This is a genomic window from Candidatus Binataceae bacterium (genome assembly GCA_035294265.1).
GTDB lineage: Bacteria > Desulfobacterota > Binatia > Binatales > Binataceae > DATGLK01.
Map to the genome: position 1 here is coordinate 1 of DATGLK010000065.1, position 48,362 is coordinate 48,362.

48 protein-coding genes and 1 pseudogene are annotated in these 48,362 nt (G+C 62.8%); 23 read left to right on the top strand and 26 right to left on the bottom strand.

The genetic code is table 11. The annotated features are described in order from the left end of the window. Nucleotides 1-413, top strand: a 413-nt coding sequence (locus VKV28_10905) for a hypothetical protein (GenBank protein ID HLH77304.1), incomplete at its 5' end; no start/stop codon positions are given. A 214-nt stretch (nucleotides 414-627) separates the two neighbouring features. Here VKV28_10905 and VKV28_10910 read toward each other — a convergent pair. The 7 genes from VKV28_10910 to cofC all read right to left on the bottom strand — a co-directional run bounded on the left by VKV28_10910 (nucleotide 628) and on the right by cofC (nucleotide 6,145). After that, on the bottom strand, nucleotides 628-924 hold the full coding sequence (locus VKV28_10910) for a hypothetical protein (GenBank protein HLH77305.1): 297 nt from the start codon (nucleotides 922-924) through the stop codon (nucleotides 628-630). A 370-nt stretch (nucleotides 925-1,294) separates the two neighbouring features. Next, nucleotides 1,295-2,170 carry an LLM class F420-dependent oxidoreductase gene (locus tag VKV28_10915; protein HLH77306.1) on the bottom strand — a complete coding sequence of 292 codons (876 nt, stop codon included), beginning with the start codon at nucleotides 2,168-2,170 and terminating at the stop codon, nucleotides 1,295-1,297. Nucleotides 2,171-2,374: 204 nt separating this feature from the next. Continuing rightward, nucleotides 2,375-3,118 (bottom strand): VacJ family lipoprotein, encoded by a 744-nt coding sequence (locus VKV28_10920; protein HLH77307.1) that lies wholly within the window; start codon nucleotides 3,116-3,118, stop codon nucleotides 2,375-2,377. Between the two features lie 65 nt (nucleotides 3,119-3,183). Beyond that, nucleotides 3,184-3,717, bottom strand: a complete 534-nt coding sequence (locus tag VKV28_10925; GenBank protein ID HLH77308.1) for an outer membrane lipid asymmetry maintenance protein MlaD — start codon at nucleotides 3,715-3,717, stop codon at nucleotides 3,184-3,186. Next, nucleotides 3,718-4,512 carry an ABC transporter ATP-binding protein gene (locus VKV28_10930; protein ID HLH77309.1) on the bottom strand — a complete coding sequence of 265 codons (795 nt, stop codon included), beginning with the start codon at nucleotides 4,510-4,512 and terminating at the stop codon, nucleotides 3,718-3,720. It lies immediately after the preceding gene. Then, nucleotides 4,509-5,300 carry an MlaE family lipid ABC transporter permease subunit gene (locus VKV28_10935; GenBank protein HLH77310.1) on the bottom strand — a complete coding sequence of 264 codons (792 nt, stop codon included), beginning with the start codon at nucleotides 5,298-5,300 and terminating at the stop codon, nucleotides 4,509-4,511. Before VKV28_10935 ends, VKV28_10930 begins: the two co-directional genes overlap by 4 nt. Nucleotides 5,301-5,491: 191 nt before the next feature. Next, on the bottom strand, nucleotides 5,492-6,145 hold the full coding sequence (gene cofC, locus VKV28_10940; protein HLH77311.1) for a 2-phospho-L-lactate guanylyltransferase: 654 nt from the start codon (nucleotides 6,143-6,145) through the stop codon (nucleotides 5,492-5,494). A 194-nt stretch (nucleotides 6,146-6,339) separates the two neighbouring features. Here cofC and VKV28_10945 point away from each other — a divergent pair, with 194 nt between their 5' ends. Further along, nucleotides 6,340-7,260 carry a hypothetical protein gene (locus VKV28_10945; GenBank protein HLH77312.1) on the top strand — a complete coding sequence of 307 codons (921 nt, stop codon included), beginning with the start codon at nucleotides 6,340-6,342 and terminating at the stop codon, nucleotides 7,258-7,260. A 17-nt stretch (nucleotides 7,261-7,277) separates the two neighbouring features. Here VKV28_10945 and VKV28_10950 read toward each other — a convergent pair whose 3' ends face one another. Beyond that, nucleotides 7,278-9,110, bottom strand: a complete 1,833-nt coding sequence (locus VKV28_10950; protein HLH77313.1) for an exonuclease domain-containing protein — start codon at nucleotides 9,108-9,110, stop codon at nucleotides 7,278-7,280. Between the two features lie 276 nt (nucleotides 9,111-9,386). On the opposite strand from VKV28_10950, the gene rplU reads away from it, so the two are divergent. From rplU to rsfS, 7 genes are all read left to right on the top strand, one after another. After that, entirely contained in the window at nucleotides 9,387-9,734 is a 348-nt protein-coding gene (gene rplU / locus VKV28_10955) for a 50S ribosomal protein L21 (protein HLH77314.1), read from the top strand. Between the two features lie 49 nt (nucleotides 9,735-9,783). After that, entirely contained in the window at nucleotides 9,784-10,053 is a 270-nt protein-coding gene (gene rpmA / locus VKV28_10960) for a 50S ribosomal protein L27 (protein ID HLH77315.1), read from the top strand. A 64-nt stretch (nucleotides 10,054-10,117) separates the two neighbouring features. Beyond that, nucleotides 10,118-11,101, top strand: coding sequence for a GTPase ObgE (gene obgE / locus VKV28_10965; protein ID HLH77316.1), 984 nt, complete (start codon nucleotides 10,118-10,120; stop codon nucleotides 11,099-11,101). 161 nt (nucleotides 11,102-11,262) lie between these two features. Next, a complete protein-coding gene (gene proB, locus VKV28_10970; GenBank protein HLH77317.1) occupies nucleotides 11,263-12,396 on the top strand; it encodes a glutamate 5-kinase in 1,134 nt (377 codons plus the stop codon). 7 nt (nucleotides 12,397-12,403) lie between these two features. After that, on the top strand, nucleotides 12,404-13,654 hold the full coding sequence (locus tag VKV28_10975) for a glutamate-5-semialdehyde dehydrogenase (GenBank protein HLH77318.1): 1,251 nt from the start codon (nucleotides 12,404-12,406) through the stop codon (nucleotides 13,652-13,654). 20 nt (nucleotides 13,655-13,674) lie between these two features. Then, complete coding sequence (nadD, locus tag VKV28_10980; protein ID HLH77319.1) at nucleotides 13,675-14,322, top strand: nicotinate-nucleotide adenylyltransferase; 648 nt, start codon at nucleotides 13,675-13,677, stop codon at nucleotides 14,320-14,322. Nucleotides 14,323-14,327: 5 nt separating this feature from the next. After that, nucleotides 14,328-14,711 carry a ribosome silencing factor gene (gene rsfS, locus VKV28_10985; GenBank protein HLH77320.1) on the top strand — a complete coding sequence of 128 codons (384 nt, stop codon included), beginning with the start codon at nucleotides 14,328-14,330 and terminating at the stop codon, nucleotides 14,709-14,711. A gap of 18 nt (nucleotides 14,712-14,729) precedes the next feature. Here rsfS and VKV28_10990 read toward each other — a convergent pair whose 3' ends face one another. Then, entirely contained in the window at nucleotides 14,730-15,881 is a 1,152-nt protein-coding gene (locus VKV28_10990; protein ID HLH77321.1) for an alpha/beta hydrolase, read from the bottom strand. Between the two features lie 434 nt (nucleotides 15,882-16,315). Next, nucleotides 16,316-16,741 carry a hypothetical protein gene (locus tag VKV28_10995; GenBank protein ID HLH77322.1) on the bottom strand — a complete coding sequence of 142 codons (426 nt, stop codon included), beginning with the start codon at nucleotides 16,739-16,741 and terminating at the stop codon, nucleotides 16,316-16,318. A 31-nt stretch (nucleotides 16,742-16,772) separates the two neighbouring features. Here VKV28_10995 and VKV28_11000 point away from each other — a divergent pair. After that, nucleotides 16,773-16,916, top strand: a pseudogene (locus VKV28_11000) (hypothetical protein). Nucleotides 16,917-17,036: 120 nt separating this feature from the next. Further along, on the top strand, nucleotides 17,037-18,221 hold the full coding sequence (locus VKV28_11005) for a thaumatin family protein (protein ID HLH77323.1): 1,185 nt from the start codon (nucleotides 17,037-17,039) through the stop codon (nucleotides 18,219-18,221). Between the two features lie 538 nt (nucleotides 18,222-18,759). Here VKV28_11005 and VKV28_11010 read toward each other — a convergent pair. The 9 genes from VKV28_11010 to VKV28_11050 are packed head-to-tail and all read right to left on the bottom strand — an operon-like array spanning nucleotide 18,760 to nucleotide 27,497. Then, nucleotides 18,760-21,831, bottom strand: a complete 3,072-nt coding sequence (locus VKV28_11010) for a type I restriction endonuclease subunit R (GenBank protein ID HLH77324.1) — start codon at nucleotides 21,829-21,831, stop codon at nucleotides 18,760-18,762. A 10-nt stretch (nucleotides 21,832-21,841) separates the two neighbouring features. Continuing rightward, nucleotides 21,842-22,444, bottom strand: a complete 603-nt coding sequence (locus tag VKV28_11015) for a hypothetical protein (GenBank protein ID HLH77325.1) — start codon at nucleotides 22,442-22,444, stop codon at nucleotides 21,842-21,844. Next, nucleotides 22,441-23,205 (bottom strand): DUF1829 domain-containing protein, encoded by a 765-nt coding sequence (locus VKV28_11020; protein HLH77326.1) that lies wholly within the window; start codon nucleotides 23,203-23,205, stop codon nucleotides 22,441-22,443. The genes VKV28_11015 and VKV28_11020 overlap by 4 nt, the downstream gene beginning before the upstream one ends. Next, nucleotides 23,202-23,651 (bottom strand): hypothetical protein, encoded by a 450-nt coding sequence (locus VKV28_11025; GenBank protein ID HLH77327.1) that lies wholly within the window; start codon nucleotides 23,649-23,651, stop codon nucleotides 23,202-23,204. Before VKV28_11025 ends, VKV28_11020 begins: the two co-directional genes overlap by 4 nt. Beyond that, a complete protein-coding gene (locus VKV28_11030) occupies nucleotides 23,651-24,991 on the bottom strand; it encodes a restriction endonuclease subunit S (GenBank protein HLH77328.1) in 1,341 nt (446 codons plus the stop codon). Before VKV28_11030 ends, VKV28_11025 begins: the two co-directional genes overlap by 1 nt. Beyond that, complete coding sequence (locus tag VKV28_11035) at nucleotides 24,988-25,212, bottom strand: type II toxin-antitoxin system MqsA family antitoxin (protein HLH77329.1); 225 nt, start codon at nucleotides 25,210-25,212, stop codon at nucleotides 24,988-24,990. The genes VKV28_11030 and VKV28_11035 overlap by 4 nt, the downstream gene beginning before the upstream one ends. Continuing rightward, nucleotides 25,212-25,496, bottom strand: a complete 285-nt coding sequence (locus VKV28_11040) for a DUF4258 domain-containing protein (GenBank protein HLH77330.1) — start codon at nucleotides 25,494-25,496, stop codon at nucleotides 25,212-25,214. Before VKV28_11040 ends, VKV28_11035 begins: the two co-directional genes overlap by 1 nt. Further along, nucleotides 25,486-27,060: a class I SAM-dependent DNA methyltransferase gene (locus tag VKV28_11045; GenBank protein HLH77331.1), complete on the bottom strand. Its 1,575-nt coding sequence runs from the start codon at nucleotides 27,058-27,060 to the stop codon at nucleotides 25,486-25,488. The genes VKV28_11040 and VKV28_11045 overlap by 11 nt, the downstream gene beginning before the upstream one ends. 2 nt (nucleotides 27,061-27,062) lie before the next feature. Next, entirely contained in the window at nucleotides 27,063-27,497 is a 435-nt protein-coding gene (locus VKV28_11050) for a hypothetical protein (GenBank protein HLH77332.1), read from the bottom strand. A 44-nt stretch (nucleotides 27,498-27,541) separates the two neighbouring features. Here VKV28_11050 and VKV28_11055 point away from each other — a divergent pair, with 44 nt between their 5' ends. After that, nucleotides 27,542-27,688, top strand: coding sequence for a hypothetical protein (locus VKV28_11055; GenBank protein HLH77333.1), 147 nt, complete (start codon nucleotides 27,542-27,544; stop codon nucleotides 27,686-27,688). Nucleotides 27,689-28,085: 397 nt separating this feature from the next. Then, the gene (locus VKV28_11060) at nucleotides 28,086-28,706 is read left to right on the top strand and encodes an FkbM family methyltransferase (protein HLH77334.1); all 621 of its coding nucleotides are present in this window, start codon (nucleotides 28,086-28,088) and stop codon (nucleotides 28,704-28,706) included. Here VKV28_11060 and VKV28_11065 read toward each other — a convergent pair. From VKV28_11065 to VKV28_11090, 6 genes are all read right to left on the bottom strand, one after another. Continuing rightward, the gene (locus VKV28_11065; GenBank protein ID HLH77335.1) at nucleotides 28,696-29,793 is read right to left on the bottom strand and encodes an aminopeptidase; all 1,098 of its coding nucleotides are present in this window, start codon (nucleotides 29,791-29,793) and stop codon (nucleotides 28,696-28,698) included. The genes VKV28_11060 and VKV28_11065 overlap by 11 nt on opposite strands. Beyond that, a complete protein-coding gene (locus VKV28_11070) occupies nucleotides 29,790-31,637 on the bottom strand; it encodes an ABC transporter ATP-binding protein (protein ID HLH77336.1) in 1,848 nt (615 codons plus the stop codon). The genes VKV28_11065 and VKV28_11070 overlap by 4 nt, the downstream gene beginning before the upstream one ends. After that, the gene (locus tag VKV28_11075) at nucleotides 31,637-33,424 is read right to left on the bottom strand and encodes an ABC transporter ATP-binding protein (protein HLH77337.1); all 1,788 of its coding nucleotides are present in this window, start codon (nucleotides 33,422-33,424) and stop codon (nucleotides 31,637-31,639) included. The genes VKV28_11070 and VKV28_11075 overlap by 1 nt, the downstream gene beginning before the upstream one ends. Nucleotides 33,425-33,480: 56 nt before the next feature. Beyond that, nucleotides 33,481-34,245 (bottom strand): glycosyltransferase family 2 protein, encoded by a 765-nt coding sequence (locus VKV28_11080; GenBank protein HLH77338.1) that lies wholly within the window; start codon nucleotides 34,243-34,245, stop codon nucleotides 33,481-33,483. Beyond that, nucleotides 34,246-34,950, bottom strand: coding sequence for a ribonuclease H-like domain-containing protein (locus VKV28_11085; protein HLH77339.1), 705 nt, complete (start codon nucleotides 34,948-34,950; stop codon nucleotides 34,246-34,248). It abuts the gene before it with no gap. Between the two features lie 161 nt (nucleotides 34,951-35,111). After that, complete coding sequence (locus VKV28_11090; protein HLH77340.1) at nucleotides 35,112-36,173, bottom strand: Mrp/NBP35 family ATP-binding protein; 1,062 nt, start codon at nucleotides 36,171-36,173, stop codon at nucleotides 35,112-35,114. A gap of 159 nt (nucleotides 36,174-36,332) precedes the next feature. Here VKV28_11090 and VKV28_11095 point away from each other — a divergent pair, with 159 nt between their 5' ends. Further along, on the top strand, nucleotides 36,333-38,162 hold the full coding sequence (locus VKV28_11095; GenBank protein HLH77341.1) for a hypothetical protein: 1,830 nt from the start codon (nucleotides 36,333-36,335) through the stop codon (nucleotides 38,160-38,162). A 134-nt stretch (nucleotides 38,163-38,296) separates the two neighbouring features. Here the strand turns inward: VKV28_11095 and VKV28_11100 are convergent, their stop codons facing one another. Continuing rightward, nucleotides 38,297-38,545 carry a hypothetical protein gene (locus VKV28_11100; protein HLH77342.1) on the bottom strand — a complete coding sequence of 83 codons (249 nt, stop codon included), beginning with the start codon at nucleotides 38,543-38,545 and terminating at the stop codon, nucleotides 38,297-38,299. Nucleotides 38,546-38,784: 239 nt separating this feature from the next. Here VKV28_11100 and mraZ point away from each other — a divergent pair, with 239 nt between their 5' ends. From mraZ to VKV28_11145, 9 genes are all read left to right on the top strand, one after another. Then, entirely contained in the window at nucleotides 38,785-39,234 is a 450-nt protein-coding gene (gene mraZ / locus VKV28_11105) for a division/cell wall cluster transcriptional repressor MraZ (GenBank protein HLH77343.1), read from the top strand. Nucleotides 39,235-39,239: 5 nt separating this feature from the next. Next, on the top strand, nucleotides 39,240-40,166 hold the full coding sequence (gene rsmH / locus VKV28_11110; GenBank protein ID HLH77344.1) for a 16S rRNA (cytosine(1402)-N(4))-methyltransferase RsmH: 927 nt from the start codon (nucleotides 39,240-39,242) through the stop codon (nucleotides 40,164-40,166). 23 nt (nucleotides 40,167-40,189) lie between these two features. Continuing rightward, nucleotides 40,190-40,495, top strand: a complete 306-nt coding sequence (locus VKV28_11115; GenBank protein HLH77345.1) for a hypothetical protein — start codon at nucleotides 40,190-40,192, stop codon at nucleotides 40,493-40,495. Further along, nucleotides 40,492-42,531 carry a penicillin-binding protein gene (locus VKV28_11120; protein HLH77346.1) on the top strand — a complete coding sequence of 680 codons (2,040 nt, stop codon included), beginning with the start codon at nucleotides 40,492-40,494 and terminating at the stop codon, nucleotides 42,529-42,531. Before VKV28_11115 ends, VKV28_11120 begins: the two co-directional genes overlap by 4 nt. Continuing rightward, a complete protein-coding gene (locus VKV28_11125) occupies nucleotides 42,528-44,033 on the top strand; it encodes a UDP-N-acetylmuramoyl-L-alanyl-D-glutamate--2,6-diaminopimelate ligase (protein HLH77347.1) in 1,506 nt (501 codons plus the stop codon). Before VKV28_11120 ends, VKV28_11125 begins: the two co-directional genes overlap by 4 nt. A gap of 317 nt (nucleotides 44,034-44,350) precedes the next feature. Beyond that, entirely contained in the window at nucleotides 44,351-45,445 is a 1,095-nt protein-coding gene (gene mraY, locus VKV28_11130) for a phospho-N-acetylmuramoyl-pentapeptide-transferase (GenBank protein HLH77348.1), read from the top strand. Between the two features lies 1 nt (nucleotide 45,446). Then, entirely contained in the window at nucleotides 45,447-46,775 is a 1,329-nt protein-coding gene (murD, locus tag VKV28_11135) for a UDP-N-acetylmuramoyl-L-alanine--D-glutamate ligase (protein ID HLH77349.1), read from the top strand. Then, entirely contained in the window at nucleotides 46,738-47,877 is a 1,140-nt protein-coding gene (gene ftsW, locus VKV28_11140) for a putative lipid II flippase FtsW (GenBank protein ID HLH77350.1), read from the top strand. The genes murD and ftsW overlap by 38 nt, the downstream gene beginning before the upstream one ends. Before the next feature lie 2 nt (nucleotides 47,878-47,879). Further along, nucleotides 47,880-48,362 (top strand): UDP-N-acetylglucosamine--N-acetylmuramyl-(pentapeptide) pyrophosphoryl-undecaprenol N-acetylglucosamine transferase (locus tag VKV28_11145; protein HLH77351.1); only part of this gene is annotated, 483 nt, incomplete at its 3' end.

Below are 48,362 nucleotides of genomic sequence, written 5' to 3' on the forward strand. Positions count from 1 at the left end.
AGATCCTGCAAAATTGCAACATCTATAACGACGGCGCCTGGAACGACCTGACCGATAAAGAGACCAAGGCGGATCGTCAGCTCCTGATCGAGCACGGCAAGCCGCTTATCTTCGGCAAGGAGCGCAATCGCGGCATCCGGATGAACGGCTTCAGGCTGGAAGAGGTCAAGTTGGGCGAAGGCGGGGTGACGGAGGCTGACCTGTTGGTCTATGACGAGACCAATCTGGCGCTGGCCTTCATCGTGGGCCAGATGCAGCCGCCGCTGCCGGTGCCGGTGGGCGTGCTTTATGTCAATTCGCGGCCAACCTACGACGGCGCAGTCAATGAGCAGCTCGCGCAAGCTTCCTCGAAGCTGGGGCCTGCGGATCTCAATGCGCTGCTGCGCCGCGGCGATACCTGGACCGTGAACTAAGGCGCGAGCGGGTAATACCTGGGCGCACGAAACGCCAAGGTTGGCTGCTATCGCAGGTACAGGCGGGCGCGCGGCAGGGAAGTCTCAGCTTCCTCGCCGCGTGCCCGCTTGTACGGCTCAGGCGCGTTGGCCGCTGGCCAGTTCGAGACATGACACCGTTTCCAGGCACTTTGGAAACTCTGTTATTGCGAGAAGAAGCGCCGAGTCTCCACTACTACCGGCTGCGCGCCGAGGTGACCGCTCCGTAAACAGCGCCCACGATGGTCCCGAAAACTGCGCCGTAGATCGCTCCGCTAAGCGCATAACCCAGCAACGCTTGCTTGAAAAGTATGTAGCTTTGAAATAACTCGTGACTCGCGGCCAAATAGAGCAGATTGGCGATCAGAGACACCAGCACAGACACCGCGCTAAAGACGGCCATGAACACCACGCCGAGTACCACCGCCATAACCAAACCGCTGGTCACGATGGAAAGGCCCTTGGGTTCTTGTAGATGCGATGAAGCTTTCATGAACACACTTCGCGCAGCTCTAAGAATAGTGTAGTCCGTGGCCGGGCTGACTTCACCCCGCCACTTAGAGCTCACGCGTCGACCTTCGAATCCGTGGCGCTGATGGCGACAAGGCCCTGAGTCGGCGAAACGGAACACGCGATTTCACAACCGCGTAGCGCTAGGGCGTTACGCTCACTACCCATTTCGTGGGAGGTCGTAAGTAGCACTGAATTAAAAGGTGCGCGTGACTCGCCAGTCCCCTTCGTCCATCAGCCCGCCCCCCTGATAGCAGAAATAGGCGCCACTTGCCCGGTTAGGTACAAACGGCCCGGTAAAGATGCAGCTAGAGCCATCGAGGAGTATCACACCAAATTTGTCGATCGGAGAATCACTCCAATTGCGCCGCGGCCGGGAGCCAAATACCGGCCAGCCGTTCCAGCGCTGGTGCCACTTCCTCGGGCTGCTGAAAACGGGGCACATGGAGTACCAGCTCGTCGGTGCCCACGCGCTGATAGGCGCGAAGATGGAGCGGGGTCGCGCTCTCGCGATGGGGCGAGGCGATAATTTCCAGCTCTCGCGGATCGCGACCGCTGCTCTCGGCAAGATCTAGCAAGTGCCGGCGCCGATCGCCTACTTGATCGGGCGTTAGATGGCTGCCGTACCAGCCATCGGCCAGCTTAGCCGCGCGCTTAAGTGCCGGCGCGCTATCGCCACCCATCAGAATTGGCAAGCGCGCTCCGGATAGGGGCTTGGGATAGCTGCGGATGGCGTCGAAGCTGATGAACGCGCCGGCAAAGGAGCTTGCGTCTTCGCCCCACAGTTTACGCATCACAGTAATGTACTCAGCCAGCCGCGCACCGCGCCGGGCGTACGGGATGCCCAGCGCTTCGAATTCCTCGGGCAACCAGCCCGCGCCGACTCCCAAAGCGACGCGCCCGCCGCTTAGGCAATCCAGCGTGGCGACCTCCTTGGCCAGAATCACTGGATGGCGCTCGCCCACCAGGCATACTGCCGTACCCAGGCGCAGCTTGCGGGTCACGGCCGCTAGATAGGCCAGGGTGACGAAGGGGTAGCAAAAGGGTGACGTTGTGGAGACCTGAATTTGGCTACGGTCGGCATAAGGGTAGGGAGTTTTGATGTCCTTGGGCATCACCAAGTGTTCGGGCACCCACAGACTGGCGAAGCCCAGCCGCTCGGCATGGCGCCCGACTTCGGCGAGCACGTCGCCCCGCGTGATACCCATCAGAGTGATGCTGATCTTCATTCTGTAATTCCTCAGAGCAAAGCTGGGCCAAGCATAATAGCCTCCTCGGTTCGCTCCAAGCCTGCGTGTGGACAGCGCGGTGTGACGCGAGCTGGCTTTTTTCTCAGAGCCGTAGTCGACTTTCCTGGTTGAAAGTAGGGGGCGCCGCGAGGGCCTCAAAGAGTGCGGCTCCCAAGCGCTCAGCGGCGGATTTGATCGGGCGGTTTAGAAGGTTGCGCTTTCGGCCTCCGCGTGATGGCGGCTCTCGATGTACCCGTCTTGGACCGCGCCGTAAAGGTCGATCGAATAGCGATCGACGTCCTCGAACAGTTGCAGGTTGAGCGAACGATAATTGACGGCCTCGGCAGCTTCGCTGCCGCCTTCGATCGCAAGCGGCATCCACCAAGTCGGCATCGTATAACTAATTGGGTTCATCGAGCCGTCGACCACTCGACCCGCGGTATCGCGAATCGAGGAGGGGCCGAAAAAGGGCAGCACGAGGTACGGCCCCATCGGAACGCCGTACTTATGGAGGGTTAAGCCGAAGTCGGTGTCGTGTTGCTTGAGCTTAAACCAAGAATTGGCTACGTCAAAGAAGCCTGCGCCGCCTAAAGTTGTATTGATTAGGAAACGGCCGGCTTCACCGGCTGCATAGCCCGGCTTAAGCTGGAAGAGATTGTTGGCAAAGCGCGGAATGAAGTTGACATTATCCCAAAAGGTGCCGATATGGCGCCGTACGGGTTCGGGTAAGACGTCGGCATAACCGGTGGCTACGGGACGCAAAACATATTGATCCAACCGCAGGTTGAACCAGAAGATCTTCTCGTTAAGAGGAGCCAGCGGATCAGCATAGGCCTCACTGGTTGGCGCGCCGAGGTTGTCCCCGGGGGTGGGCTGGTCAGCCTGCGCCGCGAAGGCCGGGGTAGAAAGTACTGCGCCCAACAACACTATGAGTAAAGCTGACTTCACGATCTGATTTCCTCTACTATCCAGCATACGGACTGTGGGAACGGCGGACAAACCGGCCCATGACGTCACTTACTGCCAGGATCGTTGAGGCTGGGAAAGCTGCCGCCGCTGCCTTGGCTTTTGCTCCCGCCGCTACTGCTCTTGCCGCTTCCTCCAGAGCTGAAGCTGTTGATTAGTTGACCGATTACGTCCTCCAGCACAAAGGCCGATTCGGTTTGGCGCAGGGTCTGGCCGTTGGTCAGCATCTTGTCCCCAGGGCCCAGCGAGAGTGCGACATATTTGTCGCCGATGATCCCGCGGGTGCGGATAGCCGCGATCGCGTCGTCGTCGACTTTTACGCCCTGGTCGATTTGCATGCCGACGTGGGCGCGATCGTCGAGCAGGCTGATGGAGAATACCTTGCCCACCGCAACTCCTGCGATCTCCACGGCATCACCGGTTTTAAGCCCGGTGATATTGTCGAAATTGGCAAAAATTTCGTAGCTGGGCGGATTGAAGATCTCAACTCGGCCCAGGCGCAGCGACAGATAAGCCAGCGCCGCAAGGCCGATCAGGGCAAAGATACCGACCAGAAATTGAGTGGTACGACTTGCGTACATTCAGCTCCTCGCCACGGGCCGGCGGCCCGCCTCCTCCTCTGCGCTGGCCGATTTACCGGCCAGAAAATGCTGAAATACTTCGTCCTGGGAGGCCATCACTTCCGCCACCGTGCCGTTAAGAGCCATGCGACCACGATGCATGAACGCAATCCGATCGGAAATTTCGAACACCGCGGGCACGTCGTGACTGACCATCACGACCGTCAGCCCTAGTTGCTGATGGGTGTCGCGGATAAGTGCATGGATGGCGCCGGTTCGAGTGGGGTCCAGGCCGGTGGTGGGTTCATCGAGATACAAGATCTTGGGATTACGGATCAGGGCCCGCGCCAGGGCGGCTCGTTTTTGCATACCCCCGCTGATCTCGCTGGGGTATTTGTCGCCCATCCCGCTCAGGCCTACGGCTTCTAGCTTTTCCTCCACCTGGCGGGAGATCTGCGGGCGGCGCAAGCGGGTTTTCTCCACCAGGGGAAAGGCTACATTCTCAGCCACGGTCAGGGAGTCGAACAACGCGCCACCTTGGAACAGCACGCCAAACTGCTCTCGCACCTTGTCCAACGCGCGATAGTTCAAACGAGTCACGTCCACGCCCTCGATTACGATTTGGCCCGAATCGGGTCGCAGAAGCAGATTGAGATGTTTGAGAAATACCGTTTTGCCGCAGCCGCTGGGGCCTACGATGGTCGTGATTTGAGCGGATGGACAGGTTAGGCTGACCCCATCGAGCACCTGCTGGTGGCCGAAACGGCGGCGCAGATTGACCACGTTGATAGCTCCACCGCGCCCGTCCTGGTTCATTTCAATAACAGCGAGGTGAGAAAATAATCGAATACCAAAATCAGAACGCTTGAAAGTACCACTGCTTCGGTGGTGGCACGGCTGACTCCGGTGGCCATCCGTTCGGCATGGTAGCCCTTGTAGCATGACACCCAGGTCACGATCAGGCCAAAGACCAGGGACTTGTAGATTCCTCCCGCGATATCGCTGCCGCCCAGGCTGGAGGCGATGCCGTTATAATACGCGGCTCCCGGTGCTCCCATTAGTCCGACCCCGACCAGGTAGCCGCCGAAAATCCCGATGACGTCGAAAATGGCGGTCAACAGGGGAAAGCTGAGCACTCCGGCCAGTAGCCGTGGCGAGACCAGGTACTGAATCGGATCGATCGCCATCACGGTGAGGGCGTCGATCTGCTCGGTTACCTGCATCGCCCCCAGTTCCGCCGCCATCGCGGAGCCAGCCCGCGCGGTTACCATCAGAGCAGTCAGTACGGGTCCCAGCTCGCGCACCAGCGAGAGCGCAACCACCGTACCTAGGGCGCCCTCGGAGCCGAACTTGCGCAGGGTGAATTCACCCTGCAAGCCCATCACCATGCCGGTGAAAATCCCAATCAGCGCGACCAGGAAGAGTGAGTCGGCGCCAATCTCGCGCGCCTGACGGATCCATAGGCGCGGCTTGTAAGGTGGCTCGAGCAGCGCTACCAAAGCATAGAGTAAGAACAACACGAAGCGCCCCAGCGCGTCGATTCCGTCGATTACCTGGGCGCCCAGCCGCTCAAGCGGGGTGGTCAGGATTGACGAACTCGCCATACTCATCGCGACCCTGCCGGGTTCAGCGCGCCCAAGGAGCGCGATTGTCCGCGGACAGGCGCGGCGGACTGCGCCGCCGGGAAGGAGCGACACGGGGGTAGCGAAATGCTGAGGCTGATTGGGCTCAAGCTTCTTGCCGACAAGCAAAAATTACTTCGTCTAACTTCAGGGCACTAATTGAACCTTGTTGCTCAAGACATAGCAAGCTCCGCGCGCAAGCGAGAAAGCTCTTCCAAAGTTCGCCCTGCGCGTGCCAACCGAGTGAATTCCACCAAGTCAGCCATTTCGTCCAGGTCCAGAGCGGGCCCAGCCAGCTGCAAAATACGGCCCTCGACCTGCTGGCGTTCGCATTCGGCCAGATGGCGCGCCAGGCTATGGATGCCAAAGCGCGGGGCGATCACTTGTGCGGGCTGACGTACTAACACGTTGGTCCCACGGCCATCGCGCGAGGGCACCATCGTTACCGATCGTGCGCCGCCGTTCCTAGCCGCCTCCAGCACGATGTGGATATCGTGTGCGCTGATGAGCGGAGTATCCGACAGCAGGGTGGCCAAGGTGGTGATGCCACTGCGGGCCAGTTGGCTGCTGGCCAGGCTGACTGCAGCGTTGAGGCCGCGCGGATAGCCTTCATCGATTGGCTCGGCGCCGACGCGCCGGGCGCTTTCCAGCAGATCGTTGTCGGAACTGATAACGGCTACCCGCACCGCCGGCGTGACCGCCACCGCTGCGGCCAAAACGTCTTCGAACATTGCGCGCGCCAGCTCTATCCGGGTCGCGGCGCGTAAGGAGGCCAGTCGGGTTTTGGCGTGCGACAATTCTTTTGCCGCGATCAGCAGCGCCTGCATGACTTCATTTATAGCTGATGGCGGCGCACCTTCCAGCAGCTTGCGCGGGGCCCTTCTGTAGCCGAAGGTTTGACTGACAGACCGGTGCGCCGACCCACCCGGCGAATTTTGGGACAGTAGATTGAAAATTGCCTATTAGCCGCTTGATCGATCCAATTTAAGCCGGTCACAATACAACCCGAGGTACCGCGAGGATGAAAGTGCAGTGGGGCCAGACGCGGGAGAGCCGGTGGGCGTTGAAGGCTTTGGCCAGTGCGGTGGCGCTGGCGGCCGTGACGGGATGCAGCCATCGCAGTCCCGCGGATTACGTAACGGCCGGCGATCAGGCTTTGCGCGCCAATCAATTGGCCAATGCCGAGCAGGACTACCAGGCCGCAGTCAAGGCTGCGCCTGATAGCGCTCGCGCGCATCTGGCGCTGGGCCAGCTTTACCTGGTCGAGCACAATTTCACGCCCGCCGAACGCGAGTTGATGCATGCCATTCGACTCAATCCGCGAGCAGCCCAGCCCCATGTGGTCTTGGCCAAGCTTTATGCGGCACAAAATCAGCCCAGCCAGGCCGCCAACCAATGGATGGCGGCGATTGCGCTGGATCCGGCCCAACCCAGTTATTATGAAGAATATGCGGCGCTTTTGATGCAACAGAATCTGCCCGCCGCGGCCGAACACGAACTGCGCTTGGCTGTGGGGCTGGCGCCTCAGGACGCTCACCTGCATTTCGCGCTGGCCAATGCGATGGCAGCCCAGCCCAACCAGCAGGCGTTGGCTCAAGCCGAGTATGCCGAGGTCAAGCGGCTGGATCCGAGTTTGCTGCCGCCTGCCCCCGCACCGTCTCCCGCTCCCGCCAGTGCCCCGACTTTGGCCAGCGCTCCGCCGCCCGCGCCCAACCCGCCCGCCGCCTCCGGTCCTGCCGCGGCTCCGATCCGGCAGCTGAACAAGAGGTTTCTGCTCTCTCACAGCTCGCCGGTCTATCAGGACATGGATCGGAGCAGCGAGGTGGTGGCCCAGGTCCATCGCCGCCGCTACGTGCGAGTGACGGGAATTTCCGGCAACTGGCTGCGCATCCGACTGCGCGACGGCCAGGTCGGCTATATTCCCACTAGCGCGGTTGAATAGTCCGCGGCTGCCGCTGATTATGCCGGCTCAGTCAGGGCCTCCAGTGGCAGGCTGGCGCCGTTGAGAAAGATGAGCCGGCCGTCGTCGGGGCGGCGCTCTTTGAGCCAGCGCGATACCAGCATCATCGGCTCCAACTCGGCCTTGGTGATAGGGCGGGCCTGATAGCGGGCATAGTTGTCCGCGACGTAGCGCGAAATCCGCTGGGGAGCATCGGGCTCGGCCAGCTCAAAGCGCGCCGCCAGGCGTCCGCTCAGAATTACGCTGGCGGTCTCGCCTTCGACGATTACCAGGTTGTTTTCGGTCACCGTCTGACTCAACCGCCGCTCGCGGATCGTGAGCAGTTGCAAGGTCTGCAGGTCGCGCTGATAGCGCGCAGCCTCGTGAAAGCGCATCGCGGCGGCGGCCTGGTCGCGGGCCTGGACCAGTTCGGTAAGCAGCGTGCCGCCGCGCCCGCGCAGGAACTGCAGCGCGCGTTCGAGTTGGCGCCCGTAGCTGTGCGCATCGATGCTCTCGTTGCATGGTGCGGCGCAATGGCCAATCTGGCCCTGGATACAAGCCGAGCGCGCAGGATCGATCTCCAGCCGGCCGGCGCAGGTGCGCAAGCCGCACCAGCGAGCGAGTACCTCGACCGCCTGGCGCGGATGGCGGCGGCCGATGAAGGGGCCAAGCTGTAACCATCCGGACCGCGCCGCCAGTTTGGTGGTCACGCGCAAGCGGGCGAAGGGATCGTTCAGATCCAGGCAGATGAAATAGGCCTGCGGTGCGGTTTTGAGCTGGCGATTATAGGGCGGTTTGAGTTCGCGAATCAGTTTCGCTTCCAACAGCGCCGCCTCCAGCGTGGCGCGCGTGGTCCGGGTCTCGATACTAAAGACGTGGCTGACCAGATCGACGATCTTGCCCCTGGTTCCGGCGCCCCCGTTGAAGTACGAGGCGACGCGCCGCTTGAGATCGCGCGCCTTGCCCACGTAGAGCACGTCGCCGCGCTCGTTGCGCATCAGATAGACCCCGGCCTGGTGGGGCAGCGCGGCGACTACCTCGGGCCTGACATGGCGCTCCATCCGACGCCCCGTAACCGCGCTTTGAGTGAATTCCAGGGCCAGGTCGAGCCGCTTGATTCCCTGGGCAGCGAGCATCTCCAGAAAGATTCCCAGCAACTCGGCCGCCATCCGCGCGTCGCCCAGACCGCGATGGCGTCCCTCGGTGGCCAGGCCGAAGTGTTCCGCCAGCGCGTCCAGCCCGCGCCGGCGCAGCGAGGGGAGCAGGCGGCGGGCCAGCCGCAGGGTGCAGAGGACAGGATTACGCAGTGGAGCTCCCAGCACGCGCCGGTACTCGAAGTCGAGAAAGGATAAGTCGAATTGCGCGTTGTGCGCCACCAGCACCGCGTCGCCCAGAAAGTCACGAAAGCGCGGTAGCAAATCACTAATTGCTGGCGCCAGAGCTACATCTTCGTTGCTAATCGAGGTCATCCGGGTGATGAAGGGCGGAATCGGGCGCGCCGGCCGGACCAGGCTCTGGAAGCTATCGAGGATGCGCCCGCCCACGCACCGGTAGGCGCCAATTTCGATGATCTGATCGGCGCCCGGACGGCCGCCACGAGTCTCCAGGTCGACCACCACGAACTGGGCTTCCGCCAGCGGCCGGCGCAGTCCGAGCCCTTCCACCAGCGACCAGCGCCGATGGTCGGGATCGTAAGCAAAGGCGGGATCTCCGCCCAGCACCTGCTGGACGATCCGATGGCTGAACTCGGGGTCGTTGTGGGTGCCGCTGAAGAGCAGGCCGACGAGCTCTTCCACCGGCGCGCCTTCGATGCGGCCCGCTAGATAGGCGGCTAACTTATCCCGCAGCGTCATTTTCTCGCCCCGCCACCACACCACCCAAAAAAGCGCCTTTCGTGCTTCTTTCGCCGCTGGGCGCCGCCGCATTTTGTGCCCTTCCACAGCGGCTTGTCAACGGTTTTACCCCACTTCTGCCAAAGCTGCTGCAAGGGGGCCCGCGGCGACGTTGATGCCATGCGCTCGCCCGGAGGTCCGCCCTAGAATGCCCGGGGAGATTGAGAATTATGGCTGATAGGTGAGCGTTGACTCGGCGCAGAGGCTCGGCTAAACAATTGGATTCGGCTAATGGCGATGTTTGCAATAATAAAAACCGGCGGTAAGCAATATCGTGTCGCGGTTGGCGACCAAGTAACGGTCGAGCGGATCGCCGGCGAAGTCGGCACCGAAGTTCGGCTGGATGAAGTTCTCGCCCTGGGTGGCGAGGGGCAAGCGGTAATCGGCACGCCGCTGGTAAGCGAGGCTGCGGTGCGGGCCCGGATCGTGGGTCAGCCGCGCGGCACCAAAGTTATCGTGTTCAAGAAGAAGCGGCGTAAGAACTACCGGCGCAAGCGCGGCCATCGACAGGAGCTGACGATGCTCAAGGTGGTAGCGATCGAGCATAGCGGCGCCACGATCCAGCCGCAGGAAGCATCGGCTTAGCAAGGCAGGCCGCGGCCGGCGCGCCGCGCTTAAATTGGGAGATTCACCGGTGGCGCATAAGAAAGGGCAGGGTTCCACGCGCAACGGACGGGACAGTCCGGGACAGCGGCGGGGGATTAAGATTTACGCCGGTCAGCAGGTCAAGGCGGGCAACATCTTGGTGCGGCAATGCGGCACCCGGATCCATCCCGGGCGTAACGTGGGCCTGGGCCGCGATTACACGATTTATGCTCTGATCGATGGGATTGTCGCCTATGAAGCGCGCGGCGAACGCCGCCAAGTCAGCGTCAATCCGCCCAGTGTGAGCGTGGCGCAGTAGCGTTGGGCCGCGCGTAGCTTGCATCCAAGCCCCGCCGCCAGCGGGGCTTTTTTTTGGCGACCAGGTGCGAAAGTTTATCGACGAAGCCCGGGTTTTCACTCGCGCCGGCAACGGTGGCAACGGCGCGATCGCATTCCTGCGCGAAAAATATCGACCCTTCGGCGGTCCCGCCGGTGGTGACGGGGGCAAAGGTGGGGATGTTATCTTGGAGGCCGACGAAGGGCTCTCTACCCTGCTTGATTTCAAATATCGGCCGCGCCTGGTCGCACGCAGCGGCGAACCGGGCCGTGGCAAAGAACAATACGGACGAGCGGGCGACGATCTAGTGGTGCGGGTGCCGGCGGGGACCATCGCCCGAGACGAAGCTACGGGTGAGATCCTGGCCGACCTAGTGGTGCCGGGGGAGCGTGGAATCGTCGCTCACGGCGGGTTGGGCGGGCGCGGCAACATGCATTTTGCCACTGCCACCCGCCAGGCCCCTCGGATCGCCACGCCCGGCGGCGCCGGCGAGGAGCGCTGGGTGTTGCTGGAATTGCGCCTGGTGGCCGACGTCGGGTTGGTGGGCCTGCCCAATGCCGGCAAGTCCACCTTGCTGGCGGCGCTGACCGCAGCTCGGCCCAAGATAGCGTCCTATCCGTTTACCACCCTGAGCCCCAATCTGGGCCGCGTGCAGGTGGACGACCATCGCGATTTCACCATCGCTGATATTCCGGGCCTGATCGAGGGTGCCCATGAGGGGCATGGTTTGGGGGTGCGCTTCTTGCGCCACCTGGCCCGCACTCGGATACTGCTGTTCGTGTTGGACTTGAGCTCCGATCCCGAGCGCGATTATATCGTGGTGCGGGGCGAGATTGGTGCTTTCGATCGCAGTCTGCTCGAGCGTCCCGCCCTGATTGCGCTCAACAAGCTGGACGTGGTTGAGCCCGCGCAGGCGCAGGCCGCCCAAAAAGCGATGGCGGCAAGCGGCCTCGAAGTCTTTCCAATCTCCGCCCAGCAGCACACCGGATGCGAGTCGTTGATCGTCGCTTTGTCGCGCCATCTAAGCTGAACGGGCCGGGCGATAGCGGCGAGTAGTCGCCCATTCGGCAGGAGCGAGGCCAGATCGATGTTCAAGGTTCGAGCGGTCGCTTTGGCGTCTTGCGTCGTTACTAGCTCGCGCGCGGAGTAGCGCGCGAGCGCGTAGACGGGAACAGGTGTTGGCGGCGGTTGATGTCGCAGCTAATTCATAAAGTTGAAGTGCTGAGTCGGATCCGCCGATTAGTGGTGAAAATCGGCAGCGCCGTGCTGTCCGATCGCGAGGGGCTGCGCGAGGAGGTCTTTGCTCGCCTCGCGGCGGAACTGGAGGGGGTAGTCGCGCGCGGCTTGCAAGTGATCGTGGTTACTTCCGGCGCGATCGCGGCCGGTCGGGCGCGGGTTCCGGTCAGCGCCAAGGCTACCATCGCGGAGCGCCAGGCCGCGGCCGCCACCGGCCAGATCGCGCTGATGACGCTGTGGGCGCGTCACTTTGCTGGGCAGGGACGCCAGATCGGCCAGCTGCTGTTGACCCATTCGGATCTGGCCGAACCACGCCGGCGGCTCAATGCTCGTCATACCATCGAAACTTTGCTGGCCCACGGCATCGTACCGGTTATCAATGAAAACGACAGCGTGGCGGTGGAAGAGATCCGTTTCGGCGACAACGACAATCTCTCCGCCCTGGTGGCCAGCCTGGTGGAGGCTCAACTGCTGGTAATTCTCACCGACGTGGCCGGAGTCTTGACCGGCGATCCGCGCCGGCGACCCGACGCGGCGCTGATTCCGCTCATCGCCGATCCCGACGCCGCGATGAAGGGGTTGGTCGCGGAAGCGGCCGGGCCGCTGGGCACCGGCGGGATGGAGACCAAGTTGCGCGCCGCGCGCCAAGCCGCGCGCGCGGGGGTCGCGGTCGTGATCGCTTCGGGCCAGGAGCCCGATACGCTGGCCGGCGTGCTCGATCCGGCCTGTTCCAGCGGTACGCTCATCCTGCCCGCGCGCACTCGGCTGCGCGGTCGCAAGCACTGGATCGCGTTCGCGCTTAGGCCCGCCGGCCGCCTGAGCGTAGATCGCGGGGCGGCCGAGGCGCTGCGGCACAAGGGGCGCAGTCTGCTGCCCTCGGGGGTAAGCGAGGTGCGCGGCGAATTCGGCGCCGGCGCCTGCGTGAGCCTAATCGATCCCGAGGGGCAGGAGTTCGGGCGTGGACTGGTCAATTATCCGGCCGCCGACGTGCTGAAATTGCAAGGCCGGCGTTCGGCCGAAATTGCCGCCATCCTGGGCTACCAGGTGGCCGACGAGATCATCCATCGCGACAACCTCGTGCTACTATGAGGTCGCCATGAGTCTGGAAAGCGAAATCCGCGCCGGTCTGGAGAGCGCGCGAGAGGGTGCGCGCCGTCTGGCCTTGTGCTCAAGCGCGACGCGCAACCTGATCCTGACCAACCTCGCGGCCGCGCTGCGCCAGCGATGTGACGCGATTGCCGCCGCCAACGGGCGCGACCTTGAGGCGGCTCGTGATGAAGGCTTGCGCGGGGCGATGCTGGAGCGGCTGACGCTCACGCCCGAGCGGGTCGAGGCGATGGCGCGCGGAGTAGAGCAGGTGGCTGCGTTGCCCGATCCCGTGGGCGAAGTAATCGCGGGTTGGCGGCGGCCCAACGGGCTGGAGATTCGCCAGGTGCGGGTGCCGATCGGCACGATCGCGGTGATCTACGAATCGCGGCCCAATGTCACCGTCGATGCCGCCGCGCTGCTGCTCAAGGCCGGCAATGCCGCCGTCTTGCGCGGGGGCAGGGAGGCGCTCCACACCAACCGCCTGCTGGCCGAGCTTATCGCGGGCGCGATGGCGGAGGCGGGCGCGCCCGTCCAGGCGCTGTTTTTCGTCGCCACGGCAGAGCGCGAGGTGGTCCAGATTCTCAAGCGCAGCGCCGCTCTGCTCGAGCTCATCATTCCGCGCGGCGGCGGCGCCTTGAAGCAGGCGCTGGAGGCCTCTGCCGTGCCGGTGCTGCCTCATTTCGACGGCATCTGCCACGTCTATGTGGATCGCGCGGCCGATCTGGGGCAGGCCCTGGCGATTTGCGTCAATGCCAAGACCAGCCGGCCTTCGGTGTGCAACGCGATGGAGAATCTGCTGGTACACGAAGCGATCGCACCCCGTTTCTTGCCGCTGTTGGACCGGCAGTTGGGGGCCTTGGGAGTGGAGTTGCGCGGATGTCCGCGCACTCTTGCCCTGATTCCGGCCAAGGCCGCCACCGAGGAGGATTGGGATCGCGAGTATCTCGATCTGATTTTGTCGATCAAAGTGGTGGAGTCGCTGGACGAGGCGATCGACTTTATCGGCCGCCATGGCTCGGGGCTGGCCGACGCGATCGTGACCGCTGATTACGAGGCCGCGCGCCGCTTCCAACATGAGGTCGATTCCGCCACGGTGTACGTCAACGCGTCCACGCGTTTCACCGACGGTTTCGAGTTCGGTTTTGGAGCGGAAACCGGCATTTCCACCAATCGCCTGCATGCGCGGGGGCCGATGGGTTTGCGCGAGCTGACCACCTACAAGTATGTGATTTGGGGTCAGGGCCAAGTTCGCGGCTGAGTGCGGGAAGCGGCAAACCAGTGCGTATCGGACTATTCGGCGGCACCTTTAATCCGATTCACCACGGCCATCTGCGCGCCGCCGAGGAAGTGCGCGAGGTGCTGGGGCTGGATTTGGTCTATTTCATTCCGGCCGCGGCGCCACCGCACAAACCCAGCGCCCAGCTCGCGCCCGCCGACCATCGCCTGCGGATGGTTCAGGCCGCCACCAAGGGCAATCGCCATTTCATGGTCTCCGACAGCGAGGTTCGCCGTTCCGGCCGCTCTTACACCATCGATACGGTGCGTTACTTCATCGCCAACACCCGCCCGCCCGCCACGGTGTTTCTGATGATGGGCAGCGACGCGTTCGCCGAGCTGGAGGGGTGGAAGGATTGTGACGAGATCGTCCGCCTCTGCCATCTGGCAGTGCACAGCCGCGACCAGCTCGCCACCCAAGGCCAACCGGCGATTGTTGCCGCGCTCAGGCGTTTTGGCTACCGTAAGAGTGAGGATCGTTATCTGCACTCCGGCGGACAGACGCTGACCTTTGTATCCACCACGTTTCTGCCAATCTCCGCATCGACCATCCGTGCCGGCTTGCAAGCGCAAAAGAGCGTGCGCTATCTGCTGCCCAACGATGTGCTCGATTACATCCAACGCCATTCACTTTATTCGGGGGTCGAGTAGGCTTAGTGACTTCGTTGCAAAAGACGCTGAACATTGTTGACGCTGCTCTGCAAAAAAAAGCCTACGGTCTGGTCGTACTCCAGGCCGAACATCTGAACTCCATCGCCGACTATTTCGTGATCGCCACCGGCCGCTCGGACATCCAGGTCCAGGCGATCGCCGAGGGGATAGACCAGCGCCTGGACGGCGACGGCGAGCATCCGCTGGGAGTCGAGGGCCTCGCCCATGGCTACTGGGTGGTAATGGATTACGACGACGTGGTGGTCCACATCTTTTACGAGCCGGTGCGCGACCTCTACCGCCTGGAGACCAATTGGACCGACGCCCGGCAAGTGCCGCTGCCCGAGCCGTTCTCCTCGCTGGCGCGCCAGCTCAGCGTCTCCGCCTGAGCCGGCACCCGCCTGGGATTAAAAGCCCTTGCGCCGCATCCAGTTGGCAAGAAGATCCATCGCCTGGTTGTGCACCTCGGGTTGGGTGTGGACGAAATGGTGGGCGCCGGCGACCGTCACCAGCTCCTTGTCCGAGTGGCTGACCGCTTCGTAATAGCCTTTGGAGTAACGCGGAAAGACGCCTTCGTCGGCGCCGAAATTGACGATGAAGAACGGCTTGGAGATGCGCGAGGCGTGGTGGTAGCCGTCCGCGTTGCTCGCCGACAGGCTCCATTGGCTCAGCCACGAGCGATAAGTAGAGCATCGCGCCATCCCGCCGTAGGCATTGCGATTGACCGTCCGCAGGTCGCCGCGGTAGGTCGAAGCGCTGGTCCCGGTGGTGCGCTCGGAGGGATCGACGGCCGGGTCCAGAAAACACAGGTCTGCGTTGGTTCGATATACCGGAAATTGCAGATCCTCCCCGCCGTCGCCCAGTTGTTTCAACTCCGCCAGCTTGGCCCAGCACCAGCGCGTGATGCGATGGTTGCGCTCCTCCTGCGCCGCCCGGTAGCGGGCAATGAACTCGGGTGAATAGGGCGGTCCGTTGCGCGGATCGTACATGTCCAGTGAGGAATCGGTGGCGTGCGGATCGCTTTCGTCTACCACCGAGGGATCGAGCGAATCGGTGAGTACGCGCGGCCGGCCGGGATGGGCGGCGACGAGGATGATCCCGTCGGCGGAGGGCAATTCCTCCCGTGTCAGATCGGGCGGATCGCCGGCGGGAGTCGAGGTGATGGTCGGGCTTTCGGCCTGGCTTTGGTAGGTCGTCACCACCGAGCCGCCGCCGCTGCTGCCGATCAGCACGACGTTCTCGAAGCCGCGCTGGCGCGCGAACCGGACCGCGCCGCCCAGGTCCAGCAATAGCTCTTCCATGAACAGGCGCGAATCGTTGCCATAGAAGCGATGGGCCATGCCGATAGCCGCAAAGCCCCGATCTACCATCGCGCGCAATGTGGGATGCAGAAGGGAGGCGGCGGTGGGATGCAGACCGATAACCACGGTGCGCGGCCGCTTGCCCGCGGGCAGATGGAGAGCCACGTGAACCCGGGGATAAAGGCCGAGGAAATCGCTGAAGGACTCGTGCTCGGGCTTGCTCGTCGTTGGCACCCGAAGCAATTCGACGGTGGGCATTGTCTGACCTCGCGGGGCTGGGATTGGCGCTGGGCCGGCCGTGGCCGGTAATCGGCTGCCGGATTGTAGTTGACATTACCGCCCGCAGGCAAAGCGCCTGCGGAAAAGAAGCCGCGCCGAGTCATACGCTGCATCTTAATGCCGGGCAGGTGTCGCCATCTGAACCGTTCGCCTCGCCGGCGCGACAGCTCGCCGTCTCCGCCTGAGCCGGGCGGCGCGATCCAGCCCTGGGGCATTAGGTTGGCGCGCCGGCGAATCCCGATGCGGAAGCAGCTACGTCATCTCGTCAAAATCGCGATCCTGGATAACTAGCCCGGGACCGCTGAAACGGCCTGTCTGGATGGAACGGCGCGTTCTGGCGCAATTAGCGCGCGCGGCTTTCGTGGGCTATAGCTAACCGGCGAAAAATCCGAACCTTTTAGCGGACGGTGGGCCTATAGACGCCTTGAGCGGCCAAAAAGGAAATTTCGACTTAAAGATTTTTTATATATATGAACGTATGCTATAAAATGCATCATGAAGCATTTTGACCGTCCTGGTCTGTTGCGGTTTGCGTTCGCTTTCACCGCTCTGGTAACTGCAGCTTGCAATAGCTCAAGTTCCGGGAAATCGCCCACTCCCACGCCCACCATCACCTCAAGCTCCACGGCGACGGCGACCCCTACGGCGAGCGCAACCGCGACTGCGACTCGCACCGGCACCGCGACGGCGACTTCAACCACGACCACCACCGCCACCACCACGGCAACTGCGACCGCGACGGCGAGCGCAACTTCCACCGCCACCGCGACCTCGACGGCAACCCCCACGGCCTCCGCGAGCGCGACGCCTTCGCCGACGCCCGCCTGCGCAACCGGCACGGTTCCCTATACCTTCGTCAACAGCAATTCATACCCGGTGTGGCTGGCGGAGTTTTACCAGGGCTCGGGTAGTGTCGCGAGTAACGTAATCGTGCCGTCGGGCAACAATTGGGAGTTGGCGGCCAGCCAGTCGGTTGCGCTGTGCATGCCCACCGGCTGGAGCGGGCGATTCTGGGCGCGGACCGAGTGCGATTTCGACTCCCTGTTCCAGAACGATCCAGGATTCGGTACGTCGTGCACCTCCAACAGCGACTGCGCGAACTTCCCGGGCACTTCCTGCTTCGGCGGCAAATGCATGCTCAACTGTACGTCCGGTGCGCAGGGGAACACTTTTTGTCAAGGTACGGGGGGGCTCAACAACCCCAATGCGATTTGCGTGTCCGAAGCGGGGCAATCATTCTGTGCCTATCCCTCGGGGACCGTATGCAAGACCGGCGATTGCGGTTTCGGACTGTATCAGTGTCAGGGACAATGGAACGGTTCGCCATACGGCGTAACGGGCGATGCGCCGGCGTCGTTGTTCGAAGCAACCATTGTAAGTAATAGCTCGGTAAACTTCGACGTAAGCCTGGTTTCCGGTTATAACACCGCGATCAAGGCGGTGCCGTCGGCGGCAAGTTGTTACGCTCCCCAATGTAATTCCGATCTGAATTCGGCTTGCCCAACCAATCTGCAGGTGACCGAGGCACCCTCGGCCAGGCCCGGGCCGATTCCATGCGGGAGCGGTACCTTCTGTCAAAGCGGCGCCTGCGTAAACAATCAGTGCGTTATCGGTTGCAACGATCCGGGCGATCAGTGCGCCGCTTCCAATCCTCCGGCAGGGCTGCAGTGCAACACCGTCGTACCCAGCGGGGATGGGTCCACTTATTTCGACATGTACGAGGCGGCCAACAAGAGCGGTAAAGTCTCTGGCCCCATCGGCGCCGCGATGTCGTCGGGGAACCAGGGCACGCCGACCTGCTGGAGCGATGCGGATTGCCTGCCCACCGAATCCTGCCAAACGACCTTGATTTCCGGTTTCCCCTCGGGCCTGGGAATCTGCGCTTCAAACTCCGCGCCGGCTTTCCAACCGCAACCCAATTGCGACGCCAATCACGTCGGCGATCCCTGCGGTGGCTACTTCAACGCCGGATATCCCAATGCCCAGGATTATGTCTGCAAGCAAGTGACCTATAACTCGGTCGCCAACTACGTGTGCGTGCCGCAATTCGAACCGCCTGTCAACGGACTCGGCACAGCCCAGACCCCCACTGGAGGTGGCACCACCCTATATACGGGCACAGCTTGTCCGATTAATCCCGAATGGCTGAGTGCGGCCACCACCGCCGGCAATGGCACGCCTTGGTACGAGGACTTCGCCAGCGCATGTCCCCATCAATACGGCTGGACCTACGACGACCATGCCGGAGACATTGGTTGCACGCCGGGTGGCAGCACACCAACCAGCATGACGGTCACGTTCGGTCCCCCAACCCCCTGACAGAATGCCGACTTGGCAGGCTGCGGAAAAAGTCTCCGCAGCCTGCTCCCCTTCTCTTATCTCCCCCTCAATGTCCTCGTGCGGCCTGACAGTCGCCACGTGCTGGTTGACTCGGGCCGACAAGATGTCGTCGGGAACCTGACAGATCCGTGGCACAGAGTCTTCCGTGATGTTGAGAAGACATCGCCGGTTCTTACCTCTACGTTCTGCAGTTCCTCGCCGCGGGCGTCGTCGACGAAAGCTAATCCCCTCGCGCGAAAGCCATCGTTGTAGATGTTCTGGCTCATGATAAGCGAGATCCCTTGCGATACATATACATCGGCACCGCCACGAGGCGTGGCCTCGCTGCCGATCTCCTCGCATGCATCGCCCAGCTGTTCGCCTTGAACTCCTCGCCAGCAAGCGCGACGTTCCGTGTCAGTCGCTGCTCAACATGTTTGTGGCCGACCGGCTCGCTGCGGAGCTTCAGAAGTTGGAAACCAATTAATCGTTCAAGCGGAAGGCTGGCGAACGCAAGCGCCCACTGGCGAGTTAACAGTCACGCGGCGTCGGCGCAGAGCAGTTCCGCCTGTTCGATTACGGTCTGGGTCGCTTTGTCCTGCTTGTCCGGCGGGTAGCCATACTTGCGCAGTATGCGTTTGACCATCACCCGGAGCTTGGCGCGGATCGACTCTCTGATCGTCCAATCGATCGAAGTGTTGCGGCGCACGGTGTCGGCCAGCTCGCGCGCAATCTGCTTTAGCGTTTCGTCGCCCAGCACCTTGACCGCGCTGTCGTTCACTTCGAGCGCCTCGTAGAAAGCCGCTTCGTCCTCGCTAAGCCCGAGATTCTCGCCGCGCCGCTGCGCCTCGCGCATCTCCTTGGCAAGCGCGATCAGCTCCTCGATTACCCGCGCCGTCTCGATCAGCCGGTTCTGATATTTGCGGATTGCCTGGTCGAGCAGTTCTGCGAAGGAACGCGCCTGAACGACGCTCTTACGCTGCCGCGTCTTGATTTCGTCCCTGAGAAGGCGCGCGAGCAGTTCGACCGCGACGTTGCGTTGCGGCAGCCCTCGCACCTCCTCCAGAAAGCGGTCCGAGAGTATCGACAGATCCGGCTTCTTCAGGCCCGCGGCCGAATAGATATCGATAACCTGGTCCGACGCGACCGCGCGCGAAACAAGCTGGCGTATCGCGTGCTCAATCTCATCCGGCGGCTTGCCGCTGCCGCTTGAAAGTTTCACCAGCCCGGCGCGCACCGCCTGGAAGAAACCGACGTCATCGCGAATGCGCAGGGCTTCATCGCTTGGGACCGCCAAGGCGAAGGCTTTCGAAAGTTGCGTCACGGCATCCAGGAAGCGGCTCTTTCCGCCGTCCTGCGCGAGGATATGCTCCTGCGCGGCAGGGAGCAGGCCGAGCCGCTGGGCTGGCGTGCCCGACTTCCAGAGCGACCAATCGAAGCCGTGAAAGAGGCCGCAGCAGACCTCGTACTTTTCAAGCATCGCGGCCACCGCTCGGCGCTGGTCGATTGCGGCGTCGCCTTTGCCGCCGCTCTCGGTGTAAGTCGCCAATGCGCGCTTCAGTTGGTCGGCGAGCCCGAGATAATCGACGATCAGGCCGCCTGGCTTGTCCCTGAAGACTCGATTCACCCGTGCGATCGCTTGCATCAGACCATGCCCGCGCATCGGCTTGTCAACGTACATCGTATGCAGCGGCCCGGCGTCGAACCCCGTGAGCCACATGTCTCGCACGATTACGATTTTCAGCGGGTCGGTCGGGTCCTTGAACCGCTCGGCCAGTTTAAGCCGGCGCGCCTTGTTCCGGACGTGGGGTTGCCATTCGGGCGGGTCCGAGGCGGAACCCGTCATGACAATCTTGATCGCGCCCTTCGTATCGTCGGGGTCGTGCCAACCCGGCCGCAGTTTGACGATCGCGTTATAGAGGTCAACGCAGATCCGCCGGCTCATCGCGACAACCAGGGCCTTGCCGTCCAGCGCCTCAAGCCGCTCTTCGAAGTGGTTCACCAGGTCGCGCGCGATAAGGTTTATCCGCTTTTCGGTTCCGACCAACGCCTCAAGCGCCGCCCACTTGGTCTTGAGCTTTTCCTTGCGCTCGATCTCCTCGCCCTCGGTGACCTCCTCGAATTCCGGATCGATCTTCGGCCTCTCCTCGGGCTTTAGCTCAAGCTTGGCGAGGCGACTCTCATAGTAGATCGGCACCGTTGCGCCGTCTTCGACGGCCCGTTGGATATCGTAGATATCGATGTAGTCGCCGAAGACCGCGCGTGTGTTCTTGTCCGCAAGCTCGATCGGCGTTCCGGTAAAGCCGATGAACGAGGCGTTCGGCAGCGCGTCGCGCATGTGTTTGGCGAAACCGTCGATAAAATCGTACTGGCTGCGATGCGCCTCGTCGGCAATCACAACGATATTGCGCCGTTCGCAGAGCAGCGGATGCCGATCGCCTTTTTCCTCGGGAAAGAACTTCTGGATCGTCGTGAAGACGATGCGGCCGGAAGGAACCCTCAGCCTCTGCCGCAGCTCGGCCCGGCTATTGGCCTGCACCGGCGCCTGCCGCAATAGATCGCTGCATCGCGAGAAGGTGCCGAAAAGCTGCTCGTCAAGGTCGTTGCGGTCGGTGAGCACAACGATCGTCGGGTTCTCCATCGCGGGATGCATCACGAGCCGGCCCGCGTAAAATACCATCGTCAGGCTTTTGCCCGAGCCCTGCGTATGCCAGATCACCCCGCAGCGCCGGTCGCCGGTTGCGCGCGACGCCTGGATTGTCGCCTCGATAGCCTTGTTGACGGCGTGGAACTGATGGTAGCCGGCGATTTTCTTGCTCATCTTGCCGGAACCTTCATCTTCGAAGGCCACAAAGTGGCGAATCAGGCTCAGGAAGCGACGCTTATCAAAGATGCCTTCGGTTACCACCTGCAATTGCGGCACTGTGGCCGGCGCAAGGGATCTGCCGTCGATCGTGCGCCAGGGCATGAAGCGCTCCCGGTCGGAAGTCAGCGAGCCAACCCGCGCCTCCACGCCGTCGGAGACGATCAGCAGCTCGTTGAACCGGAACAGCGACGGGATTTCGTTCTTATAGGTCTGAAGCTGGTTGAAGGCGCTCCAGATCGTGGCCTGTTCATCGGCCGGGTTCTTGAGTTCGATAATCGCGAGCGGCAGGCCATTTACGAAGATCAGCACGTCGGCGCGCCGCTCATGCTGGCTCTCAACGACGGTGAATTGATTCACAGCGAGCCAGTCGTTGTTGTCGGGCTCTTCGAAATCGATCAGGCGTACCGGCACTCCCGCGATCGATCCGTCCTCTCGCCGATGCTCGACCGTCAGGCCCTCGGCCAGCATCCGATGGAACGCGCGATTGTTCTGAATGAGGGACGGCGACTCAGTGCGCGTGAGTTTTCGGAAGGCCTCGTCGAGCAAGTCGGATGGCAGGTCGGGATTCAGCCGTTCGAGCGCCTCGCGCAGCCGCCGCACCAATAAGACTTCGTGGTAGTCGTCGCGTTCGGCCTTGGCCTCGCCTGGCGCGATCTCTGCCCCGTGCGCGGTCGTGTATCCGACGCCATCCAGCCACTCCAGTGCCGCTTCTTCCAACTCGGACTCTGTGAAGCCACCGCTCATGCTTCATCCATCATTGCGCGAGCCCACATTGCTTAAGGCGCTCCTGAGCGCGTTTGGTTAAGTTCTCAAGCTCGCTCTCGAACTCCCGCTGTTCGGCACGACGAAGGAGCTTCCCATGAATCCATTTGTGCGAGTCTCGAGCGCGTTCGATCGCTGTTGTGAATTTGCGCGTTGCAGTAGCAAACGCGCCGGTCAACGAATCGAAAACGGCGGCATCCTCGGCGATTGAGTAAAAGTACGTCGAAGCATACGAATATGCCTCCCTGCATGCTTTCAGAGTCGTCCAATCAAATCGATCGGCCAGCAGCGGGAGTTGCTCTGACCACGTGCGGTCGCTGTAATCTTTGAGGAACAGCTTCTCCATCTTTGAGAGGTTCGGTGACGACGAAGCCACGCTCGGCGGCGCGTGGCGAGCGTTGGAGCATCGCTCTGCCGTTTCTGACACTTTCAAGGCGACTGTCGCGTTGCGCATCATCTCGACCAAAAGTGCGCGCACAGCGGCTGTTCTTTCCTTGACGTGCTGGCGCCACTGCGCGAACAAGACTGCTCCCGCGCTGAGGGCCGCGCCAACGAAAGCGCCGATCAGGCCATCTAGGAGATGGCTTGATGTCACGCGGCCAACTCCTCACGAACGTCTTCACGATGGCTCCACGGCACCGGGTTGACCTCATAGTTGCGCAACGCCTCGAAAACCTCGGCGGGTATCGGATGCTCAGAGTCGTTGAGCAGCGCATAGGCTCGCGATGCCGGCGGCCGCACCTCGCGCGTGTCATGCCACGCAAACGCAAGCGCAACGGCCGTGTCGCGGCGCGGGCGGCTGACCGCCTGAACAATTCGCTCTGGCTGGCTAGGCGACTTGGGAATCGCAAAATCGAACAGATGGTCGTAGCCGCTCTTGCCGGTGAATTTGACGTTCGGGATGTAGCGAATCTGCTGGGCTTCAAGCCACGCCACCACGTCCTCGTAGAACAGGCTCTTCACGAGTGGCGATGCGACGTAAAACAGATCGTTCACCGCGAGCATCGCCTGAACGAGATTATGCTTGCGCAGTGGAAAGTGGTCGGGCGGGGCGTGAACCTCAAGGTTGTCATTGTTGAGCCTCACGCCGAAACCGTTCAGCGTTGTTCGAAGCAGGTCCTGCCGGCGGGGGCTGTCGAGGTTGCAGCCGGACAGGCGCAGGTCCTCAATCGTCTCGCCGCCATCGGTCAGCAGGTAGGCTCCATTCTCGCGCTTCGCGTAGATCTGCAGGTAGTCGTTGTGCCGGTCGAGATACGGGGTCGTGATCTCGACCCAATCCTTCACCTGGCGCAGGGCGGTCTTATCCTTCAGCCACGCGATGTATTGATCGACCAGATGCTGGATTTCGTCCGTCATGCAAACAGCCCCCGGCTGAAAGTCGGCTGCTCGACAATGTTGCAGAACTGCATGAAATCGTGAAGGGTCAGCCACGCATCCAGGACATTCGGGAAACGGTCCGCCGATAACGGATAGGCCCACTTGTCGCCGAAGCCTTCCCTGTAGATGTGTAGGTGTGGCGACGCGACCTCCTCGCCGTCAGGATTGCGATGAGGTTTTCCACCGAAGTCAAGCCGAACCAGCACGACGACGTGGCGCGCTCGGTTCTGGTAGGTTCCCTTAAGCAGGTCGATTCGCGCCCGATGCACGTCCAGAAGGAAATCCTCGCGGCCGTCGATCGATTCAAGCGGGACCGTCACTGAGCCGCCCAATCCAGGATACTGCCAAATGCGGTCATCAATGCGGCGCTTCCGCATCGCAATCAACCCATCCGCCTCGCCTTGTGTGAGGATGAGTTCCACCATCAGACGGCCTCTTTGACCAGTTGTCCAGCCTCCCTCACGCGAAGCTTGCCTGAGATGAGCTTCGGCAACAGCCTGTCGCGCATTTCCGCAAGTGTGCGCGATTCTTCGTCGTGGTGTTTAATGACGGTCATGATTGGCTGTACGAGGCGGCCAAACGATTCAGCAATGGGTGCCAGGGGTACGACCACAAGATAGCTGTCGAAACATGAGACCGGCACGCGCTGGCGCCCGGACGTCCCGCTCATGTTCGCGATTGCATGCGCTCGGAAATCGTAGCTTCTCGCGAGAAAGTAGCTAAACTCCAACGGCAGCGGGGGCTTGCTCCTGAGGACAATATATTCCGTGGAACCCCAGCCAACCTGACCATCCTCCAAAAAATCAACAAACGCCGTCTTGCCGTTTTCCAGACAGGGCGTGATGCGGGCAACGAGCGTATCGCCGTTTATGAACTTCATTCCGGAGGTGAAGGCGCGATCGACCCGTCCGAGTGGGCGAGGCGAGTTCGTAGGCATATTCGCCATGTCGAGGTAGGGCGACACTGCGCCCGCAGACAACGAACGCGGCGGATTAATCTCGAAAGCATCGCTTAGCCGGGTCGTGCCCCAGTCCTTCGGAATCCCGCCCAGTTCCGAGTCCTCGAAGGAGTCGGGGAAGAGGTCGTAGAGGTCGGCGGGGAGGCCGGGGAGCGATTGGCCGCGGCGCCATCGGCCGTCGATCTTGGCGCGGACCGGCTCGAAATCGACGAACCACGACTTGAAGATCGCGCGCGCCATCGCCTCCAGCGTCTCGTTCATCCGCCGGTTCAGCTCGATCTTGTCATCCAGCCCGCCGAGTATCTCCGTGACTGCGCATTGCTCCGATTTTGTGGGCAACGGGATTTCGAGGTTCTTTAGCCGGTCTGTGGGCAGGGTTCCAGTGCCGTGTCCGGCTTCTTGGACCATCGAAAGCAATTGTGGCTTTGCTGCAAGCAGCGCATATGTAAGGTAGCGGGGCTCGATAACGCGCTTGGGAACGATGGCCTTAACGTCTTGGTTGAAGGCCACTTCGCGACTGAGCGAGCAGATGGGAATGTCGTCCAGCAACGTCATTCCGCGAACTAAGATCAGGGTGGCGTTGGCGGGCGCAAGTTTTGACCCATTTGCAAGACCGGAAGTGGTAATGTGGTCCTCCGCGTCAACAAGGCGGCGCTGCTTCATATCTTTGGCTGAGACCCAAGGAATGTCCCCGCTCCAGTAGTCCGAGCGGGCCTTCGACGGTGTCCCGCCCGATAACATTTCCGTCACCTCTCCGAGTCTGATCCAAGCGATCGCAGCAGGCCGGCTCTGACCGTCAGCCTTCATGCTGCATACCGCAGAATCTCGACTTCCGCGTGCCGATCAGCCGCTTCCTGCGCTTTCGCATACACTTTCGCCGCGACCGCATCATCGAGATAGTATTCGCCGCAGTTCTGGCAGACATCCGCCGGCGTGCCCTTGACCAGCACGGTCGTTTCTCCGCGAGCCAGCGTCACCGTGACGACTCCCGGCCGGGTCTCACCGGTCTTGCAGATTACGCACTTCATCAGCTTCTCCGCGTTTTGAAATCCTCGCTCCAAAGGCTCGGGTCGGGACGATAGACCGTCACCACGAAACAAATTCCGCTCGCCGGGTCGCGCGCCACGACCAGGTGAAGCGGCTCGCCGCGCTCGAAGCCCAGGATGAGCACGCTTGGGTACGGCTGATCGTCAGGATACGACGCGATTATCTCCCCCTCCCTTATAATCCGTATCACGGCTTCAGGCGCGACCGAGCGCTCGAACATCCGCTCGAAGGCGTGGCGCGTAAAGCGGACGGCGCTACAGTCCATACCCGAGCGCCTTCAGGTTTTTGCGGATCGCCTCCTCAAGCTTGCGCCCCTCGGCCATCTGCCCGGCAAGCGTGCCCACCAGCCGGCGCATCTTTTCGTCGAACGGCTCGCCGTCATCCTCGACCGCCTCCGCGCCGACGTAGCGCCCCGGCGTCAGCACGTGGCCGTGGCCGGCGATCTCCTCGGTCGTCGCGCTCTTGCAGAAGCCCGCAACGTCCTTGTACTCGCCCGCGCCTTTCTCGCCGCGCCAGGCATGGTAGGTCGCGGCGATGCGCGCGATCTCCTCGTTGGTGAGTTCGCGATGGACCCGGTCGATCAGCACGCCCATCTTGCGCGCGTCGATAAAGAGCGTCTCGCCGCGCCGGTCGCGCAGGCGCGGGTCACGCTTGTTGCGCGCGAGAAACCACAGGCAGGCAGGAATCTGGGTCGCGTAGAAGAGCTGCGCCGGAAGCGCCACCATGCAATCGACCAGGTCGGCCTCGATAATCCGCCTGCGAATCTCGCCTTCGCCGGAGGTGTTGGACGACATGCTGCCGTTGGCCAGCACGAAGCCGGCAACGCCGTTGGGCGCCAGGTGATGGATGATGTGCTGCACCCAGGCGAAGTTGGCGTTGCCGGCGGGCGGCGCGCCGTACTTCCATCGCACGTCCTCGCGCAGGCGCTCGCCGCCCCAGTCGCTCATGTTGAAGGGCGGATTGGCCATCACGAAATCGGCCTTCAAGTCCTTATGCAGGTCGCGATGGAAACTGTCGGCGTGCTCGGGGCCGAGGTTGGCGTCGATGCCGCGAATCGCGAGGTTCATCTTGGCGAGCCGCCACGTGGTGGGGTTGGACTCCTGCCCGTAGATCGCGATGTCGCCAAGCTTCCCGCCATGCTCGCGGATGAACGCCTCGCTCTGGACGAACATCCCGCTCGATCCGCAGCATGGGTCGTAGACACGCCCCTTGAAGGGCTCGATCATCTCGACAATCAGGCGCACGACGCATCGCGGGGTGTAGAACTGGCCGCCCTTCTTGCCCTCGGCGCTGGCAAACTGGCCGAGGAAGTATTCGTAGACGCGGCCGAGGATGTCCTTTGAGCGATGCTCGGCGTCGCCCATGCTGATGGCGCCGATGAGATCGATAAGTTCGCCGAGCCGCTGCTTGTCGAGGGCGGGGCGGTTGTACTCCTTGGGCAGGACGCCCTTGAGTGAGGGGTTGTCGCGCTCGATCGCGACCATCGCGTCGTCGATCAGCTTGCCGATGGCCGGCTGCTTGGCATTGGCGCGAAGATGAGACCATCGCGCCTCCTTCGGAACCCAGAAGACGTTCTCGGCGCGGTATTCGTCGGGGTCTTCGGGATCGGCGCCCTGGGCCTGCTGGGCCACCAGCGCGGCGTGCTTTTCCTCGAACGCGTCGGAGATGTATTTGAGAAAGATCAGGCCGAGCACGACGTGCTTGTACTCGGCCGCGTCCAGGTTGTTGCGCAGCTTGTCGGCCGCCTGCCACAGGGTCTGCTCGAAGCCGAGCGTCGCTCCGTTATTGCCGTTGCGGCCGTTGGTACGTGATTTCGCTGGCCGCGCCATGCTCAGCTCTCCGCCTCTGTTGGCGCGCCACGGTGGCGGGTGTGGTCGTCGTCGGCGCTCGCGACGGCGGCGCTAAGGAATTCGTGAATCGTCACGATCCTGTTTCCTGCCTCGCGACGAGGGTAGGTGTCGCCGACCGCGTCCGGCGTCGGTTTCACCACGAGGGCGGGAACCTGCACGCCGAACCAGCACGCGGAGTGGCGATTCGTTCCGAACACTCTTTTGACTTCGTACTTCTTGTAGATGGCCGGAATGGTGGCTCGGGTATATTCCTCGAAGCGCTGCTCGGCGCTGAGCTTCAGGGAATCGATGCGCCGCACCCGAGCGCCGCGAAGCTCGAGACGCTCAAGGAGCGCCGGTACAGCGTCAAGCGCTCGATTCCGGTCGTCATCGAAAAGAATCGCGGAGTTCGACGGGAAATAAAACGTTAACTCCATGTGGCATGCGATAGCACACGCTCAGACCCGGCGTACAGGGGGTAATGGATTACGACGAGGTGGTAGTCCACCTTTCCTATGCGCCGGTGCGCGACCTCTACCGCTTGGAGACCAGCTGGACTGAGGCCCGGCAGGCGCCGCTGCCCGAGCCGTTCTCCGCGCTGGCCTGCCAGCTCCGCCTCTCGGCCTGAGCCGCATTTGCTGGTTCGCCGCCCAGGGCAGCATCTGGCTCGGACGGAGGCGGGATTTTACGCAGACCGGTTGTGACAGGGCGCCGTGGTCGCCGTGCGCTCGACCACAAGCAACGTTTTGACTGCCTGAGAGCGCCAAAGATTTGCCGGGTGAGCGTGCCGGCAATGTCTTACAGACCTTTAGTACTGATTCGGGCTTAGACTGCGAGCGCGAAAGGATCAGGTTCGAATGAATTGGTCGGCCATCCAAAACAGTTCACCGTTGGGCCGAATCCTGCGGACAGCGCTTCGGTGCATTCCGCCGGCGACGGTCATGAAGATCCGGCGCGGTCCGGCCAGGGGTTGCAGGTGGGTTTGCGGCAGTTCGGAGCACGGTTGTTGGCTGGGCACTTATGAGTTGGTTAAGCAGCGGGCGCTTGGCACTTTCATCCAATCCGGCTGGAACGTTTATGATATCGGCGCGCATGTCGGCTTCTACTCGCTGCTTTTCTCTAAGCTGGTGGGGCCGGCGGGCGCGGTTTGGGCCTTCGAGCCGTGTGCGGCCAACGTCGTACATCTGGCCGACCATCTGAGGCTCAACGAAATTCGCAATGTCACTGTCATCCAGGCCGCGGTAGGGGCCGGCGGCGGTTTGACCGGATTTACCACCCGGGCCCCGAGCAGCTCCCAAAACCGAGTCGATCCAACCTGCCGGGAGTTGCTCCTGCCGCAGGTCGCTTTGGACCAGCTTGAACTGCCGGCTCCCAACCTCATCAAAATGGACGTGGAAGGGGCCGAGTCCCAAGTGCTTCAGGGCGCGTCACGGCTACTGGCGTCAAGTCGGCCAATCATATTTATCGCGCTGCATAGCGAAGGGGAGCGCCAGAATTGCGCCGCGCTTCTGCGGCGCGCGTGTTACAAGCTTTACGACTTGTTCGGAAGCCAGAGCGATTGGATTCAGAGCGATGAGATCTACGCCGTGCCCGAAGAGATCGCGCTTGCGAGTCTGCCCCAGGAGTGCGACGGAGTCAGCGGATAGCCGCGGTGGCAGCGGAGCGAGGAGCGGCCGACACGGCCTGGCTGATCGCCTCGAAGGGATGGTCGGGATGGGCCTTGGCCAACGCGATGATACTGGCGATGGTGGCCCGCAAGTCGCCCTCATGCGCATGGTTAAGCGCGTCAAAGGCGTCCAGCCGATGAAAGTAGATTCGGTAGTTGATTATCACCGCGTTGTTGAGCGGCTGGCGATCGAGGTCGAAACGCTCCAGTCCCGAGAGCTGGGGGCGCAGGCGAGCGTAGTCGGCCTGGATGCTGGCAAAGAGCAGCTTACGCCGACGCAGCATTTGGGCCCGCGGCAGTTTGCTGGCGTACAGAAGAAGAAGACGAGCGACTTCCTGTTTGAGGAAAGCGGCAAAGGTCAGATCGCTTTGCAGCACCGCCCGCGCGGCAACCGCCTGCGGCGAGTTAGGCCCCTGGGTGAGTTCGAAAAAGCGCACCGCGCCGGCGTTACCGATCCAGCTCGCCGCTGACTCGTCGAACATCGCGTCGCCGGCCAGATAGTAGGTGCGATGAAACAGCTCGTGGATAATCACGCCGGCTAGCACCACCTGGTCCAGTCCCAGCAGGTTGGACAGCAGCGGGTCATCGAACCAGCCCAGGCTGGAAAAGGCCACCGCCGAGCGTACGAAGGTATCCAGCCCCTGCTCTTGCAAATCGGCGGCCGCGGCCTGCGCCGCGTGACGCGAGAAGAAGCCCTTGTAGGGCACGTCGCCCACAATCGGGAAATACCAGGTATGGGGCACGAGCTGGTCCGGCGGCGCCGCCATCAAGACCCAGGTCACGGCGGATTTGTCCACTGGCACCACACTGGAATAAGCCCCGCCGACATTGAGCCCCAGATTATCGCGGGCGAAATCGCGCACCGCCAGCACCAGTTTGAGTTTGGCGCGGATGTCGGGCGGCAGATCGGGCAGCTCCAGCACCTGCTCGATGGGCCGGCGCTTCCACAGCAGACGGACCTCTTCGTATGCGCCGTGCATCAGGTAGGGCACCTCGCAGCCGCCCAGCGCACCCGCCATTGCGAGCGCGGCGAGCAGGAGGGCGATCGCGCGCGGGCGTGCGCTCACCGATTCAGCCCGCTAGCGCGCTGGAGATCGAGCGCGCGCGAGTACTGCAATTCGAACAGCCGGTAGTAAAGGCCGCGGCGAGCCAGCAGTTCCTCGTGACTGCCACTCTCACGCAGCTCGCCGTGGCTCATCACCATGATGCGATCGGCACGCTCGATGGTGGACAAGCGATGGGCGATGATCAGGGCGGTGCGCCCTCGCAGCAGCGCATCCAGGGCAATCTGGATGCGTCGTTCGGTTTCGCTGTCAACGCTGGAGGTAGCCTCGTCCATCACCAGCACTGTGGGGTTGTAGACCAGGGCGCGGGCGAAGGAGAGCAATTGGCGCTGGCCGGCGGAGAGGTTGGAGCCGCGCTCGCGCAGCGGTTGGGCCAATTGCTCGGGCAGGGCCTCGACGAAATCCAGTGCCTGGGCTCGGCGCAAGGCCTGGCGCACCGCGGCCTCATCGAGCTCCTCGCGCCCCAGGCGCAGGTTGTCCAAAATGGTGCCCGAGAACATCTGCACATCCTGCTGAACCAGCCCAATGGTGCGGCGCAAGGCATGCAGCTCCCATTCGCGCACGTCCACGCCGTCAACCAAGATGCGCCCGCCGGTCACGTCATAGAAGCGGTTGAGCAGCTTGATGATCGTGGTCTTGCCCGCGCCGGTGGCCCCGACGATTGCCACCTTGCATCCAGGCTCGATCGTGAAGCTGAGGCCCTTGAGCACCTCTTCGCCGGGCCGATAGGCGAAGCGTACGCGGTCGAACTCGATAAATCCCCGGCGCTGCGCCGGCGTTCGCGGGCGGGAGGGCGAGGCGATGGTCACCGGCTCACGCATCAGCAGCTCCAGTCGCTCGGCAGCGACCAGAGCCGATTGCAACACGGTGTATTTGGAGGAGACATCGCGCAGGGGGAGAAAGAACTTCTGGGCGTACTCGAAAAAAGCGATCAGGGTGCCCAGGCCGATTAGCCGATGCATCGCCTCGCCGCCACCCTTCCACAGGATAAGCCCGATAGTAATCGAGCTGACCGCTTCGATGGTGGCGAACAGCCCGGCTTCGTAAACGTTGGCGGTCATTTGGGCATTGCGACTTTTGAGGTTGAGCTGGTCGAATTCACGCCCGGTCTCCGCCTGGCGGGTAAAAAGCTGAACGATCGCCATCCCGCCAATCGCCTCGGACAGATAGGAATTGAGCGCGGCCAAGCGCTCGCGGATATCGCGATAGACGTGGCGGGCGCGTACCTGAAAGAAACGCAGGATTAGGCTGAGCGGCCCGATCGCCACCATCGCCCACAACGCCAGGTGGCGGCTCAAAGTAAACATGATAACCGCAATGCCGCTCAGGGTCAGCAGATCCATCAGCAGGGTCAGCGAGCCCGAGGCGAACATCTCGTTGATAGCGTCGATATCGGTGGTCATGCGACTAACCAGACGGCCCACCGGGTTGTGGTCGAAAAAGGTCATCGGCAGCCGCTGGACGTGCTCAAATAGCGCTAGACGCAGATCGGACAGGCTATACTGAGCGACCATCATGGTCAGGTAAAATTGGCCATAGAAGCTCAAAAAATCGCCGGTCAGCAGCAGGCTGTAAATTCCACCCATCACCAGCAGGCCATGGCCGGGGCCGGCCGCCGCTAGCAGGCGCGCCAGCCAGGCCGGAGCATGGGCCCCGGGCCGACGCGCCAGGAACAGGTCGACGGTGAGCTTGACCAGGTAGGGCTGGGACAAACTCATCATGGTGTTGACCGGCATCAGCAGCAAAGACCATATGAAGGCCCCGCGGTATGGGCGCACGAAGCGCAGAATCCAGCCCAGCAAGCGCCAGTCGTGAGCCTCTAGCGGGGTTTGTTCCAACTCTTCCATCAGTAGGCGGCCAACTCCTCCTCCAGCAACTGGCGCCGGAACAACTCGGCGTATATTCCACCTTGCTCCATCAGACTTTGGTGTGTGCCGCGCTCGGCGATCCGACCCTGCTCCAGCACGATGATCAAATCGGCGTCGCGCACCGTGGAGGCGCGATGAGAGACTACGACAGTGGTGCGATGGCGGCCGGGGGCGGCGGCCAGATTGTGCAGGACGTTGCGCTCGGTTTCGGTATCGACGCTGGCCAGAGCGTCGTCGAGGACCAGGATGGGTGTGTCGTAAACCAGCGCGCGGGCGATAGTCACGCGCTGTTTCTGGCCACCCGAGAGCGCCATCCCGCGCTCGCCCACGATGGTCTGCAGCCCACGTGGCATCGCATTCAGATCGCTGCGCAGGCCGGCGACGTCGACTGCCTGTGACAAGGTCTCGGGTCCGGCCTCGATACGCCCGAAGGCGACGTTGTAGGCGATGGTCTGGGAGAACAAGTTGGCCTCCTGCGGCACTACGCCGACCACTCGGCGTAGCCGATTCAGCGGCAACTCGCGAATATCGCGGCCGTCGATCAGCACTTCGCCCTGGGTCGGTTCCAGCATTCGCGTCAGCAGCTTGATCATGGTGCTTTTGCCCGCTCCGGTGCGGCCCACGATTGCAAGCTTGCTGCCGGCGGGCACCGCAACGTTGATATCGCGCAAGGCATAGGCCTGCCCGCCCTTGCCGTTACCCAGCCACGCAAAATAGCTGAAGGAGATGTTGCGCCATTCCAACGCCCCCCTGATTTCGATCCTCTCCTCGGGCTCGACTTGGGCTGAGTTGATTCGGCCGTCGCTCAGGGCGGTCACTGCCCACGGCAGGGGCGCATCGAAAATCTGGTCGAGGCGGGCCAGCGAAGCGCGCCCGCGCTGGTAGATATTGATGAGATAGCTGAGCGACATCGTGGGCCAGGCCAGTTGTGCCAAATAACCCATGAAAGCGACCAGGTCGCCTAGTGACATGCGATGGGCGATGACCTGCGAGCCGCCGTAGATCAGCACGATCATCGACGAGCTGGCTGCGGCCAGGCGCACCAGCGGCGCCATTATGCCGCGCAGCCGGGCCAGAGCCAGCCCCTGCTCGTTGTATTCCTGGTTGATGCGGCGGAAGCGCGCGGCCTCGTGCTCTTCCACGCAATAGGCCTTGATCACATGGATTCCGGCCAGGCTCTCCTGCACCTTGGCGCCGATCCGCCCCAAGCCCTCCTGAACCTGGAGATTGCGCACCATCAGCGAGCGGCTTATCCGGCGTACGATCGCAAACATGATCAGGTAGGGGGTAATCGAGGCCGCAGTCAGGCGAGGGTTGATCGAGACCATCAGGATCAAGGCGTAGATGTAATAAAGCGGGGCGTTGACCGCGCTGAGCAGCCCCATCCCGACCATCATGCGCAGGGCGTTGATGTCGTTGATCATGCGCGACATCAGGTCGCCGGTTTGAAAGCGCTCGAAGAATTGCGGTCCCAGCCACAGTAGCCGTGTGAAGAGATCCTTGCGGATTTCGTACTCGATATCGCGCCCGGCGTTGAAAATCATGAAGCGCGAAAACCAGCGCACCACCCCCATCGTGGCCGCGGCCAGACCGATCAGCAGGGCGACTTTGGGCAGGCGCTCGTAATGGCCGGCCTGGATCGCGTTGATCCCGGAACGAAGCAGGGTGGGCACCGCCATCGCCAGCGTCGCGGTGCCGAAGGTGCAAAGCATGCCAATGGCGTAGCGCAGCCAGAACCGGCGCAAATAGCCGAGCAAGCGCCTCATGGTGGGGCTAAGTTAGCAGGTTTGCCCGGTCAAGGAAGTCACTGGAGCAATCAGGGCTAGCGGCCGCGGCGAGTCGCCAGCCGCCGCTCGTAGAGCTTGGCGTATTTGAGGAAGACGTAAAACGCTGCGGCCATCGAAGCGTATAGGCCTCGCCCGCCACCCCCGATCCCTCCGCGTAAAAAGTAAAAGTTGAAAAAGCGCCACAGCGGATGGGTCAGCATCCGCACGCTGGTCAGTGCGCCGGGGCGACCCTGCTGGGCCGCGCGCGAAGTTAGGCGGTTGATCGAAGCCACGTGATCGGCCACGTCGACGTAGCTGAAATGCAGGATGGGCGCGCGCAGGCGGGCCACTCTGCCCGCGACTTCGACCCGATCGTGCGGATCGACGCCCCCGATATGCGCGCGGTCGCGCCGAAATAGCCGGATCGGCCAATCCGGATAGAGTCGGCCGGTGAAGTAATGACCCAAATGATACAGGATGCGATGGATGCGATAGCCGTCGGCCGTGGCGCCGGCGGCCAAGGTCGTGGCGATCTCTTGACCCAAGGCAAAAGTAGCCTGTTCGTCGGAATCCAGCAGCAGGACCCACGGCTGGGTGGCTTGTTCCAAGGCGAATTGCTTTTGCGCGACGTAACCCGCCCAGGGCCGCTTGAACACGCGCGCTCCGGCGGCTTGAGCCAGTTCCGCGGTGCGATCGGTGGAGAGTGAATCGACCACGATGCGCTCCGCGCAAAAGCTGGCGCTGGCCAAGCACTGGCCGATTAACCGCTCGTTGTTGAACGAAGTGACGATCAGGCTTATCGCCTGCTCCGACCTCGCCACTTATCGAGCCTCCACCGGATCGAGTTGGGCCAGAAAATGGGAGGACAAAGCCAACGCACGCTGATATTGGGAGTGGTCGAGATGGCCCCGCATCAGCTCCACCCGCAGGAAAAGAAAATAGGTCTGGATGACATCGCGCAGACAGTACTGGCGGATCTCGACCATCCGGCCAGCCTCGTAAAGACTTTGAACTTGACCGCCATCCACCGTCCCCTTCCCCGGCAGACCGATGAGCTTGAGCGCCAAATCCAGTCCGCCCCGCAGCCCCACCGCACCGCCATTGGTAAGGAAATCCAGCAAGTCCAGGTGGCGGGGTTGATCGCCCCGGCGCTGGGCGAAATGGCGGGGCGCGCTGAGGCCCCAGCGTAAGGCTTGTAGTTCGAGCACCGGCAGGTCGAAGCGTGTCCCGTTGAAGGTCACCAGGAGGTCACCGGTGCGCTCGGCGCGATGCCAGAACTCACGCACCATCGCTTCTTCACTGCCCGCCTCGGCCAGGCAGGTGACCGATTCCAGGACATGGTCAGCGTTGACCTCACCCCATCCGATCGCGATCGGGACGTGCAGCGAGATCGGAAAAAAACCGTTGCCGAGCTGATCGCGCATCTGGACGTAAGCTTGGTCTTCATTGGCCGCGTCAGCTCCGAAGACCGCCTTGAGCAAGGTCTTATCGATACGGGTTTCGATATCCAAGACGGCAAAACGCATGGCTAATGTCCAATGGAGCTCAAGCAGGTAAGCCGATGTGCCTAACGGCGCAGATTCGAGCAGCGGGCAGAAAGAAGCGCCGCCCAGGCAAAAGGCTGCCGGCGCGCGACCGCCGCCAACCTTCGTGTGTCTGCAAGTGACTCGGGCCCATGCGACAGCGCCTAATGCTGAGGCGTCGGGGCGTTGTTAATGCGCTGCCAGACCTGCTCGGCAATGGCGCGGAACTCTTGGCTGATAGGATGGCCAGGATTGCTGGCTACCAGCGGGCGTGCCAAATCCGAGCCCTCGCGCAGCGCGGGCACCAGTGGTAGCTCGCCGAGCAAGGGCAGATTGAGTTCCGCGGCCATCCGCGCGCCGCCGCCGGAGCCGAAAAGCTGATGGCGATGGCCGCATTTGCCGCACAGGTAATAGCTCATGTTTTCGATGATGCCCAAGACTGGGGTCTGGACTTCGTTGAACATCGTCACGCCACGGCGTACGTCGAGCAGCGCGACTTCCTGTGGCGTGGTCACGATTACTCCACCATCGAGCGCCACGCGCTGAGTGATCGTAAGCTGGGCGTCGCCGGTGCCGGGGGGCAGGTCAAGCACCAGGCAATCCAGCTCGCCCCACTCCACGTTGAACAGGAACTCGGTCTCAAGCTTGGTCACCATCGGGCCGCGCCAAATGACCGGCGCCTGGTCGCCTACGAACAGCGCCATTGAGATGTAGCGAATCCCATAACGCTGCAGGGGAATGATCCGACGCTGAGCGTCGACCTCAACCGCGTCGGCACCCAGCATCATCGCGGCGCTGGGGCCGTACACGTCGGCGTCCATCAGGCCGATGCGCAAGCCCATCCCGGCCAGTGCCAGGGCCAAGTTGACCGCCACGGTCGATTTGCCCACCCCACCCTTGCCGCTGGCAACCGCGATGACGTGGCTCACCCCGGGCACGCCGCGACGCGAGGCCATCGCTTCCTCGCGGCTGGGCGGCGGCGGCTTGGCGCTTTCAACCTCCACTCGAACCTGACCTGTGCCGTCCATCGCTTCGACCGTGCGCTTGACCGTCAGGGCGACTGCTTGGGCCAGCTCGGGATTACGGGAAATCGGGCCCATCGAGACGACTACCCCGGCGGAGCTGACCTCGATGTCCTTGATGAGGTTGAAAGAAACGATATCGCGCTCGAAGCCGGGGAATTTGACTGACTTCAGGCGAGTTAAGATTTCCTGTGGGCTGGGCATTATCCTTCGCGTCAATGGGAAAGTGGCAGAACTCAGTAAATGGTATCATTCGCGCCTAGGAGCGCGAAACCGTGGCGCGATGTACCAGTCAGCCTGAGAGTCGATTGCCAAGGAAGCTAACCACGCTCAAGCTAGGCCAGTAGATACGGTACGAGGGCGATGACAAAAACGGAGCAGCGCAGTCCCGTGGCGATCCTCGTGCCCGAGGATGCCGGAGTGGTGCAAAACCACGCCGCGGATGAACTGGCCCAAGGCTTGGCTTTGATGCTGGGTTGGGCGCCACGACGCGAGGTCGCGCCAATTGATGCGTCAACGCTGGCGATAGGGACGCGGCCCGAAGCAAACGCCCCACGGGCGCCTGCTGATGGGTATGCGATTGAAGTCGCGGGCCAGACGCTGTGGCTGGTTGGTGCTGGGCCGCGTCAATTACTGGATGCGGTGTGCGCACTGCTGCGCCGGCTGGGAGCGAGCTTCCCCTTGGGCGGCGCGCCGCGCTTTCCATCCATAGCCACGTCCGCCGCCGATGAGTGCCTACCCCCGGCCCTGCGTGAGGTTGGCGCGGTGCGCTGGGCCCCGCCATTCAACCGGCGCGCGCTGGTTTCCGACATCATGACTTGGCATTATGCCCAGGCCGACCGTTTGCAGGCCCATTTGGCTGACGATCGCGAGTTCATTCCCTGGATGGCGCGGTGCGGAATCAACGCCTTCTTTTACATTCGCCACGCCGTCGATAGCCGCTACCGGATCGAAGAACTGGAGCCTTTGATGGAGCGCTGGGGCGTGCAGATCGAGTATGGCGGCCATATCCTACAGCAATTGTTGCCGCGCGAACTTTTCGCGCACTGTCCGCAGCTTTTTCCCCAGGCGGCCGACGCGACCCGCAATCCGCGGGGCAATCTGTGTGTCTCTCAACCGCGCGCGCTGGAACTGATCGGGACAAATGCGCGCGAGTACTTGCGGCCGCATCCCGATATTCGCCGTCTGCACATCTGGGGCGCCGACGTTTTCGCGGGGGCGTGGTGCGAATGCGCGCAGTGCCGCGAGTTGGCGCCGCAAATCCAGTACATGCGCGCGGTCACGGCGATCGCTCAGGCCGCGGCGCCGGTAGAGGTCGCATACCTGGGCTATCACGACACTTTGGAGCCGGTCCCAGGGCTCAATCCCCCCGACAACGTGTGGCTAGAATGGGCCCCGCGCGAGCGTTGCTATCGGCACGCGATCGACGATCGCGACTGCCAGCGCAACGCTCGCTATTTCGAGGCTTTGCGCCGCTACCTGGATATCTTCGCCGGCCGCTGCCACGTCTTCGAGTACTATGCCGACGCCATCCTGTTCGGCGGACTGAGCGTAGCGATGCCACGGACGATCGCCCGCGACTTACGCGCCTACCGGGCCCTGGGTATTCGCAGCATCTCGTGCCTGACCTTCGGTGCCTTCAGCGTGTTTGCCTATCCCGCCAACCTAATCGCCTTCGCCGAGCTGTCGGCCGATCTCGAAGCGCCCTCGACCCAGCTCCTGGCACGGGCCGCGGGCGAGCGGCATGGGTTATGTGCCCCACGGGCCGCGCAGGCCTATGCCGAAGTCGAGAATGCGACTCGCCTGACACTCGATTATGGCGACGTGATGCGCCCCTATGTGCCGGCGCAGCAGCGCGAGACGAAGCGGCGCGAGTTGGAAGCGGCGGCGATGGCGTTGCGCCGCGCCCGCGCGCTGGCGATTTCGTCAAACGGAGATCCACTGATGGTGGCCGAGGCCCAGCTATGGGATTACGGCGCGACCACGCTCCAGGGCTTGGCCGAATTCCTGTGCGCGCTGCACACCGCGGACCGCGCGCGCGGCGAAGCGGCAATCGCGCGACTAAGCGCGGCCCTGGGGCTCGTGCGTGCGATTCATGCCGATATCAAAGGTACCTGGGGGGCCTTCGACCTCGAGCGTTTCCATCAGATTTGGCTTAATCGGATGCAGCGCGAACTGGTCCAAACCAAATAGCTGGGCGGGTGCCTGATCAAGCAACAGAAGTCTTCCAATCAACTCCGCGCGTCAAAGTTACTTACCCAGACGCAGGGCTGTGCCCACAGAATCAGGAGCCGGCGCACACTATTTGCGATAACCGTTGAGCCGGCTTAACGCGAGCGCTGCGGCCCGGGCGGAAAAGCAACACCGCGGCGATGCTTGCGGGCGGGTATGTGCAGCCGGTCGAGCAGGCGAAAGAACAGATCGCGGAATGTCTCCATCACCCACAATAGTGCCAACCCTGAGCTGATCCCGATTCCGTGCATGATTTGACGAAAATAATCGCCCCTAGGCAGTTGCTCTACTTCCAGCGGGCGTGGCGCGTTGGGCTCGCTTGCCGGTATTTCCGATGGTGACATTGCTCCACAGCCTAAATGCTCATTGGCACTGACACAAGCTCTTGGCCGCAGATACTCAACGTTTGTCGTGTCCCGCTGCTTTCCCGGCATATCCTTCCGGCTGCTTGCCACAACCGAGCGGCCTTGGATCTTAGGCGTAAGATAGGCGAAAGTGCATAGACTGAGCAATTTGTCAAGCCGGCAGTCTTGACAGTGGGTGGGATAAAGTGGGATTGTGTGGCCCATCGAGGGACGATGCGGTGTTTAGCGGTCGATTCGACCATTCGATCGATCCGAAAGGACGGGTGAGCATTCCCGCTCGCTTTCGCGAAGTCCTGCAACGCGACCAGCTCGACCGCCTCTATATCACCAACTTTATTTCCGAGGGCGAGCGTTGCTTGGTGCTGTATCCGCCCGGCGAATGGGAGCGGCTGGTGGGTCGAATCAAGCAGAAGGCCAGTTTCGAGCGCAATACGCAGCTTTTCCAAACCTTTTTTATCGGTGGTGCGCACGAGGTTCAGGTCGATGGACACGGGCGGATCCTGATTCCGCCTAAGTTGCGAGAGTTTGCAGGGCTGGATCGCGATGTCACCTTTTCGGCGATGACTGATCATTTCCAGCTGTGGGACAAGGGGACTCTGGGCCGAGTTTTAAGCGTAGCGGAGCGCAGTTTCAGCGATCCTGAGTTCTTGAAGAGTCTAGGGTTTTAATTGCTATGAACGAAGCAGCCCACAGCGAAGGCAGCCGCGCGCCACGGATTCACGAGCCGGTGATGGCGGCAGAGGTGCTTAGCTTGATGCCAGCGGGCGCGCGACGCGTGGTGGATGCCACGCTGGGCACGGGAGGGCATGCGCTGGCGCTGCTGGAACGCAATCCTCATGCCAGCTTGCTGGGGCTGGATTGGGACCGGCAAGCGCTAGCGTTGGCTGCTATTCGTCTGAAGTCCTTTGGCGCGCGAGTTACGCTGCGCCACGGCAATTTTGCCGCCATCGCCCAAGCTGTGGCGCACAGCGGGTTTGCGCTGGCCGACCTGATTGTGGCCGATTTGGGGCTGAGCAGTTTTGCGTTGGACGATCCCACCCGCGGCCTGAGCTTCATGCATGACGGGCCACTGGACATGCGAATGGACGAAAGCAGCCCGCTGCGCGCCTGCGATTTGGTCAACGAGGAGAGCGAAGCGGAATTGGCTCGAATCATATTCGAGTTAGGCGAAGAGCGGGCTGCGCGCCGTATTGCGCATGCGATTGTGGAGACGCGCCGACGGCGGCCACTGGAGAGCACCGGTGAATTGCGCTTGCTGATCGAGGGAGTATTAGGCGGGCGGAGGCGCGGCGGGGTCCATCCCGCGACTCGCACCTTTCAGGCCCTGCGCATTGCGGTCAACCGCGAACTGGAGGCGCTGGCGCAGTTTCTGGCCGCGGCACCGGACTGTTTGGCGCCCGGTGGACGCTTGGTGGTGATTGCCTACCATTCGCTGGAGGATCGGTTGGTCAAGGGCCGTTTCCATCAGCTGGCGCGAGAGGCCGGCTATCGCGAACTCTCGCGCAGGGTGATGCGGCCGCAACAGGAGGAGGTCGAGCGCAATTCGCGCTCTCGTAGCGCCCGTTTGCGCTGCTTGGAGCGCCTACATGAAGGCTCGTAGCCAGGCTCGGGGGGTGCATCGGGATGCCTAAGCCGGGATCAAGGCAGCGCCTGATCAAACCCGCCCGTCCGCCACATCGTCTGCTCCAGGCGCTGTTGGTGGTGATGGTGGTGGCGGTGGGCTTTGTTACCCTGATGGTACGGCTAGCGGTGATGCGCGAGGGTTATCGCTTGTCCGCCCTGCGTTCCGAGCAGGTCGCCATCCAGGAACGCAACCGCAACCTGCGGCTGCGCTTGGCGCAATTGACCGCGCCCGAGCGCCTACGCGCCTTGGCAATCAAGTATCGGCTTGTCCCGCCAGCTCCGGGGCAGGTGGTGGTGGTACCGTGAACGCGGGTTTTGAACGTCGCCGTTTACGGGTGGGGATGTTGACCCTGGCGCTGGCGGGCCTGTTTGCACTGATCGGCGCGCGCGTGGTCCTGTTGGTGGCGCTGGATGGTTCTCAATTAAGCTCGCTGGCCCGCAGCGAGCATCGCGAAGCGGTCACCCTGACCGCCCCGCGCGGCCCGATCGTCGATCGCTTCGGCGCGCCGCTGGCGCTCTCGGCCCAGGCCTTTTCGATTTACGCCCGGCCCGCTCGATTGCTGAGCGCGGCTTCACCGGCCGACCTGGCGCAATTGGCTCGGGCCCTGGGGCTGAGCGGGGAGCAACTTGCTGCGCGCTTGCATCACCCGGCCCGTTTCATCTGGCTTGCCCGCCGCATTCCTGCGGCACAGTCAGAGCGGATTACGGCGTTGGGTTTGCCGGGAGTGGGCGCGCTGCCCGAGTACCGGCGCTATTACCCGGAGAGCAACCTGGCCGCGAGCGTGGTGGGGCTGGCGGGTGGTGACGGGCAGGGGCTCTCCGGGTTGGAATTGCGCTTCGACCGCGTGCTGCGCGGGGATCCGGTGGCGCTGGTCGAGGACCGCGACGCGCTGGGGCATGCGATCCTGGACAGCCCGCTGGCGCTGCGCCAACCGGCACCAGGCGCGCGGCTGGTGCTCACCATTGACGCGCAGATTCAGGCCCGTGCCGAAAGCGAGCTTAGCCAGGAAGTGGCGCTTGCCGGTGCCCGCCGCGGGATCGCTCTGGTGCTCGACCCTTTCACTGGCGAAGTGCTGGCGATGGCCACGGCGCAGGCCGGTCAGCAGGCGGGTGTAGTGAACGCTTTGCGCTTGCATAATCCCGCGGTGCAAGACGTCTTCGAGCCTGGCTCGACGATTAAGGGGATCCTGGGGGCGATCGCGCTGGAGGATCGAGTGCTCGATCCCAACCGGCAGTTTTACTGCGAAAATGGGCTATGGAGCGTAGGCGGCCACGTGATTCATGACGACAGCCGCCATCAATGGCTCAATTTGGGCGGGATTTTAGAGGTGTCGTCCAATATCGGCGCGGCCAAAATCGCGCTCACTCTGGGCGCCCAGCGCTATTATCACGGCTTGCGCGCTTTTGGCTTCGGCCGGCCCACTGGGATCGACCTGCCGGGCGAGTCGGGCGGGATCGTGCGCGCGCCGGGGGGCTGGCGCGAGATCGAGCTTGCTGATCATGGCTTTGGCCAGGGGATTGCGGTGACCGCGCTGCAATTGGCCAGTGCTTACGGCGCGATCGCCAACGGCGGGGTGCAGATGCGCCCCTATGTGGTCAAGGGCGTTTATGACGCCGGTGGGCGCGCGCTGTTCATTCACAATCCGCAGCCCTTGGCGCGGGTGATTTCGCCTCAGGTCGCGCACACCATGAATCTGCTGTTGCGTAATGTGGTCGAGGGACAGGAGGGCACTGGCCGCCGCGCGCAACTAGCCGATTATCTGGTGGCGGGTAAAACCGGCACTGCGCAGATGGTCGATCCCGCCACCGGTCGCTATTTCCAGAGCCGCCTGGTCGCCTCCTTCGTCGGTTTCGCTCCGGCCGATAATCCTCGCCTGGTGATCCTGGTGGTGCTCGAGGACGTAGGACATGGTCATTTCGGGGGTGCGGTGGCTGCGCCGGTCTTTGGCGCAATCGCGCAGGCCGCGCTCAGCCATCTCAACGTTGCTTCCAGCCGGCCCGACTACAGTGATGCCAGTGTTCTGCCGGTGACCGATTTGGCGGCCGATTTGGAGCGTGATGAGCCCGTCGGCCTGGAGCCCGCCACGCCGGTGCTGGCCCGCGTGCGCGGCAGCGGCCGAGTTCCCGATTTCAGCGGTCTGGCATTGCGCGGTGCGCTGCGTCTGGCGGGCGCTAGCGGCCTCAACCTGACGATCGATGGCAGCGGTTATGTGATCGCTCAGGAGCCCGCGGCCGGCCAGGTGCCCGATGGCCCGGTCAAATTGACGCTGGCGCCATTCGCCCCGCTGGCCACGCGCACGGTGGCGCGCCGACACGAGGGCCGCCGGGGGCGTGCGTCATGAGTCTGTCCGAGCTGGTCGCCGGGCTGCCCTGCGAAATTCGCGGCCCTGACGTCGAGATTACCGGCCTGAGCCACGATTCGCGGCGAGCGGTCGCGGGGGATCTCTTTTTTGCCCTGGCGCGCGACCAACGCCAGGTTTTGGAGTATAGCCAACAAGCCTTGCGCCGTGGGGCGCGCGCGCTGGTGTGGGAGCGGAGCGAGGTGGGCGCGCGTCCCGCGGCAACCCTGGTGGAATGCGCCGGGGTGCGCCGCCTGATGGCGGCAGTGGCGGCCCGGTTTTTCAACTGGCCCAGCCGCGACTTGGATCTGATCGGAGTGACCGGGACTAGTGGCAAGACCACTTCGACCTACCTGCTGGCCTCGATCGGCGCGGCCGCCGGCGAGCGCATCGGGGTGATTGGCACCTTGGGTATTACGACTCCAGAGGGTCGAATCGACACCGCCCTGACCACCCCCGAGGCGATCGATCTGGAGGCCGCGCTGGCCCAGATGCGAGCGCAGGGGGTCAGCCGGGTAGCGGCCGAAATTTCCTCGATCGGGCTTAGCGAAGGGCGAGCCGAAGAGCTAGATTTTCGCGCCGCGCTGTTCACCAACCTGGGGCGCGATCATCTCGACTATCATGCCAGTCTTGAGGATTACTTCGCTGCCAAGCTGCATCTGTTCGAGCTTCTGAGAGCCAGTCACCGGTCCGATCCGATCGTGGTCGCGCCGCTGGACCCATGGGGGGAGAGGGTGTTGGCGCTGGCGCCGGGGCGCAAGCTGAGCTTTGCGCTGAGCCCGCCGGCGGATGTCTATCCGTTGCAAGCCAAGCTGAGCGCGCAGGGGATCGAGGCCGTGATTCAAGTGCCAGGCCGGAGCTTGGCGATAAGTTCGCCGCTGCTAGGGCAATTCAACCTGCTCAATATCCTGGGCGCGGTGGCAATGTCGGTGGCCCTGGGCATCAAGGATGAGGCCGTGGTGCAGGGGGTGCGGCGATGCCCAGGGGCCCCCGGCCGCATGGAGGTCGTGGCGCGCTCGCAGGGGGCGCTGGTGGTGGTCGATTACGCCCACAAGCCCGACGCTTTGAGCGCGGTGCTGCAAGCCTTACGCGCCTTGGCGCCGCGCCGTTTGCTATGCGTCTTCGGCTGCGGCGGCGATCGCGATCGTGGCAAACGGCCGCTGATGGGCGAAATTGCGGCTCGCCTGGCGGATTTGCCGATTCTGACCTCCGACAATCCGCGCAGCGAGGATCCGCACGCGATTATTGCCCAAGTGGAGGTGGGCTTGCGCGCTGCTGGACGCCGTCACGTCGTTCACGCGGGCGCGGGTGCCGACTACCTGGTCGAACCCGACCGACGCGCGGCGATCGCCTTGGGGCTGACATATCTGCAGCCGGGCGACATCCTGGTGATCGCGGGCAAAGGGCATGAAAACTATCAGCTGGTGGGACACACCAAGCTGCCCTTCGACGACCGCGCGGTGGTCAGGGAACTGCTTGCCCAGCGCCAGGCCAACCTGGCGTAAGGGTGATGGGGTGGTGTGGAGGTAGAGGGGGAAGGGGTGGGGTGGTGGTGAAGCGTGGAGTGCGCGCGGCCGGCAGCCTGCAAGCTGGTGCAGGGGATAACGGTGCGGTGGTTAAGGCCTCAGGCTGCTTCGGTCGCGCGCACTCCGATGTCGTGGGGAGGTCCGGCCGGTTTCGCGCGCGACGGCCTGACGGCCGACAGCCATGGTTTGGCGGCCGGTTGAGAACCAGCGGCACCCGGTGGTGGGGTAAAATCGGTTTCTCAATACCCTGCTGACCAAGGAGCGTAGCGCTGTTCGGGTGGGGCGGAGTAGGTTAGGTGGACGGATCGCAATTGATGCTCTACATCACGCTATTATCTCTTCACGGCCACCATCCGGCGCTCAACGTATTGCGCTATGTGACCTTTCGCTCGGTCATGGCCGGGCTTACTTCACTGGCGCTGTCGCTGGCCTTGGGCCCGGTGTTGATCGCCCATTTTCGTCAGGCGCATATCGGCCAGACTATCCGCGACGAAGTTCCCACCAGCCATCAAAAGAAGGCTGGTACCCCCACCATGGGCGGCCTGTTGATTCTAGCCGCCACCGTGCTCGCTACCCTGTTGCTGGCTGACTTGCGCGACCCCTATGTTTGGATTGCGATCGCGGTCACCGTCGCTTTTGGCGCAATTGGCCTGACCGATGACATGCTCAAGCTCTACCGTGGGCGGGGCAAAGGTTTGTCGGGACCGCAAAAGCTACTTTTGCAAAGCGGATGCGCGCTGGCGGCGGCCGTGGTGATCTTCGGGGTGCTGCGCTTCGACACGCATCTGACCATGCCATTCTTTAAGAACCTGCGCCCCAATCTGGGCTGGTTTTATATCCCCTTTGCGGCGGTTGTGATTGTCGGCGCCTCCAACGCGGTCAATTTGACTGACGGCCTGGACGGGCTGGCGATCGGACCGGTGATGACAGTGGCGTTTTGCTACTGGGTCTTCACCTATGCCGCGGGCAACGCCAAGTTCGCCGAGTATCTGGAGATTCCTCACATCGCGCATGTCGCCGAGCTGGCAATCTTTTGCGGCGCTTTGATCGCGGCCTCGATGGGTTTTTTGTGGTTCAATGCCTATCCGGCCTCGATGATGATGGGCGACGTGGGCGCCTTGGCGCTAGGCGCGGCGCTGGGCACGGTGGCGATTCTGGCCAAGCAGGAACTGGTACTGGTGATTGCCGGCGGGGTGTTCGTGGTCGAGGCGGCTTCCACCATCATCCAACGTTACTACTACAAGATGACCCATCGGCGGGTCTTCCGCATGGCCCCGCTTCATCATCATTTCGAGCTTGCGGGATGGCCGGAAACCGTAGTGGTAGTGCGGTTTTGGATCATCTCGATCGTGTGTGCGCTGGTTGCCTTGAGCACGCTGAAGCTGCGCTGAAATGGAGCTGCGAGGACAGCGCGTGATGGTAATCGGATGGGGGGTGACCGGCCGCGCACTGGCTACTTTTCTGGCCGCGCGCGGCGCGCGGGTGGTGGTCGCCGAGCAGCGAATGGACCAGGAGAACGAACAATTGCCGCCCGGTGTGGTGCTCCATCGCGGCCCCGAGCAGATGCATTGGTTGGACGGGGTCGAATTGGTGGTGCCCAGTCCTGGGGTGCCGCGCACCAATCGGCTGCTGCAGGAAGCGGTACGGCGCGGGCGCTTGATCGTAAGCGAGGTAGAGTTAGCGGCCCGCCTATTACCCGAGCTGGGAGTGGGGATTACCGGAACCAACGGCAAGAGCACGGTGACCACCCTGGTGGGCGAGATTTTCGCTGCCGCCGGGCGCAAGCCTTTCGTCGGCGGCAATCTGGGCACGCCGCTGATCGCGGCAGTGGATGGAGATTGGGATGCGACGGTGGTGGAGATTTCCAGTTTTCAGCTCGAATGGGTCGACCAACTGCGTCCGCGGGTAGGGGTCTACTTGAATCTCAGCGAAGATCATCTGGACCGCTATGGCGATCTTCAGGAATACGGCGCGACCAAGGCCAGGCTGTTTGCGCGCCAGCGCGCCGAGGACTGGGCGGTGCTCAATCGCGATGATCCGGCGGTGTGGGCTTTGGCCTCAAGTCTGCGTGCGCGTGTGCTGGGAGTCGGGATGCAGCGGCCGACCCAAGGCTACGGTGTGTGGCCGACTAAGGGCGGGATCGAATACGGGTTGGATGAAAACCGCCATGGCGTGTTGCGATTTGACCATACGCGCTGGCCCGGGCGCCATCAGCTCTTTAATGCGATGGCGGCGGCCGGGGCGGCGCTGGCAGCGGGACTGGAAGCGGCGCCGATCGAACGGGCCCTGGCGCAATTTCATGGCTTGCCCCATCGGCTGGAGCTAGTGCTGGAGAAGGATGGGATTAAATTCGTGGACGATTCCAAAGCCACCAACGTGGGAGCGGTGGTGGAGGCGCTGGCGGCCTTGGCTCCGCCCCTGATCGTGTTGGCGGGCGGGATCGACAAGGGGGGAGATTACGCACCCTTGCGGCCGCTGCTGGCAGAGCGCGCCAAGGCGTTGATTTTGTTTGGGGCGGCCCGCGAGAAGATGAATCGCGAGCTGAGCGGGAGCACCCGCTGTGAAGTCCGTAGCGATCTGGAACAGGCGATGCATTGTGCCTGGTCGCTTGCCCGTGCCGGGGATACTATTTTGCTCTCCCCGGCGTGTTCGAGTTTTGACCAATTTCGCAACTATGCTGAGCGTGGACGTAGGTTTAAAGAGTTGGCTGAGGCGCTTTGACAACCTGACGCAGGAGCGGCCCGATCCGTGGCTGTGGATGCCGGCCGCGGCCCTGATTGTGCTGGGCCTGCTGATGGTTCTCAATACGACCTATTTTCTGGGCTTGGAACGGCATGGGGGGCCGTTTTATTTCTTCAAGCGCCAGTTGCTCAATCTGGCCATGGGCGCAACTGTGATGACGGCCTTGGGCGAACTCTCCCTGCGCGGTTTAAAGCGTCTGGCCTTACCGCTGATGGTCGTTGCGGTGGCCCTGCTGTTGGCGGTGTGGGTTCCCGGCCTGGGCGTGGCGCGTGGGGGCGCGCGGCGATGGCTGCATCTGGGCGCCTTCCTGATCGAGCCCTCTGAGCTGCTCAAGTTGGCTACGGTGTTTTTCCTGGCGGACTACTTGGCCCCGCGCCAGGTTCAGCTTGCCAGCTCGCCGCGAGCTTTGATCGCGCCCTTCGCGATCGTCGGCGTGCTCGCCCTGCTCCTGCTCAAACAACCCGATTTTGGCGGCGCTGTGATGTTGGTGCTGCTGTTGTTCACGATGCTGTTCGTGGCCGAGGCGCGGCCCCGCCATCTCGCCATCGCCGGTGCCGGCGCGCTTTGTGCGATCGCATTCCAGGCCGCCCATAAGGCCTATCGGATGCGTCGGCTGACCGCCTTCATCGATCCCTGGCGTACCGCCCGCGGCGCAGGCTTTCAATTGACTCAATCGCTGATCGCCTTTGGTGCTGGCGGGAGCTGGGGTGTGGGCTTGGGCGCCAGCCGGCAGAAGATGTTTTATCTGCCGCAGGCCCACACCGATTTCGTCTTCGCGGTAGTGGGCGAGGAATTTGGCTGTGCGGGAGTTTTCGTGGTGCTCGCGCTGTTCCTGATCATCATGGTGCGCGGCTTACGCCTGGCACGCTTGGAGTCCGATCCCTTCGGCAGCCTGTTGGCGGTGGGTCTGACCAGCCTGATTTCGCTGCAAGCCTTCGTCAACATGGCGGTGGTGACCGGGCTGGTGCCCACGAAAGGCTTGCCGCTGCCCTTTTTAAGCTACGGTGGTACCTCGATGGTGGTGTCGATGGCGGCGCTCGGAATTCTGTTAGCGCTGGGGCGCAGGCCTGGGGTCGAATGAGGATGGTGATTTCAGGCGGCGGCACCGGCGGTCATCTGTCTCCGGCTCTGGCTTTGGGTGCGCAACTTCAACGGATGCGTCCCGAGTGCGAGCTGCTTTTCATTGGTACCCAGACTCCCCTGGACGAGCAGTTTCTGGCTCGCGGCGGCTTTCCCTATCGACTGTTGCCGGGAGCGGGAATCGCCGGCCGCAGCTTAGGCCAGCGGCTGCGCGCGCTTGGAAAATTGAGCCGCGCCACGCTGGCCGCTCGCCGTCTGCTCAAACGGTTCAAACCCGCTTTGGTGGTGGGGGTGGGTGGTTATGCCTCGATGCCGGCGGGGCTGGCGGCGCGCAGCTTGGGCATTCCGCTAGTGCTGATGGAGCAGAACACCAGACCCGGGCTGACCAATCGGCTGCTGGCGCGCTTTGCCGCGCGCATTTGCGTGGCCTTCCCGGAGAGCTTAGCGATGCTGCCGCGGGGGCGGGTGGAGGTAACCGGCAATCCC

Excerpts from the sequence above, each read along its gene's own strand:
- VKV28_10910 (HLH77305.1), bottom strand. The coding sequence starts at position 924 with ATGAAAGCTTCATCGCATCTACAAGAACCCAAGGGCCTTTCCATCGTG.
- VKV28_10915 (HLH77306.1), bottom strand. The coding sequence starts at position 2,170 with ATGAAGATCAGCATCACTCTGATGGGTATCACGCGGGGCGACGTGCTC.
- VKV28_10925 (HLH77308.1), bottom strand. The coding sequence starts at position 3,717 with ATGTACGCAAGTCGTACCACTCAATTTCTGGTCGGTATCTTTGCCCTG.
- VKV28_10930 (HLH77309.1), bottom strand. The coding sequence starts at position 4,512 with ATGAACCAGGACGGGCGCGGTGGAGCTATCAACGTGGTCAATCTGCGC.
- VKV28_10935 (HLH77310.1), bottom strand. The coding sequence starts at position 5,300 with ATGGCGAGTTCGTCAATCCTGACCACCCCGCTTGAGCGGCTGGGCGCC.
- cofC (HLH77311.1), bottom strand. The coding sequence starts at position 6,145 with ATGCAGGCGCTGCTGATCGCGGCAAAAGAATTGTCGCACGCCAAAACC.
- VKV28_10945 (HLH77312.1), top strand. The coding sequence starts at position 6,340 with ATGAAAGTGCAGTGGGGCCAGACGCGGGAGAGCCGGTGGGCGTTGAAG.
- VKV28_10950 (HLH77313.1), bottom strand. The coding sequence starts at position 9,110 with ATGACGCTGCGGGATAAGTTAGCCGCCTATCTAGCGGGCCGCATCGAA.
- rplU (HLH77314.1), top strand. The coding sequence starts at position 9,387 with ATGTTTGCAATAATAAAAACCGGCGGTAAGCAATATCGTGTCGCGGTT.
- proB (HLH77317.1), top strand. The coding sequence starts at position 11,263 with ATGTCGCAGCTAATTCATAAAGTTGAAGTGCTGAGTCGGATCCGCCGA.
- VKV28_10975 (HLH77318.1), top strand. The coding sequence starts at position 12,404 with ATGAGTCTGGAAAGCGAAATCCGCGCCGGTCTGGAGAGCGCGCGAGAG.
- VKV28_10990 (HLH77321.1), bottom strand. The coding sequence starts at position 15,881 with ATGCCCACCGTCGAATTGCTTCGGGTGCCAACGACGAGCAAGCCCGAG.
- VKV28_11005 (HLH77323.1), top strand. The coding sequence starts at position 17,037 with ATGCTCAACTGTACGTCCGGTGCGCAGGGGAACACTTTTTGTCAAGGT.
- VKV28_11010 (HLH77324.1), bottom strand. The coding sequence starts at position 21,831 with ATGAGCGGTGGCTTCACAGAGTCCGAGTTGGAAGAAGCGGCACTGGAG.
- VKV28_11020 (HLH77326.1), bottom strand. The coding sequence starts at position 23,205 with ATGACGGACGAAATCCAGCATCTGGTCGATCAATACATCGCGTGGCTG.
- VKV28_11025 (HLH77327.1), bottom strand. The coding sequence starts at position 23,651 with ATGGTGGAACTCATCCTCACACAAGGCGAGGCGGATGGGTTGATTGCG.
- VKV28_11030 (HLH77328.1), bottom strand. The coding sequence starts at position 24,991 with ATGAAGGCTGACGGTCAGAGCCGGCCTGCTGCGATCGCTTGGATCAGA.
- VKV28_11035 (HLH77329.1), bottom strand. The coding sequence starts at position 25,212 with ATGAAGTGCGTAATCTGCAAGACCGGTGAGACCCGGCCGGGAGTCGTC.
- VKV28_11040 (HLH77330.1), bottom strand. The coding sequence starts at position 25,496 with ATGGACTGTAGCGCCGTCCGCTTTACGCGCCACGCCTTCGAGCGGATG.
- VKV28_11045 (HLH77331.1), bottom strand. The coding sequence starts at position 27,060 with ATGGCGCGGCCAGCGAAATCACGTACCAACGGCCGCAACGGCAATAAC.
- VKV28_11050 (HLH77332.1), bottom strand. The coding sequence starts at position 27,497 with ATGGAGTTAACGTTTTATTTCCCGTCGAACTCCGCGATTCTTTTCGAT.
- VKV28_11055 (HLH77333.1), top strand. The coding sequence starts at position 27,542 with ATGGATTACGACGAGGTGGTAGTCCACCTTTCCTATGCGCCGGTGCGC.
- VKV28_11070 (HLH77336.1), bottom strand. The coding sequence starts at position 31,637 with ATGGAAGAGTTGGAACAAACCCCGCTAGAGGCTCACGACTGGCGCTTG.
- VKV28_11075 (HLH77337.1), bottom strand. The coding sequence starts at position 33,424 with ATGAGGCGCTTGCTCGGCTATTTGCGCCGGTTCTGGCTGCGCTACGCC.
- VKV28_11085 (HLH77339.1), bottom strand. The coding sequence starts at position 34,950 with ATGCGTTTTGCCGTCTTGGATATCGAAACCCGTATCGATAAGACCTTG.
- VKV28_11090 (HLH77340.1), bottom strand. The coding sequence starts at position 36,173 with ATGCCCAGCCCACAGGAAATCTTAACTCGCCTGAAGTCAGTCAAATTC.
- VKV28_11095 (HLH77341.1), top strand. The coding sequence starts at position 36,333 with ATGACAAAAACGGAGCAGCGCAGTCCCGTGGCGATCCTCGTGCCCGAG.
- VKV28_11100 (HLH77342.1), bottom strand. The coding sequence starts at position 38,545 with ATGTCACCATCGGAAATACCGGCAAGCGAGCCCAACGCGCCACGCCCG.
- rsmH (HLH77344.1), top strand. The coding sequence starts at position 39,240 with ATGAACGAAGCAGCCCACAGCGAAGGCAGCCGCGCGCCACGGATTCAC.
- VKV28_11115 (HLH77345.1), top strand. The coding sequence starts at position 40,190 with ATGCCTAAGCCGGGATCAAGGCAGCGCCTGATCAAACCCGCCCGTCCG.
- VKV28_11125 (HLH77347.1), top strand. The coding sequence starts at position 42,528 with ATGAGTCTGTCCGAGCTGGTCGCCGGGCTGCCCTGCGAAATTCGCGGC.
- murD (HLH77349.1), top strand. The coding sequence starts at position 45,447 with ATGGAGCTGCGAGGACAGCGCGTGATGGTAATCGGATGGGGGGTGACC.